Origin of the sequence: Halalkalibacter flavus (assembly GCF_036663575.1) — a bacterium.
Classification (GTDB): domain Bacteria; phylum Bacillota; class Bacilli; order Bacillales; family Bacillaceae_D; genus Halalkalibacter; species Halalkalibacter flavus.
Window position 1 is genome coordinate 1 of the sequence record NZ_JAWRVK010000025.1, and the last position, 57,671, is coordinate 57,671.

A 57,671-nucleotide genomic window follows, 5' to 3' on the forward strand; every position below is an offset into this window, starting at 1 on the left:
TCCGCACGTTGCGCGCCTAAAGGAGAAGAACGCTCCTTTAGGCTTAAAACATAGCAACGGCTCCGCGCATTGCATCGACGTTCATCCAAAAGGAAAACCGCCTTTTGTATGAACGTCTTGTAGACATATTTCTTTTCTTACTGTAAAATTAGGATCAGGTACTAATAATAACCCAAAAGGTCGTGTGCTTCGCGAAAGGGGATTGAGTAAGATGACAAAAGCAGGAATTTTAGGTATGGGAAGCTACATTGGAGAAGAGCTTGTCACAAATGCTGATTTTGAAAAGAAAATAGATACAAATGATGAATGGATTCGAACGAGAACAGGAATTGAAGAAAGACGCTTTGCGCCTAAAGATGTTGATAGTTCGGATATGGCTTACTTTGCAGCTAAGGATGCATTAGAACATGCTGGAGTTTCAGCTGAAGATATAGATTTAATTTTGGTGGCAACTGTTACGCCAGACATGCCCTTTCCGACGGTATCTACATTAATTCAACACCGTCTAGGAGCAAAAAAGGCAGCTGCTATGGATATTAGTGCAGCATGTGCGGGATTTATATATGGACTAGCAACAGGACAACAATTTATAGAAACAGGTGCATATAAGAATATTCTTGTTGTTGGTGTGGAAAAATTATCAAAAATTACAGATTTTACTGACCGTAATACTGCAGTCTTATTTGGAGATGGTGCGGGTGCGGCAGTTTTAGGGCCTGTTTCTGAAGATAAAGGAATTTTAGCCTTTGAATTAGGTGCTGATGGAACTGGAGCCATGCATATTAATCAACAAGGTAAGTATTTACAAATGAACGGCCGTGAGGTATTTAAATTTGCTGTGCGTCAAATGGGGGATTCATCACTACGAGTGCTTGAGAAAGCAGGTTTAACCAAAGAGGACTGTGATTTTCTCGTACCACATCAAGCAAATATTCGTATAATGGAAGCGGCTAGAGAGCGATTAGATCTTCCAGTAGAAAAGATGTCTAAAACAGTTCATAAATATGGAAATACATCTTCTGCCTCTATCCCTATGGCTATGGTAGATGAGTTAAGAAGTGGTAAGATTAAAGATGGAGATTTACTTGTTTTAGTAGGGTTTGGAGCTGGTCTGGTATGGGGCTCTGTTGCAATTAGATGGGGAAGATAACCATTACGCAAAGGAGAGAATGACTTTGGAAAAAAGACGTGTTGTAATCACTGGGATGGGTGCGGTAACGCCCCTCGGTTTAAATGTTGAAAATACTTGGGAAAATGCAATAGCTGGGAAATCGGGAGTCGGTCCATTAACAAGAGTTCCAGCTGAAGAATTTCCAATGAAAGTAGCAGCCGAAATTCGCGATTTTGATCCGGCTGAATTTATTGACAAAAAAGAAGCTCGTAAAATGGACAGGTTTACACAATTTGCTGTTGCCTCTTCATTAATGGCACTAAAAGATGCAAATTTAGAAATAACAGAAGATATTGCTCCTCGGGTTGGAGTTTGGATTGGTTCGGGAATTGGTGGCATGGAGACATACGAACAGAATTTCCGTCAATTTTTAGAGAAAGGACATCGGCGAGTTAGTCCATTTTTCGTTCCAATGATGATCCCAGATATGGCTTCGGGACAGGTATCAATTACAACTGGAGCAAAAGGAATTAATTCTTGTTCTGTTACAGCTTGTGCTTCCGGTACGAATTCAATTGGCGATGCATTCAAAGTCATTCAGCGTGGAGATGCTGATGTAATGATTACAGGAGGATCAGAAGCGCCAATTACGAATATGGCAGTTGCTGGCTTCTGTTCAGCAAAAGCTGTGTCCACTAGCGAGGATCCTCAAACTGCTTCAAGACCGTTTGATGCAAAGCGTGATGGGTTTGTAATGGGAGAAGGAGCAGGGATTTTAATCCTTGAGAGTTTAGAATCAGCGAAAAAGCGTGGAGCTACGATTTATGCTGAAATTGTTGGTTACGGGGCAACAGGAGATGCGCATCACGTAACAGCACCGGCACCAGAGGGAGAAGGCGGTGCTAGAGCTATGAAGCAAGCGATTGAAGATGCTGGCTTAAAACCTGAAGATATTGATTATTTAAATGCTCATGGTACGAGTACTCCATATAATGATAAATTTGAAACAATGGCAGCGAAAGCAGTTTTTGGTGATCATGCTTATAAATTAGCAATAAGCTCAACAAAGTCAATGACAGGGCATTTATTAGGGGCTGCAGGGGCCGTCGAAGCGATCTTGTCAGTTAAGGCAATAAAAGAAGGGATCATCCCTCCAACGATTAACTATGAGAATCCAGATCCTGACTGTGATTTAGATTACGTACCAAATGAGGCGCGTAAGCAGCACGTACGAGCTGTCTTAAGTAACTCTTTAGGTTTTGGGGGACACAACGCAACGCTTGTGTTTAAAGAATATACTGAATAAAAAAAGGCTGGACTACTTTAATTCCAATAGTTAAGGAATTAAGTAAGAGGGCACGGAAAAAGCGAAAATCACCTTTTTCAGTGCCCCTTAGGTAGTCAGCCTTTTTTATGTTTTACTTGTTAGATATTCTATTCTATCTTATCAAAAAACTCCGTGAGTGCTTGTCGGTTTGTATCAACATCTATGTCTAATACGGCTCCAGCATGTTGGTAATACGCATCTGTAAAACTATTCTCGATAGGGATACGTAACGTTTCAATATCCTCAATAGGATTAAGGACGACATCTCTTCCTAAGCTTAGCATTTTGGTCGTGCGCATATTTGTTTTTACATGAGGCTCCAACATACCAATGAGTTTTGGAATTTTTGTCATACCTGATATAGTAAATAACTCATTTTTAAGGTGTTGTAATATTTCTTGTTGCCTTTTGACACGACCGAAGTCATTTTCATTGTCTTTACGAAAACGAACATATTTTAAAGTCTCTTCCCCGTTTAGTCTTTGGGCTCCTGGCTCAAAGTTAATTGCATTATTTGGATCTGACATTTTACGTTCTATCGTGACTTCTAACCCATTCGGTGCAATTGTATCAACCAACTTAATAAAACCATCAAAGTTAGCGAGAGCATAATAATGTATTTTTAGATCGAAATTATGTTCGAGCGTTTGTTGCAGCAGTTCCACTCCCCCAAAAGCAAAAGAAGCATTAATTTTATTTTTGGATTTCCCCGGTATTTCTACATAGGCATCACGCATAATTGATGCAACCTTAGCTTCTCCATTTGTTGGATTATACTGAGCTACCATGATAGTATCTGTGCGTGCAATTTCATCCTTGGATGTGTCCATTCCAACTAAAAGCATATTAATTGGTTCATTATTTTCAGGTTCTTTCGCCTTAATTATTGTATGATCATTGTTCGTGCTTTTGGGTTTATCGTTTATTATCATCATAATTCCTTGTTCAGTCTCTGTTCTTCCAGCTTCATACTGCGAAAATATGTACGTTCCAATCGCACCAAGAAGTAAAAGGAATGTAAGACAGGAAAAGATCAAAATGTTTCGATAGCGTCGTCTTTTTCTTATCTCCTTTAAACTTTTTCGGGTGGACAATGGAAGCCCTCCTCACGTTCCGATAATTGTTAGGTAAGACATAGGATTAAACTTGACTGCTAACACTATATGATAATACTCCTCTTGGTTACTGAACGAAAACATAGTAATATTATTCGTTTGAAATGACTTTTTCATGAATGAAAAATAAAAATAATTAATATTACAGGAGTTGGAGGAATAGGATGCATTGTTTAGAATTGTTAGAAAGGAAACGAATCGATACTGCACAAGAAGCAGTATTACTTATAAAACCGAATGAAGACATTATTGTTCCATTGGCAGTTGGAGAACCACCAGCATTAATGAGCGATTTACCTTCACATAAAACATTGAAGGGAAATCGCTTGTTTCAAATGCTGTCATTACGACCGGTTATTGACGTCGAACCATCTAAACTGAAAATTATCTCCATGTTTTTAAACAAAGACGAGAGAAGAGGGTTTTACGAGAAAGAGCTTGATCTCTTACCAAATCATTTTTCAGATGTACCTTCTATTCTTGAAGAGATGGCAAAGGAAATCGTAATAATGGCAACGGTTTCTCCTATGGATAATGATGGATATTTTTCACTTGGAACCAATTGTGATTATATTTATCCACTTATTAAAAAAGCGAAAAAAATAATATTTGAAGTGAATAATGAAATGCCATACACATTTGGTGAGAATCGAGTTCATATAACTGAAATAGATGGTTTTATAGAAAATCATGTCTCATTACCAGTAACCCCAGATATTCCCATACGGGAAGAAGATAAAATTATTGGTGAAACAGTTGCCCAAATGATTAACAACGGCGATACTCTTCAAATTGGGTTTGGGGCGATACCTAATGCGATTATGAACTATTTGAAGGATCATAGAGACCTAACAATATTTACAGAAATGATTCCAGATAAAGTAGTTGAATTATTTGAGGCTGGAGCAATATCAAATTCAAACAATCCATTACAAAAAGGAAGTATGACAGCAACATTTGCTTTTGGAACCAAGAAGTTATATGACTTTATGCATAATAATAAACAAGTTCAAATGTTTCCCGTTAACAAAACAAATGATAGTAGAGTAATTTCACAAATTGAGCAATTAGTAACGATTAATGCAACGATTGAAGTGGACTTTTTAGGACAGTGCAATTCTGAATCAATTGGAGGGAGAAGTTATTCTTCCACAGGTGGACAAGGTGATTTTGGTATAGGAGCAAGAATGGCAAGGAGTGGGAAAGGGATCATTTGCTTGCATTCAACAGCCAAAAATGGCACAATCTCCAAAATTGTTCCTACTTTGGCAAAGGGGTCTGTTGTAACAACTTCAAAAAATGATGTTGATTACATTGTCACAGAATATGGTGTGGCCAAATTGAGGGGGAAAACAATACGAGAAAGAGTGGAGGCACTAATTCAAATCGCTCATCCAAATTTTCGCGCCGAACTAAAACTTGAAGCTGAAAAAATGGGATATCAATAAAAGGTGGTGTCTCAAAAAGCCTATTTTTGACCTTTTGAGACACCACCGAAGCAATGCAGAATAAAGGGCAGTTTTTCTTTCCCTTAAAAAGGTTGTCTCATAATTTTATTTGAAATTTGTATCGAGCCACGAGATTGCTTCTTCTTTCGTTTTGATTTGATCATTTAGTTGCAAGCATGTTAACTGGTGTAGAATATTAGAAAAAACAGGACCAGGCTTAATTCCCCTATCAATTAAATCTCTTCCAGAAAGCAATGCTTTTACATGCTTTCTTCTCTCTAAATAGGTATGCAACATCTCGTTCTTTGTTAGTACTGTATAAATAAAAATCGTCTCTTCTGTATAATTGTAAAATTGTTGATGGATAGAACCGATCGTAGTAAGTTGCTCTATTTGGTGTTCATCCAAGATTTCAAGCTGCTGTATGATTTGATTTTGTCGAGCCGTTAATGCAAAGAGCTTCACTTTTCTTTTCCATTCTTTTTGACGATAAGCAAAAGTAAGGAAAATAAAAAATGGATCTTGTATTTTTTTAAGTATAGCATCTACTTTGATTATCTCGTCTTCTGTAGGACTATGACCAAGTAAGGTAGTCCACACACCAATCTCATCTAGCATTTTTATAGCTTCAATAATGGAACCTTCTTTAACGAGTAACTCGAATTCACGTAATAGACGCTTAGCACTTACTTGCTTTAACATCGCAACAGCATCGATGGCTAACGTGAAAGTTTGTTCGGTTAGCTGATAATGAAAGCGTAAGGCGAAACGAACTGCCCGGATAATCCTCGTAGGATCTTCAATAAAACTTAGTGTATGCAAGATACGGATGTTCTTTTGCTCAATGTCATCCTGACCTTGAAAGAAGTCAAGTAATGTCCCAAAATGACTTTTGTTAATTTGAAGTGCCATTGCATTAATTGTAAAGTCACGTCTTCTTAAGTCTTCTCGAATATTAGAAGCACGTACATTAGGAAGTGCTGCAGGGGCATCGTAATATTCAGTCCGACATGTGACAATGTCAATTTTAACGTTATCTGTAGTTTTCCATGTTGCTGTACCGAATTTTTCATGTGATTTGACTTGACCACCTAAGCGTTCGGACAGTAAGTTGGCAAAGGCAATTCCGTCTCCTTCTATAACTAAATCGATATCTTCATTTGCTCGATTTAGAATAAAATCACGAACAATTCCACCAATTAAATAAATTCTCACTCCTTGACTATCAGCAATCGTCCCAATTTCGATAAGAAGTTTGTAAATGTCTTTCGATAACTGGCTCCTTATCATCTCAATAATCAACTGCCTGCTTAACTTACTCGTCTCCTTATGTAATTGTTCGATAATATCGGTTCTTGATAAAATACCGACCATTTGATCATTTGACAATATTGGTATACGACCAATGTTGTGTTTCATCATCGTCGATTGAATTTCCTCCAAAGAAGCATTTGGAGAGAGAGTCACAGGCTGCGTAGACATATATCCTTTTACTGGGGCATGTCCAAGTCCATGATGAGTTGCTTTATCCACATCACGCCGAGAAATGATACCAACCAGTTGTCCTTGATCATTCACTACAGGGAAACCAGTATGGCCGTATTGATACATCTGTTCAAGAACCTCATTAATGGTGTCATATGGTGAAACCGACTTTACTGGAGATGCCATAAAGTCTGCAGCAGTAATGGCTGGTTTAATAATTACTGCTAATGATTTCTGAACAGTTTTTATGACTTCATTAAGACCTTTTCTCTTTAAAGTAGCTGACGCCGCTTGTGCATGTCCTCCACCGCCGAGCTCTGTCATTAATTTTCTTAGGTCAATGCGCTCTGAACTTGCTCTTGCAACTACATAAACATGATCTTTCATTTTAACAATTGAAATAGCTGCATCAGAATCGGTTGATTCAAGTAATCTTCTTGTTAAGGTAGCAAGTCCACTTTGATAGCTTGGTTGCTCGTGTGTCGTTAGAAAAAGTGTTATACCTGTGTCATATTGTTCCTTGCCTTTAGTCAGGAGTGTTTGAAAAAGCTGTCTATCCTCAAGCGACAATGGTTGCTCGGAGAAACGATCAACCAATGCAATGTCCATGTTATGCTTCTTTAACACTGATGCCATCAAAAGGTCTTTTTCCGTTGTTTGTGGATAGGTGAAATTTCCTGTATCCGTATAAATACCTAAACCGAATAATGTTGCTTCAAAAGGAGTAATTGTCATCTTTCTGTTATGTAATTGTTCAGTTAGAAGCGTAACCGTTGCCCCAACTTGTTCTATGTGACGTTCTCCTGTTGTTATATCTCCTGCTTTAGGTGCATGGTGATCATAAACAATGAATTGTACATGTAGAGACAAGTCTGAAATGGGGATACCAGTTCGCTTTAATGAGGCAACATCGACAAGAATTAACGTACGAACATGCTGCCAATTTATTTCTGTATATGATGAAAAGGCAAGTTCATCTCTATAAATTGCTAAATAGGACTTTACGGTTGGGTGCTGTTTATCAGTTAGAGCAACTTGAGCCCCAGGATGAAGTTTTTTAGCAGCTAGCATTGATGCTAATCCATCAAAGTCTAAATTTACGTGTGAAACAATAACATCCATCGTTTTCCTCCTTTCTAGAGTCTGTTCAAAAAGGGTGATTTTTTCCCTTTATGAACAGACTCTTCTAAATGAATTTCTTATATTTTAACAAATTTGCTCATTATTTGATAAGTGATGAGAAGGTGTAGAGTTTATCCCTCTTCTTCAATCATTAAGCCTTTTAATTCAATTGGAGAACTTTCATAATAGTTGAGATATAATGATTATTTTTGTCTGTGCTAACGATTGGTATTTATTCATGATTAACGTCTTAAAGCTTTTTACTTGTTGAAGGGTTGTTGTCTTTGATTTAGCTAAGTGAATGAGAAATTGTGCTGGATCAAATGATAGGAATGGAGAAGAATGTTGCACGGTTATCCCAAGCGTTTTTAAGCCGCATTTATGCTGTAAAACTAAATCTTCTATTGAAAGGAGATGGTTTGTTCCAGACAGTTTATCAAAAGATTTAAGGGATTTCATTGTTTGGTTATATTTTTGGACGAGTTTCTCTATATGTGTTAGGATTTCTTTACTTGCTTCGTCTAAGCCATTCGCGATACTACATAGTTCCTTTTCATGCCTATAAAAGTGTCTAAAGGCATCTCTTATATGTTGTTTTGTCTGAAAATATCGTTCATATGAAAGCAAATGGTTTTCAGATGGATGGCTCGTGTGGTTTTTTATTTGTTCTGTTCGCTCAATTGGTTGAATAGGATCCACACTATGCACTTCAGTCAAACGATTTACATATGCAGCTTGAACTCGTTCGGCTTTTGTACGAGAAGTTCGAGAGATTCGCGTCATCAGGATCACCATTCTTTCTTGAAAATATACTACTAGTTTTATTCCTTGTTTAGGTGGAAAGTACCTGTTTTTTATTGAAAATAAAGATTATTAATTAATAGAAAGGATGCTTCATTGTGCAAATAAGAAAGTTAGAAACTAAAGATGCGCCCCTCTTTGAACAGCTTAGGTTGCAAGCATTAAAACAAGTGCCAGAAGCCTTTGCTGCAAGCTATGAAGAAGAAGTAAAGGAAACCATTGATTTTTTTGAATCAAAACTATCGAATGGAGAAGCATTTTATGGATTGTTCAAAAAAGAGGACCAGCTTGTAGGGATCATAAGTCTTTCGCGTTCTAAGCTATTGAAAATGCAACATAAGGCAGCAATTGGAAGTGTATTTATAGCTGAAGAGGCAAGAGGACAGGGATTAGGGAAAAAGCTTTTTATTTATGTAATGAAGGAAGCGCAAGCTCAAGGAATCGAGCAGTTACAACTTGTCGTTGCAGCACAAAACAAAAAAGCAAAACAACTTTATGAATCTTTAGGGTTTCAAGTATATGGGTTTGAGAAAAGAGCTCTTAAGATAAACGAAAAGTATGTAGACGAAGAATATATGATGAAGATTTTATAATAAGAAAGAGGCTGTCTCAAAGGTTCGTTCTTTAACCTTTGAGACAGCCTTATTTCAATGCTATTTTATTTTGAGAACACATGATTACCAATACGAATCGTTTCTGTTCGTGTAGCATTCCAATGATTTGTTGCAATCGTTGGGTTATAGAAAAATAGTGATCCTGCACCTTGTCCACGGAACGCTAAAGCTTCGTTAACCGCACGAATAGATTCACTGTCAGCAGCACGGTTAATACGACCGTTCTGTACAGGAGAAAATGCGTAGTAGCCATTTGAGACCTCATTAATGACTTCTGTTACAGTATTTGGAAAATCTTTGTGAGCAACACGGTTCAATACAACGGTTGCTACTGCTACTTTCCCTGCATAAGGTTCACCTTCTGCTTCTGCAAGGACTAATCGTGCTAATAGGTCTTTTTCTGCTGCTGAAATAGATGCAGGGATTGTTAATTTTTCTCCGACCATAATTATAGAAGAAGATTTGTTATTTGCTCTTTGAATTTCAGTAGCTGAAACGCCATATTGTTGACCTAATTTATAAAGGGTATCTCCTGGAACAACAGAGTGTGTAACTGTTTGAGCCTGTGTATCATTCCCTCCAATAAAGAAAATAGATGCCGCCGCACAAATAGTAAAAATCATTTTTTTCATAAGTTAATGCCCTCCTCGGTAAATCGTACTCTACTAAACTAGCATAAAATTTGGGTAGATGAAGTAGCTAATTTTTTCCAGTCACAAATACCGAGTACAACAAGCTATGGAGCAGTAGGGAGCAACCTCTTTCTTTACAGTTATGTAACGAAATGTGGGGAAATCTATACCTTTCTGGATAGGAATGAAAGGTGATATGTACAAGAATGGGTGAAAATTCAGTACTGATAAGGGGTTTCGTTGTTATTTTAGATATATAGTAAATTAGATAATTTGAAAATTAAACCAGATTAGATAACCTTTTCCATTATCTTTTTTAAAAAGGATCACTGGTATATGTAATATTGGTGTTAACGAGTTGTAATATGTTTAAGTTATACTAGTCTTTGTGATTATTACGGATTGGAGGGATGATGTGAAACTAACATCTATTAAGACAAGCATCCTTTGTATTGTTGTCATCCTAATTCAACTCATTCAAGGACCCCAAACAATAGAAGCTGCGAACGAGACCTTGTCATTATATAGCGAAACAGCGATTTTAATGGACGCTGAAACAGGAGAAATATTATTTAATCAAGATATGAACCAAAAGATGTATCCAGCAAGTATTACAAAAATAGTAACGGCAATGGTAGCGATAGAAGAAGGGAACCTTGATGATATCGTTACGGTAAGTGAAGAAGCTGTAAATGTGATAGGGACACGTGTTTATTTACTAGAAGATGAACAAGTTTCTTTACTAAAGCTTGTACAAGGGTTGCTAATTAATTCTGGCAATGATGCAGGAACAGCCATCGCAGAGCATATGTCAGGAAGTGAAGAGCTTTTTTCTAGGAAGATGAATCGTTTTATTGAAGAGAAGATTGGAGTTCAAGACACAAATTTCACAAATCCTCATGGCCTATATGATGAGGAGCATACAACCTCAGCTTATGACATGGCTAAGATCACACAATATGCTATGCAAAATGAAACCTTTCGAGAAATTGTTGGTACAAAAGAGATGGAATGGATTGGAGAAGGGTGGGAAACAGTCATTTATAATCATAATCGTCTGTTATGGCATTATGATGGAGTGACGGGTGTGAAAAATGGTTTTGTGCGAAAGTCGGGCTATACTCTTGTTACAACTGCAAAGAGAAATGGAATGGAGTTAATTGCAGTTACATTAAATGCCCCCTCTAGTGATCATGCTTATAATGATATGATTACATTATTTGATTATGGATTTGAGCATTTTCAGACGAATGTTTTGTTTAGTCATAAGATCTTTACTTCCGAGTCAGGAGATCGTTTTGAACTTGAAGAAGATGTATATTTCCTTTCTAACCGAAATGAGGAGATCTCTGTAGACGTTAATGCCCTTGGTCGCTTATGGGTGAGAGGTGAAGGTGATCGAATTATTAAAACAACATTGTTAAATCCAGAAGATAAGCCTGATGAGAAGGTTAATAGAAAAAGGCTAGAAGAAACAGAAACACAACCTTCATTTATCTATCAGGTGTTATCTCAATTACGATCGATACTCTCGATTTAAAAGTATGTAGAGAGGGAGACTGCCTCCTTCTCTACATTTTTTTTAAATGAACTTCTTCAACACGATGGCCTGCCCCTTTTTTCAAGATGAGGTCGGCTCTATGGCGAGTTGGTCGAATGTTCTTTTCAAGATTGATGCCGTTGATCGTAGTCCAAATGCCTTTGGCGACATCGTAAGCTTCTGAATCACTTAAATGACGAAAGCGGTGGAAGAAGGATTCAGATTGCTGGAAAGCCGTATTTCTAAGTAATTTAAATCGTTCAATATACCAAGATCGAATGTCCTCTTCATCGGCATCTACATAAATGGAAAAATCAAAAAAGTCAGAGACAAATACTTGTGGAATACGTCGGTCTTTTTTATTTACTTGCAAGACGTTAATTCCTTCAACTATGACAACATCTGGTTCAATTATTTTCTGAACGGTATCTTCTAATATATCGTATGTTAAATGCGAATACATAGGCGCTTCAATGTAAGCGTGACCAGATTTTAGTTCATATAGAAAACGAATTAATCGCCCAATGTCGTAGCTTTCAGGAAACCCTTTTCGTTTCATTAACCCTCGCTCTTCAAGTACCGCATTGGGGTATAGAAAGCCATCTGTAGTTATTAGGTCAACTTTAGGGTTATTGGGCCAGCGTGAAGCTAATGCTTGTATTAACCGTGCAGTGGTACTCTTTCCTACCGAAACGCTACCAGCTACCCCGATAACAAATGGAACTTTCTTCGTTTTTTTCTGCAAAAAACTACTAACATTTTCATGTAAAGTAACAGAGTGAGTCATATGCATATATAGTAATTGTGATAGTGGAAGATAGATATCAGTAACCTCATCTGCAGAAATTGTCTCATTAATACTTCCTAGCTTTTCACGTTCATGAGCAGACAAAATCTCAGTAGTTGATTGTGACAATTTTGCCCATTCAGCACGGCTAAATTGGGTATAGGCAGATAAAGGAACAGGTTTATTTAAAGTAGCCATAATTTTCTCCTTTTATTTATGATAATTAAAAGGTGATGCAAGCTTCTTTATTTGCAAAGAAAGCTTAAGCATATAAATTTTTAACAATTGTAAATAATTGATGAAAAGTATCTTTTTGTATAGTAACACTATTTCGGGTGGAAAGGGGAATTTTTCACTTATTATTTCTATAATGAGTTATAATTGATCAAAAGTAGTGTGGCGAAAGGATAGAAAGTGGGATGAAAGTAATTATCGCAGAGAAGCCTGATCAAGGAGCGAAATTAGCTGCGCCGTATCAATCAGTTAAAAAGACAGGGTATATTGAAATTAAAAAAACAGCTCAATTCCCAAAAGGCGCCTACATTACGTGGGCTGTTGGGCATTTATGTGAGCTAGTTCCACCTGAAGTTTACGATCCAAAATGGAAGACATGGAAGTTAGATACATTGCCAATTTTGCCTTCAAAGTTTCAGCATCAAATCTCAAAAGGAAAAGGGAAACAGTTTCAAGTGATCAAAAAATTGGTACAACAATCGAATGTGACTGAAATCATCATGGCAGGGGATGCCGGACGTGAAGGGGAATTGATCGTGCGTTTAATTATTGATCAATGTAACGTTCAAAAACCACTAAAACGGCTGTGGTTATCTTCTCTTACAAGAAAGGCAGTAGAGGAAGGGTTTCGTTCACTAAAAACTGAAGAACAAACAAGACCTCTGTACTTTGAAGCATTAAGTAGATCATGTGCGGATTGGCTCGTTGGTATGAATGCATCAAGGGTATATACTCTTCTTTTACAAAAAAAAGGAGTCTCAGATGTCTTTTCAACTGGTAGAGTTCAAACCCCAACGCTAGCCCTTATTGTGAAGAGGGAACAAGAGATTGAAGATTTTAAACCTGAACCATTTTGGGAAGTAACGGCTACTTTTATTGTCGAAGGAAAAGAATTCAAAGGCGTATGGCACAAAGATGGTGATAAGCGTATAAAAACGGCAGAATTGGCAAATAAAATTGCGATGTTTTGTAAAGGGAAACAAGCAACAATTGTTGATGTGAAAAAAGAAGAAAAAAGATTTAAGCCGCCTTTTTTGTATACTCTTTCTAGTCTACAAACAGTATCAAATCAACGCTATCGTTATTCACCGAAAAAAACACTCGATATTGCACAAAAGCTCTATGTAAAAGGCTTTATCTCATATCCTAGAACGGACTCTCCTTATGTTACAAAGGGAGAAGCATTCACGTTTCCAACCATTCTTGAAACTTTGTCAACGAAACCGGAATATGCATCGTATTTTCCTCTCCCTGTTTCAACTTTAATTGGTAATCCACGTTTTGTGAATGATCAAAAAGTAACTGACCATTATGCCATTATTCCAACTGAACAAGTACCTGATCTTGAGAAGCTCACGAAAGAAGAAAAAAACATTTATGATCTAGTTGTTCGTTCTCTCCTTGCTGCACACGAAGAAGATGCCCTTGTTGACACGACCAAAGTTGAGACACTCGTTGATAATCGAGCCACATTCCAATCAAAAGGGAAAGTAGTGAAGCAATTAGGATGGAGAAAAATCATTCAGACAAATAAACGAGAAAAAGATCAAGAGCTCCCTGCCCTTGAAGTAGGAAATAATGGACAAGTTAAACATATAGAGACGAAAGAATCTGTTACACAGCCCCCTAAAAGGTATACAGAGGGGCAGCTTATCAATGTCATGAAAACAGCTGGGAAACAAGTAACCGACCAAGAACTTGAGAAAGTATTGATGGAATCACAAGGACTTGGAACAGAAGCAACGAGAGCAGGGATTATAACGATTTTAAAAGACAGGGGATATATGACAGTAACGAAAAACATCGTTTATCCAACTGAAAAAGGTCGGTTATTGATTGAGGCATTAGGGGCAAGTCTTCTGACTTCTGCGGAGATGACGGCTAAGTGGGAGCAGCGATTAAGGGAGATTGGAAAAGGAGAGGCATCACCTGCGATTTTTATGGATCAAACGAAGAAGCTTGTTACTCATATACTTGATGAAGCAAGTAGACAGTCTCTATCATGGGATTTTTCAAAGTTTGACACGTCGTCGATGCAAAAGAAACCGAAAAGAGGCAAAAGGCGCTCTGCTTCAGTTGGGAAGTGTCCGGGCTGTGGTGGATCAATTCTAGATAAAGGTACATTCTATGGATGCAGCCAATATCAATCACATCAATGTAAGTTTACGATTTCTAAAGTTATTCTTGGAAAAAAAATCAGGCAAAAAGATGTGAAAAAATTACTGAAAGATGGAAAGACAGAAATGATCGAAGGATTTATAAAAGATGAAAAAACATTTAATGCGGCTCTAGTTTGGAACAAAGAACAAAATAAAATTACATTTCTAGTCTAATGAAAAGGCTGTTTTTGTAAAGATTGTTGCTGTAAAGGAATGGTATTTCTCATAGTGAAATGGAGCGGAAGTCACTCAACACCCCCCGCGGAAAGAAGGCCGCTGAAAAATCCTTTTTAGCGGATTCGAGGAAGCAGCAATGGCTCCACACGTTGCGCGCCTGCTATGAGAAAACCATTCATAGCAGGCTTTAAGACAAAGCAACGGTTCCGCTCATTGCTTAAAGGCAACTGAAAAAGGTCAAAACCGTACCTTTTTCAGTTGCCTCGAAAGCAAGTGGCTGGAGCGCAATGGAACGAACATGTGGAGAACAGGTACCCCATAAAAACAACAAAGTATGCGAAAATAGCCAATGAAAAAGATAGCCAGGGTTATATTGTAAATAGCTCTAGCTATCTTTTTTTATAATTTTCTAATGATATTTTGTAGAAAAGGCAGAAGTTGGTTCATTTTAGACAAACTCTTCATATAGTGGAAATAAGGAGGGTGTCATCAAAATGGGGGTTGTAAGAACGGACAAGTGGTTATATCACTACAACAATAAGTGGAATAAAGCTAAGACAATTGAAGAAAAAGTGGAATGTCAGCGTGATTTAATCATTGAGCCACTATGTGAAATCTTTTCAACTAATGATGTTTTAGGTCTACACCAATATCTCATCCAGATGGGACTGTTTCTACCAGATCAATCAATTAATTTAGAATATGAAAAATGGAGCGAAACGCTACCGTGGTTTATTATTCAAAAACAGTTTTTAAAATTACAACACAAATGGAATGGTCCAGATATAAAGATATATATATTGCCAATGAATGATCATGATCAAATTTTAAAAAAGGAACTGGGTGGTAAAACTGGGCTTTCATTAGAAAGTGGCATCGTTCTTTTTATCAATTCATCTACAACAAAGGAAGATTTATTAGCATTAATTACTCATGAATACCACCATATATGTCGCTTGCAAACAATGAATCAAGCCGAGGAAGCAGTGACATTTCTTGAATCGATGGTGATGGAAGGTTTAGCTGAATTTGCTGTGAGAGAAGAATTGGGGGTTGGGGCATGTGCTAGTTGGACAACGCGTTATGACCATGTTTGGACGAATCAGTGGTTTGAAAGATGGATTCGCCCCAATTTACAGAAAAAAGGGAGAAAGAATTATCTTCCACTTCTTTATGGAAACAAAGAGTTAGGGATTCCATTATGGTTAGGATATTATACCGGCTATAAGATCATCGAATCAGCTACAAATGAATCAGACACGACGTTACGTTTATTACCTTTATCTGCTGACACGTTTCTTGATCGATCTTTGTTCAAAACATGAGAGGTGAGAAAAAATGGTATTCGTTTGTTGTGATAGCTCATGATTAGATTGTTCTTTGTTCTTGTAGGTTTCTCGTTTGCAGTAATAGGTGGAATAACTATCTTAGCATACTTGAATTTGTTGATCACAGGTTATACATCGTTAATGTATTTACAGTTTTTACTGCATAGGGTAGAGTTTTACTTCTTTATTATTGGGATCGTGATCATCATTGTATCAATGACATATCCAATGAAAAGAAATAAAAAACAAAAAAAACCATAGGATAATTGGAATGAATTGAGAGAGAGTGGAATAAACTGGTTCTCCCCTGCCTATACTGTTGATACAAAACGAAATACAGTAAGGGGGGTTTTTTATGGTCCATATCCGGGACGTATGGGTCAATTGGTTTGAAGGGGAGGAAAATGGATACAACGTATGCGATTTTCATGAATGGCGCAGTGATGACAGAATTGAAGTATTAGATCAAGCCATTTTGGTATATGTTACTCCGAACCTATTCCATTATATTGAAAATGACCTATCTGATTTACCAGAAGAATTGTTATCGGAAGTTCACCAACAGAGTTACCTCAGGAAAAATATGTCACGTATTCAATTAGATTATTGTTTTATTGCAACTGATGGTGAAAGAATAATTGCAATTGATACAATGGGGTACAAAACTCCTATAAGAAAAAGCCGACTAACCCCAAGACAAGAACAAATGGTATATGAGCAATTAAAACAAAATGAATGGAAACAATTTGATTTAACTTTAGATGTACAAAAGGATTATCACATCCTTTCACCAAGCCCAGAAGATCTTTGGGGGCTGACAAGAAAAGAGCGTCAATTAAAACAGCTTTTATATATGGCACTAGACCAACTTTATTCAACTGGTACTGATGCTGAAGTTCGGTATTGGTATACAGAATGGAGCCCTAATGATTATGTTCGAATTCAAATGCTTAATAGGGATGAAGCATGGGAACAACTTTATTCAGAAATACGTCAAGGGTGGACTGAAAGACACCATCAATTATGTGAAGCTTTAGTCAGAGGACAAGCTTTCTTTGAGAAACTTTGGGAGCTTGAACATGGGACAAGCGTTAAATAATTGAACGGTTTGTGACAAGTATAGATCGAAGTGGAAAAAGCATACTAATGCCTAAGAAATAGCCTAATTGGCTTTTTCTTAGGCATTTACAATGTATCTGAACTCTCCTATAATTAATAACGAAACGTTAAAAGGCATGAGGAGGGGAAACAATGGATAACTTCGCATATACAGTCATGCAAATCCTTACGGTTGTATTACTTGTTGGAACTCTTGGACTTTCATTTTTTGTTGGTAAAATTATGAAGAAAAATAGTGGCTATTAAATAGCCAACAAGACAGAATTTTCCTGTCTATTAGAAAAACGAAGGACAAGAGACACCTGTCCTTCGTTTTTTCTTATTTCTTTTTCTTGCGCCCTAACCCCATTGCTCGCTCGGCTTTTTCGATCATGCGTAAAGCAACATCATTTGCTTTATTTGCTCCGTGATCGAGAATGTCATCAAGTTCTTCTGAGTCAATTAATTCATAGTAGCGTTGTTGAATCGGGCGTAATGTTTCGACAACGACTTCAGCTAAATCAGACTTGAAATCACCATAACCTTTTCCTGCATAACGTTCTTCAATGTTTTCAATGGATTCACCTGAACATAGGGAATAAATAGAAAGTAAATTTGAAACTGCCGGTTTCTCATCACGATCAAAACGGATGCTACCTTCCGTATCGGTAACGGCGCTTTTGATTTTTTTTGTAATTGTTTTCTCATCATCAAGCATAGAGATGTAACTTTTCGGATTCGGATTGGATTTACTCATTTTCTTAGATGGATCATTTAAAGACATAATCCGTGCCCCAACCTTAGGAATCCGAACTTCAGGAATCGTAAAAATATCATTGTATTTTTTATTGAAACGTTCTGCTAAGTCACGGGTAAGTTCAAGATGCTGCTTCTGGTCTTCTCCAACAGGAACGATATCCGTTTTATACAGAAGAATATCTGCAGCCATTAATGGTGGATAAGTAAGCAAGGCCGATGAGACGGCTTCTTTGCCATCCGACTTATCTTTAAATTGCGTCATACGCTCAAGCTCACCTATGTAAGAAACACATTGCATTAACCATCCAAGTTGAGCATGAGCAGGAACTTCTGATTGAATAAAAAGTGTTGCCTTCTCGTGATCAATTCCAACAGCTAAGTATAGGGCAGCAAGGCTGCGTATATTTTCACGTAGTTTTAGTCGATCTTGTGGAACTGTGATCGCATGTTGATCAACAATACAAAAATAACAATTATAATCATTTTGCATGTCAACAAAATGCTTCATTGCTCCTAAATAATTTCCGAGTGTAAGCGTACCACTTGGTTGAATTCCAGAAAATACGGTTTTCATATTTGTCATTCCTTCCATTAACAATTGTTATACATCAAATCATATCAGATTGCTTTCAAAAAACATAGGTACATACTTTATATGAACAGACAACTTTTTTCATATGCTGGATGTGAATGTTCTACAAGAAAAAGTAAACACTAACTATATCGTATTTGTACCTGGTTCAAGGAAGTGAGGTTCGCTTATGAGTCAAATTACAATCTTTTCGGCATCTATCGGAAATGGTCATAACGAAGCTTCTAAAGCCTTGAAAGCACAATTTGAGCAACAAGGCGAAACAGTGACGATTATTGATACATTTCACTCCATTCATCCGTTATTACACAAAACATTTTTAGAGTTATATTTACGGATGATCGAGAAGACCCCGAGGCTTTGGGGGAGGCTTTATCGATATAGTGAAGAATACTCATGGTTTTTAGTATTAGATCAATTAGGTACATTCTTCTGTGAGAAATTAAATTCAATCATTACAAAACAAAGAACCAGTGTCATGATATCAACACACCCGTTTGTTACCGCTTTTTTAGCGAGGTTAAAGAAAAAGAAAAATTTAACCATGCCGTTATATACAGTAATTACTGATTTGTATTTACATCCTGCTTATGTCAGGCCTGAAATAGACGGATATTTTACAGCTTCACCACATATTGATCATTTTGCCCAAGAGCATAATTTATCGTTAGAACAATTGTTTTGTACAGGAATTCCGATAAAGGAAATACCAGATATCAACATCCCTAGATGGAAGTTACGAAATGATTTAAAGCTGCAACCAGATGAAAAAACGATTCTTATATCTGGTGGGGGCTTAGGTTTGGGCAAGTATGAAGAGATCATTCGAACCTTGGAAGAATTACAACAGAACATTCAAATATTATGTATGACGGGAACAAATAAAGAGTTAGAAGAGAAGATCCGCCAGTGTAGAAGTAAACATCGGCTACACATAATTTCATATACTAATCAATTCACAAATTATTTACGGGCGAGTGATCTCGTAATTTCAAAAGCAGGTGGATTAACTGTATCAGAAGCTTTAGCTTGTGAGACCCCAATTTTGATTTATCAGCCAGTTCCAGGACATGAAGAAGATAACGCCCAATTTTTAATCGATTTTGGCACCGCTGTGAAAGCAGAACGAATTGAAGACATATCTAGTCATTTGGAAGAAATGGTGTTTAATGAAGAGACGTATCATCAGTTAGTTTCAAACGCACGAAAGTTAAAGAAACCAGATGCAGCTAGGCATATTGCTTATGTTATCAAACAGTTAGTTCGAACAAAGCAAGTATTATAAAAGGATGACAAAACTGACCCATATGGTCTTAGGGTCAGTTGTTAGTCATCCTTTTATATTGTGTTAAGACATTGGAACTTGTCGTTGAATCTTCCCTTCAATTCGATTAAAGATATTTTCAAGTGAAGGCCCCGTGATTGTCAGCCCGTGATTTTTTAACCCGATAATGGCCTCTGATGGGTTATCAGACTCACGAATAAGAGAGGCAACTGTTTCTGCGAGTTCAAGCGTTCCACAAGGATAATTAATTTCAGTCGCTTGAATGCCTTCCATCCAAGCATGGATATGAACAATAGCACCGACATCAGGGTGTTCTCTATAAATCATCCAATGTTCGATTGCATCTACAGAAGCACGCTTCGGACTAACGTTCGGTGGAATACTAACTTCAATGTGATTTTCCTCATCATTGTAACCTTTTATATATAATATATCCCGCCCAATTTCTTTCATGTTCGCTTTGTTAATTCCACTAGCACTCATCCAAAAATGGTCTTCATCACTTCTGGCACTTAAATTTCCATAACTTAACCCACCAAGACCATAAAGTTTATTTAAATGACGCATGTCTCTTTCGCTTAAATACTTGTCCAAAGGAAAGGGAGCTGGGAGTAAGTCCATCTCATCAAGTTTTTTGCCAGATTGACTTAATTCAGTTGTTACGTGATCTCCGTGCCAAAGTTGTTTTGGAAGATCTTCGGAGAATTGATTATCAATAACCAGTCTTGAACAAGTTAGAGGTTGCAAACGCTCGTATATTTTATCAAGAAACTGCTGTTCATCATCCCCTTCATGATATGAAATGGAATAACAACCCTGTTCAGGTGTTAAGAAATGAACATCTGTTTTACCTGAGCGATGATTAATATACATAAAGTGATTTGCTAATGAGCGGATGAGAAATGGATAGACTTCTGTAAATAAATCGTAAGGCTGGCCTGAACTTTCTAGTACTGCAACGACAAATGTTGCTTGCGCCTTTCTTCTAAAAGGCTTGATATCTTCTTCTGTGACAAAATGAAAGACGAGTTGAAGTGGGTCATTTGCGTTATTAGTATACGTAAAACCATTTCTTGAAAATGTTGAAACGAGCCCATCGGATAGGCTCTGTAAAAATGGACTTGTAGGGTTTGAACTAAGCATAAAATTCTTCATGTCTAACCTCCAACAGTAGTTTGATCATGATTGAAGACAACTTTCAATGCATTTTCTCGTTTTCTTTTCGTGATGGTGTTGAAAGCTACCTTATAGTCGTGCAGAGGGTATTGATGTGTAATAAGAGGTGATAGATCTACTTTTCCTCTTTTCATCAGTTCAATTGCAATTTGAAGAGTATTCATCTTTTGTCCCTCAAACTCGTTTGTACTATAAGCAAAACACCCTTTAATCGTTAATTCATTGAGCCATACTGTCGTCCAATCAACTTGTTTCATAATACTTGCCAAACCAAGGAGGACGACCTTCCCGCCACTTTCAGTAAAGCGTAGTGCATCTGTGACACTTTTCTTCTTGCCTACACATTCATAGACAATGCTTGCTCCGCCTTGGACAATTTCAGGTCCTATTACCGGTTTTAGTGTTTCGGCACCAAGAGCACTAGCTGTTTTTTCTACATATGATCCATTTAAATAAATAACCTCATCTGCTCCAAAAGCTTTGGCCATTTCACCTTGAAAGGTATGTTTGACTAAAATTGTGACCTTGCACGAATAATCAAGTGCTTTAATTGCTGCAACAACAGAGAGTCCAATTACTCCTGCACCAATGACTAATACGTGATCCCCTTCCTTTGGAGGGTTCCTTAAGACGGCGTGAAGAGCACAACTAAATGGTTCTACTAACACCCCGTTTAGATCATCAACTTCATCTGGCAATGGGAGAATTTGACTTTTATGTGCCACAAAATATGGGCTCCAGCTTCCACCTGTGTCTTTACAAGCACCTATAAGTAATCCAGATTCGATAGAACCTTTCGTTTTCTGTTCACACAAACTTTCATCTCCACGTTCACAAGCAGGACATGGATCTAAATCTCGACTTTCGCAAGAGAGTACTGGGTTAACAACAACTCTTTGCCCTTTTGAAAAATGCGAAATGTTTTTCCCTAACTCAGCTATTTGTCCTACCGCTTCATGTCCAATCGTGAATGGAAATGAAACATAAGGAGAAGTTGAAGGACTATCATGTAGAAAGAGCAAGTTCATATCACTTCCACAAATTCCTCCATACTTTACTTTGATCTTTGCCCAATCATCATTGGGCAAAGTCGGTTCTTCTGTTTCTCCCCAATTCAGACATGAAAAACGGGAGTTCCAATGAATAGAAGGAAAAAAGCGGCCAACGGTTTTTGTGAATACATATTTTGGAATGGTAAAATTAAATTGCAATGCGTTCATTATCTATCACCTCCCTCAATATATATGGAAGAACATACCTATTTACTAGTAATATGTGCAAAATTAAGTATTTTATTCACTTTTTTCCTTTATAATTGGAATTATTAACTTTGTATATATAGAGTCATTTTGGGAAAACTACGTCCAAAAAGGGGGAGCATGAAGCTTATGTATTACTTTCTAGTGAATCGAACATCAGGAAAAGGGCGTTCAGTAAAAGTATGGAATGAAATAGAAGCGATATTAAGAGAGAAAAATGTAGAGTACCAAGTCATCATTACAGAAACTAAAGATGAGGGGCTTGCGTTTATAAATAATCTACTAACTTTGAATCAGGATATTTCTGGAATCATAGCACTAGGAGGAGATGGAACGATTCATGAGATTATGAATCGTTTGATTGGGACAAATGTACCGTTCAGTGTGATACCTACTGGTTCTGGAAACGACTATGCCAGAGCTAGGGGAATTTCTAATGATTATGTAAAAGAAATAGAAAAGTTGCTGCAGAACGACAAAAAGAAAATCGATCTATTAGAAATTGGTGATAGGCATTGCATGACCGTAGTAGGGATTGGGTTTGATGCAAAAGTGGCAGATGAAGCTAATAAAATGAAGTGGAAAAAGTGGTTCGGTGGGCTTGCCTATTTAATGACGATATTAAAGGTGTTAATAACGTATAAGCCATCGTCTATAAGGTTGACATTAAATAACGAGGAGAGGGTGTTTGAGAAGGTTTGGTTAATTGCAATAGCTAACCACGCGTATTATGGAGGAGGAATAAAGATCTGTCCGAATGCCCTTAGTGATGATGGGAAATTAGATATTTGTATTATTCACAGCCTCCCAAAATGGCGGCTACTTTTCATATTAGCCAATGTGTTTAAAGGAAAACATGTAACGATGAAAGGTGTCGATTACCTTCAAGTTGAGTCTATACAAGTGGACAGCGATGACCCGCTTTTTGTTACAGCTGATGGAGAGATGATGGGGCAGACCCCAACATCCGTTTCTGTAAAAAAAGAAGCGTTCCATGTTATGTTATAAAGATTACCCCAAAGAGGGCACTGAAAGGTTGAACTTTTCAGTGCCCTCTAAGCAACGTGAGGAGCAAATGCTTCTTTAAATCATTGAATCGAATTAGAATCAGATACGGGTTCACGATCTATCGAATGTTTCTTCCCGCGATGTTCCTTGTCTATATGTTCGTATTCCAAAGTAAAGAGGAGATCTAAAAAATGGTAGCCAAATTCTTTCATATTTGCTAACAATTGCTTCATACATATGCCTCCTTTAATAGAAGATACTGTACAAATAATATGCACAAATATGTATAAAAAAATGTAAGAGATCGTATAAAAAGGTCGTTTTTTACCTTTTTATACGATCTCTCCTACTCCGCTTGATCTTTTCTTCTGCGCTCCAATAATCGCAAAATCCATAAGATAACATTAACAATAACAATTAGATAAAAGATCCAAGTAATCGTTGAGTCGTTTTGATAGGACATGTACACAAACACAACTAAGACGACAACGGCGAATATTTGCATAAGTTGAATTTTGGACAAAGCATTACCCTCATTTCGCATGATTTCGTTGAATTGGACATACGCTACATTATAGCAATCTTGAAATAGAACGAAAAGAGGCGTGATTCATGAAAACAAAGCAAGCGTTTTACAGAAGTGTATTAATTGTCCTATTATGCGGTGTTGGTTTCATGTATAGTCAATCTGAAAGTGTCTACCAACAAGTTGAAGAGTCAGTTGCTGCAACGGTTCAAAAAGGGGTTCAAGTCGGACAAGAAGCTCTTCCATTTGAGCTAACTACACTAAATGGGGAGCAAGTTGCTTTGGGTGATTATCTAGGTCAGCCAGTAGTTGTGAATTTCTTTGCAACATGGTGTCATCCTTGCCAAGAAGAAATGCCAATCATTTTGGAAATGGAAAAAAGGTTAAAAGAGAAAGGTGCCGCTTTTTTACCGATTAACATGACAAGTCAAGAAAGAGGCAAAGAAGAGATAAGACCATTTCTTCAACACTACCGAGCTACTTTTGATCCATTGCTAGATGTAGAAGGAGAGGTAATGAAAAAATATCAAATTATTGGAATCCCAACAACGATTGTAATTGACGAACAAGGGGTGATTGTTCAAAGGATCAATGGTGGGTTAACTTATGACTTAATGGAAGACCTTGTAATTCTGCGGTGATAAGATATAAAGCAACAAAAGAAAGGTTACACAAATTCTGTGTAACCTTTCTTTTATTGAATGAATATTAAATAAGATGAGATAAAGTAAAGAATCACTAGGATAACCGAAGGCATTGCATAACGTATAGACGACTCTCGTGGTTTACGAACAAGCGCATATAAAATAACAACAGATAGTATTCCGACAGCTGCCGCAGTTATTTGATGAACATCTGATACAGCAGCAATAATGGAACCTTGGCGGTAAAAGACATCAGAAGCTCCTAGGATTAAAATATTAAATAAATTACTTCCTAAAATGGAACCAATGGCTAGGTTATAATTTCGCAGTTGAAGGGCAACTAAAACGGCAATCGCTTCTGGTAAAGAGGTTGTTGCTGCGATCAGAAAGCTCCCGACAAAACTAGCACCTAACCCCGTAATAACAGCAATCTGATCCCCTGTAACGGTTAAAAGAGTTCCTGCTCCCATAATGAAGAGGGCAGCAATGACAAAACCGATAATTGCTCTTTTAAGTGGAATTGCTGATAAATTATATTCTTCAGGTTCTGCTACTGGTTCTTCAGGGTACTTTTTAGTTAAGTAAGAAATCAACCAAATACCTAAACCATAAATGGACATAAGGACCCAAACGTCAACACCAATTCCAAGAATCGAATAATCAATTTTTAATGAAAGAGCAAGTAAGGCAACAGTGGCTAAGAGAAGGCCGATACTTGCAGTGTAAATATGTGATTTCCCAGCATTTTTGAATATTTGCTGTCTGCGATAGTACAAATCAAAACTAGCAATGATTAATAGGTTAAACATGTTACTACCAAACACATTTCCTACAGCAATGTCGGGACTATCTAATACAATGGCAGATACACTTGTTGTGACTTCAGGAAGTGAGGTTGCTCCTGCAAGAAAAATCGTCCCAACAACCATCCCTCCAAGAGATGTCTTTTCTCCAATCGTATCAGCATAAGTAGATAATTTAATAGCAGCAAAAACGGTAATAACGGCTGCAAGAATAAATCCCAAATAAACCATAATAATAATTCCCCCTAAAAATTTTGACACAAAAAAGACCCTTTTATGAGAGTCTGCCCGAAAATTCAGTCTCTCATAAAAAGGTCTTGCGTACTTTGAAAGCATAACAATAGGATGCTTTCGAAGCTCAATGAACCGAGTGAATGTATCACTGTCATGACGACTCATTGACCATAATTGGTCGCTACTCCCCTTTTTAGGGTATATAATTGTGATGGATTTAATGTAGCATGAAGCTACTGCTTCGTCAATTCATTTTTTTTATTAATGTAATGGAACTGTATTTGGTAAAAAGATGATAATGGAGGTTGAAATTCAACAGCCTACAATTGGGAGAAAAAAAGTTGACTCAGTTCCTCTAAACGACCAAAGCTTGAACTATATACAGTCGTTAGAGAGAGTCAACATTCCTCACATTGAGCGTTCAATATAGTCTTTGTTTGAATGGGCTTCGACTTTCTTATCAAGAAGGCTTAGCATACGCCTTGCGCGCCGATCAGATATTGTGCGGTAGTGATGCTCTCCGCCAGGTTCTTCATCTGCTTCATCTGCTAGTGCAACCACATGCTGAAGGGGGTTGAGTTCAAGATAACCATTTGGTAAATAAGAATCAGTATGGAGTAAAATGGCTAATGCAATTTCTTTTGCGGTACGTGGGTGCTCGCCAAGTCGAATTAGAAGCTTGTGTGCGCGTTCAGAACCTTTTATTGCATGTATGTCATATTCTTTGTATAAATTATAATCCCATTGACCATCTCGATACCAAGTATAATGTCCGATATCATGAAGGAATGCAGCCTTTGTTGCACGGTCAGGATCAACTTCGTGCTTTATTGCTAAATGATAGGCATGATAAGCACAGGCAACTGCATGAGCCATCCCTGACCTTTTAACATATTTTTGTGTGATTGGATGTTCGAACAATTGAACTAATGTAACATGTCTCACGTAACATTCCTCCTATTCTTAGTTGTGTTAACAATTCTGTCAATAAAAAAGTGTATTTCAACTATTATATAGAGTTCCGATAGAAAGTGCAACATAATTTCTTGAATAAGGGTAGTATTGTCATTGGTAAAAGGTGTATAATACAGGGCAAGGAAGTTTGAAAGGAGTTTGAAATGGCAACAACACACACATTTTCAAAAGGTGAAGAAATAGCAAACGCAATTACACATGGAATTGGAGCGTTACTTAGCATAGCTGCGTTAGTATTACTCATTGTATTTTCAAGCTTATACGGTTCTGTTTTGCATATTGTAAGTTTTACTATTTATGGCGTAACAATGCTTTTACTATATTTTTCTTCAACTATGGTTCATGCCTTACCGCAAGGAAGAGTGAAAGATCTCTTTGAAGTCTTTGACCATGCGTCTATTTACTTATTCATTGCTGGGAGTTACACTCCAATATTGTTTATCGTTGTTCAAGGCACTCTTGGTTGGACATTGTTTGGAATTGTATGGGGGATAGCTACGATTGGGGTTGTGTTTAAATTTTTCTTTGTGAAGAAGTTTTTATATTTGTCAACAATTTTTTATGTTGGAATGGGATGGCTTGCTATTTTTGCCATTAAGCCAATCGTTGAAGTACTCCCTCCTGCTGGTATAGCGTTCCTATTTATTGGCGGAATTTGTTATACAATAGGGACGATTTTTTATGTATGGAGAGGGTTTAAATATCATCATGCAATTTGGCATATGTTTGTTCTAGCGGGAACAATCTTTCACTTTTTCTTAATTATTCTTTATGTATTGCCTATTTAGCTTTTATCAGTCAGTGGCATTGTCGCTGGCTTTTTTCTTTTGACTTGGAATGACAAGTCGTGAAGTAAGGGGGTATAATTTAGGAGGAGGGATTAAATATGTATGTAACGATTTCGGAGTTAGCAGCTTATTTGGAGTTACCAGAAGAATATGTTACTAAGCAGGTCAAGCTTGGTCATGTAAAGACCGTATTCGATGGTGAGAAGCATTTAGTTAATCGTGATCAGTTTCTGTGGCACAAAGAACAACTTGATATAAAAAGAAAGCAGTTTGCACAAGAAGCAGAAGAACCACTTCCCGAAGATTGGGATGCTAAAGACGAGGATTAATACATACACTATAATTGTGAACACAAAAACCAAAAGAGAAGGTTGTGAGACACAATGGGGAAACATTTGGTGTTTGTGCTCATGCTTTGTATTTTTGGCTTGGTTATGGGAACATTTTCTGTACAAGCAGAACAAACGGAGTCAAGCAAAGCAAGAGACCATCAGCAAAAGTTATTGACAAAGACAAATTTAGGTTTGCCTGAAGAAATGGTCCGATTTGATTATGACTCAGGTTATTCGTTTGCTTATCCAAAAGACGGTGTACGAGGCATATATGTTACAGGTAATTCTGCCGGTGGACAACGCTTTTTGTCACTACTCGATTTAATGAATACGACTGAGTTAAATTCAATGGTCATTGACATTAAAGACGACCATGGTTACTTAACGTATCGCCCTGAGGAAGACTCACCGTTTTATAACATTTCCCAAAATTTCATTGGAGATACTGATCAGTTAATGGAAACACTTGAAGAGAATGAAATATATCCAATTGCTCGGATCGTCGTGTTTAAAGATACGGTTTTAGCTGAGAAAGAGCCCGATTTATCGTTTTTAGAAAATGGCGAAGTTTGGAAAAATGGCCGGGGAGAGGCATTTGTGAATCCATTCTTACAAGAGGTATGGGATTACAATATTGCCATTGCTGAAAAAGCAGCAAAAATGGGCTTTAAAGAAATTCAATTTGATTACGTTCGTTTTCCGGAAGGCTTTGAACGCCGTGATGAAATGTTGGAGTACGGATTAGGAGAGTATGAAGATGGGGACGATAACGTTCAAAAAAGGGTGCAAGCTGTAACAGACTTTGTTGCTTATGCACGAGAGCGATTAGCTCCTTATCATGTCGACGTTTCTGTTGATATTTTTGGCTATGCAGCGACGATTTCAGAAGCACCAGGAATTGGGCAAAATTTCTCGAAAATATCGGAAAACGTTGATGTTATTTCATCGATGATCTATCCAAGTCATTGGACGCCGTATTTTGGAATTGATAAGCCTGATTTGTATCCGTACGAATTAACAAAAGAATATGCAAAAGTGGAGAACGAAGTATTAGACGCTTTAGAGGATCCGCCTGTATCAAGACCATGGATTCAAGATTTCACTGCTTCTTGGCTAGGTGCAGGTAATTACAAAAAGTATGGAAAAGAAGAAGTAGAAGCACAAATCCGTGCATTAAATGAACAAGGAATCAATGAGTTTCTCTTATGGAATGCGGCAAACCGATATACACAAGGAGTGAATTACAAACCTTTAGACTAATGTTGGAGCTGTTACGTAAAGTAACAGCTCTTGTTTCGTTAAAGCAGTAAAGAGGGGTCAGGCCCCTCTTTAGTGTAGTGCAGTAATGCAGTGAGCTGAGACTTGATGGAACATGGTGCAATTGTATGAATAAGTTATGTAGTGTCAAAATAATGGGGTTGGAGGTAAATCTTCCTAATATATGCTGAAATGAGGCAGTTTAAGCATGTGCGAAAGAGGAATATACTAAAGTTATCAAAGATAATGGAGGTACGAGAATGAACTGGTATGAGAAGCTCAATCAATACTTTCCAATTGAAGAAATGAAATCAAAAGAGCATATTGAGTTGCTTTTAAAAGAAAAAGCGGATATTTACCATAAGGATGAAGGGCCAAATCATGTTATGATGTATGTAGAAACGGAAGACTTTGTCTTTGTCGACTACCTCTTTGTCTCAACGAATGCAAGAGGGCAAGGATTAGGAAAAAAATTATTAAACAAGTTGAAGCAAAAGAACAAGCCGATTATTCTTGAAGTAGAGCCAGTGGATTATGATGACACGGATACAAAGAAGCGCCAGCGCTTCTACAGTCGAGAAGGATTTAAGCATGCACAGTCAGTTGGCTACAGAAGACGTTCGCTTGCGACGAATGAAGTGAATGAATTAGAAATTCTGTACTGGTCTCCAACAGATGAATCCGAAAAAAGCATTTTCGAAAAAATGAAGCAAACGTATGAAAATATTCATACTTATAAAGATAAGGAACTTTATGGTGCATCATACGAAGATGTTGATCAGGTTCTAACTTACGAGGAAGAAAAGGATCAGGCGACTGTGTAGCAAAATTTCTTCATCAATGATAAGGGTGATGAAAATGAAAAGGAAAGATGTAAGACGCCGTAACAACAAAAAGAAGAGAGAAATGTTAAAAGACTTTCTTAAGAAAAACATGAGAGGATGGAAGGCTGGTTCAAGACGTAGCCCAATGCCGACTCCATCAAGGCGCACAACCGCATAGAGTAAGAAGGTGTTTCAAAGGGAGCAGCCCGTTGAAACACCTTCTTTTATTATGTTGCTGAGGCAGCATAAAGTAGGCCCTATTAAACCTCAAGGTGAGCTGCTTTATTTTTCTTCCTTAAATTATCGGTAATCCGATAGATGACGGGAATTAAAATCAACGTAATAAATGTTGAAACAGCCAATCCGAAAACAATAACTATGGCCATAGGCTGCTGTACCTCAGTCCCTTCGCCATACCCTAGTGTAAGAGGAATTAATCCTAAAATTGTGGTTAAGGCAGTCATGAGAATCGGCCGCAGTCTTGTAGGGCCAGCTTTCACGATAGCATCGTACGTGTTATGCCCTTCTTTTTTTAATGTATTAATATAATCTATGAGAACAATCGCATTATTAACGACAATCCCAGTTAATATTAACATTCCAATTAATGAGCCAACGCCAACAGGCTGATTCGTAAGCAATAGCCCAAAAATCACTCCAATAGCCGTAACAGGGACAGAAAACATGATAATGAATGGATAGAAAAACGATTCAAATCTCCCCGCCATTACCATATAGACTAATACAATTGCTAAAGCGATTGCTCCGCTCAGTTTGAAAAAGGCATCGTTCATCTGTTCATTTTGTCCACCAAAAGTGATTCGATATCCACTTGGAAGATTGGGGCGCACTTCTTCTTTCAAAGCGGATTCAATGTCCGCTACGATACTTCCTAAATCTCTTCCTAATATATCGGCTCGTACGGTGATTTCTCGGAGTCGGTCCGCCCTGCGAATGGAACTAGGTCCTTGTCCACGTTCTACTGTTGCCACTGCTGCTAGGGGAATTCGTTCTCCAGTTGGAGTATCAATAAGAAGCTGCTCTAAATGATCAACAGATGCTGTATAGCGATCCTCTACTTGAAGGCGAACATCTAGTTCTTCCCCATTACGAGTTAGTTTTGTTGCAACAAGCCCTTTTGTTGCATTTCCAATTGTACTAGCAATTTGTGCACTGCCAATCCCATATGAGGCCGCTTCTGAACGATTGATTGAGACAGTAACTTCTGGATTTCCTTCCGAATAATTAGAAGAAGGTTCACGCACTCCTTCAACGTTGGAAATAGTGTGAATCATCTCATCAGATATTCGTTTAAGCATTTGTAAATCTGGTCCTCTTACTGTAATAGAGATAGGATTTTCTGAGAAGCCAGTATCGCTAGCTGAAACAGCAATGTCAGCATTAGGAATCTCAGCAAGGAGCTGGCGAATATCTTCAGCAATGACCAGATCTGATCGGGTGCGTTTCGTTACATCTGTTAGCAAAATTGTATAAGAGGCGCGGCTAGTTTGAGATCCGGCACCGACTGTGAAATTATCAGTTCCACCAATAGTCACGTAAGAAAGGTCAATCTCAGGTATTGAAAGTAGCTGTTGGTCAATTTCCTCAGTAAGCTCAATTGTTGCTTGTAAGTTGTTTCCTACTGGTAAACGTACATCAATGCTAATAAAGCTTTGATCTTGTGCTGGTAAAAATTCCGTACCAAGGAAGGGAATACAAGCAAGGGATGAGCCGAGTATTACAAGAGTCGAAAAAATAACCGTTTTTGGCTTAGCTAATGCCCATTCTAACAATCGCTGATAAAGTGCCTTTGTACGGTCGAAGCCGCGCTGAAATGCCGAAGTATCTTCATTTATTTTCATAAATATCGATGATAGCAATGGAACAATAATTAAAGCCGTAATTAACGAAGCAAGTAAAGAAAATGCAACGGTAATCGCCAATGGCTTAAACAATTGAGCAGCTAAACCTTCCACAAATACAATAGGAAGAAAAACAACAACTGTTGTTAATGTTGACGCGATAATGGCGCCCCCGATTTCGTTTGTTCCGTTAATCGCAGACTCTTTCTTCCCTTCTCCAAATTGACGCTTACGGTATATATTCTCCAAAATGACAATTGCATTATCGACCATCATTCCAACCCCTAGTGCTAATCCACCAAGGGTTAAAATATTTAACGTCTCCCCGTAAAAATACAGGAAAAGAAACGTTGTCATAATTGAAATAGGGATTGAGAATCCAATAATGAGCGTACTCCGGATATTACGTAAAAATAAGTAAAGGACAAATGCGGCTAACAAACCACCAATGATAATATTCCACCCAACTGCACGAATTGATTGTTCGATAAAACGGCTTTGATCAAAAATCGAGCGAATTTCAATTCCCGGCGGTAGCAATTCTTTTAATTGTTCAATTTCATTATTGACATTCCTAGCGATTGCAACTGTGTTCGTGCCAGAAGCTTTAAGAATGGAAATACCAACTGCAGGTTCGCCATTTAAATAGCTTTGCTGAAGAACAGGGGCTGTAGTCTCTAAAATAGTGACTAGTTTCCCAAGAGGGATGACTCCTTCCGTAGTTGGGATAGGCAAAATTTCTAAGTCAAAAACCGATCTGAATGCCCCTGTAATACGAGTAGGTAAGCTTTTATTGGCGTCGGTCACCTGACCGCCAGGAATATTCAAATTTTCACTACTTATAAGCCGCTGTAAATCTGTTAAGCTCAGTCCAAAATTGGCTAAGTGGTCTGGGTCAACCTCAAGAAGAATTTCTTGATCTGCACCACCTTCAATTTGAACCGCTGCAACTCCTTCAACTGAATCTAATCTAGGTTGTATTTCATTTTCAATTAACTTCTTCACTTCAGCTATATTGGCGTTTGGCTCCGTTATTGCTAATTGAATGATTGGTAACATACTTGGATCAAATCTCATGACCTGAGGTGCCGTTACACCTAGAGGTAAACTATCACGAATTTGCTCAATTCGCTCGCGCATCGTAAGTGTGGCAAAGTCCAGATCTGTTCCCCAGTCAAATGATACAAGAATAAGCGAACCACCTGTTCGGGATGTCGATGACACAGATTCTACATTAGGGACACTTGACATCATTTCCTCAATAGGGCGAGTAATCAAGTTCTCAACTTCTTCGGGACCTGCACCTTCATATGATGCAGTTACGGCAACTACCGGATAATTTAATTCAGGAAAAAGGTCAACGGGAAGATTTAGAAGTGATATCGTACCTAACAAGATTAACAGAACAATACACATGGCCATGGCAACGGGTCGTAATACAGATAATTTTGCTATGTTCATTCCATTCACTCGCTTCGAATTGTAATTTCCGCCCCATCTGTTAATCGTTCTTTACCTGTTGTCACTACTTGTTCTTCCTCTTCTACACCTGAGATCACTTCAAATAGATCTCCATCTCTTGAGCCTAGTTCTAGCACTTGTCGTCTTACGATTAGATTGTCAACAACAAATGTATAGGGCTCGCCATCTTGATACAAGATGGCATTAGCAGGTATGACAATAGCGTCATCTATTGTATCTAAATCGACGATAGCACTAGTTCTCATTCCACCTTTTAATGTCAAAGACTCATTGCTGACAGGTATTTGAACAGTAAACGTATTTGTTTGTGGATTGACTACAGGAGAAACAGATGCAATCTTACTAAGCAGAGTATCGTTCACGCCAGAAACAGACAGTTCCACGTCTAAGCCGGGTTGAAGTTTCGCAACTTGAAAGTTATTAACTGAGAATGTTGCATTCATTTCTTTCAGGTCAACAACTGTTACAAGTGCCATATTAGGTAATGCGGTTTGGCCCTTGGCAACATCTAATTGGGACACGAGTCCTGTAATAGGAGCCGTCAGTTTGGTTGCTTGTAGTGCTGACTCTGCTTGACGTACAGCTTCTTCTGCTTGGGAGATCTGTAGTTCTAATTCCAATGTATTAACAGGTGTGTACGAACTAGCAGTACCGGCTACTTGGAGGAGCTTTGCTTGTCTAATGGAAACGTCTAAAGAAGATTGTAATAACTCAACGATTGAACCCTCAAAATTTGTCGGGTCTAACTCGTTAATAAGAGTTCGTGACCTATTGATCGATTGTTGTAACTCAGTTTCTAGTTCTTTCATGTTAGCCGCATTTGTTTCAATAGTTCGATTAAGTTCTTTAACCTGAGCCAAGCTTCGTTGTAACTCGTCTTGTGCACTACGGGCTTGACTGACTTGACGTTTAGCTTCTTCATCGTCAAGTGTAAGAAGCAGATCTCCTCGTTCGACGGATTGTCCAACATTTACATGAACTTCAGTTACTTCAAGCGGCATAGACGTGAAAAGGGGGACTTGTTTTTTCGGTAGCAGCTGTCCGGATAGCTCAAGGGTTTGTTGAATGGCACTCCGATCGATCCTTTCCACTTCAACGATAAGCCGCTGTCGTTCTGTTTGGTCACTTGTTATATCATCTGTTCCACAGGCAGTTAAAAAGAAAAGAAGTAAAAAAACTCTCATACAAACCTTCAAAGAATGTTCAACTCCTACAACTTTATGTAAATATTTCAAATGAAGGAAAAAGGTGAAAATATAGCAAAGTTTTGTTGTTCTTAAGGTGTGACAAACATGTGACAAGTATGAGTCCAAAAAATAAAAGTTACAAAACACTAAATAAACATATTTGTTTAGAAAAGATTTTTTTGTATAATAGGTTTATAATGTCATGATTGAGGGTAATTAACCTTTGTGTGTTTATTTAGTTGAATGCAGTGTTCAAAAATGTATAGAAAAAAGCTTTAATTTGTATATACAAAAATTGAACAGGTTTGTATAATAGTTATGTAATCAACGAAATTGACATTAAAACATCTAAGTTCGTCATAGATCTCAAACTTGAAAGGAGAGGTCCGCTATATGGTTACATTATTAACATCACCTAGTTGTACATCATGCCGAAAAGCGAAAGCTTGGCTAGAGGAACATAATATCCCATTTGAGGAACGAAATATTTTTGCATCTCCACTAACTGTTGAAGAGGTTAAAGAAGTGGTTCGGATGACTGAGGATGGAACGGATGAAATTATATCAACGCGTTCGAAGGTTTTCCAAGAACTAAATGTCGAGTTAGAATCACTCCCTTTGCAAACATTGTTTCAAATCATTAGTGAAAACCCTGGCTTACTTCGTCGTCCTATCATTTTCGATGAGAAACGTTTGCAAGTAGGATATAATGACGCTGAAATTCGTCGTTTCTTACCTCGTAAAGTTAGAACTTTCCAGCTTCAAGAGGCACAACGACTAGTCAATTAATAAAAAACCCTTCTACATATTCAAAGAATGTAGAAGGGTTTTGTTTTGTGGTGATTCTCATTATGAAAAGCTCTTACTTGCTTTAATACGATACGAACCAGCTAAGATGACTCCAATAATCATAAAAATTTGGAAACATAAAGTGAAAATGGGATGGTGATAGAAAAGTGGAGCTAACATTTCTTCATGGGTTATCATTCTACTTGCTGTAAAAGCTAAGATTCCCGCACCGATATAAACAATAATAGGAAAACGGTCAAAAGCTTTTAAGATTAATTTGCTTCCCCAAATGATAATTGGAACTGAAACAAGTAAGCCAATCAATACGAGTGTATGATCACCGTGTGCTGCACCGGCTACAGCGATGACATTATCAAATCCCATAACTAAGTCTGCAATAATAATTGCCTTAATAGCACTCCAAAGACTTGTTCCACCGTCTATTTCGCGATTATCTGCTTGTTCTGTTAACAAACTATAAGCAATGTAAACTAAAAGGGCACCACTAATCGCCAGCAAAAATGGAATTTCTAAAAGTTGTACAGCTACAACGGTAAGTGACATCCTTGTTACAAGTGCTAAACAAATGCCAAGAACAATGGCTCGGTTTCGAATTTCTTGTGGTAAATTTCGACAAGCAAGGGCAACTACAATGGCATTGTCTCCACCTAAAATAATATCGATGCCAATAATAGTTAATAGAGATATTAGAAAATCAGTATCCATAGTTTGCATCATCCTTTGGCAAAAGCACTTTTATTTGTTTCATAATGGTTAGAAATTTGTCATACATTTAGTCAGTGACGTAAGTGATATGTATGTAGCTTGTCTAACCGTCTACTAAGAACATATATGGCTCATCCAAAGAAAATATGATGAAAACTTCAGGAGGCATATCTGACTGAATAAATGTTATAATGGTTATAAGTACTGATTTTTTTGAAAATAGGATGAAATATAGTTTTTAAATTTCCATTTTCATTAGTTTTATCATAAAATAGTAGTAAGCTTATATTGAGATGAGCGATATAGGCAACCCACAAGATATCCTAGGTAGTAGGAAGGAATCAGAGCACATATCACGAATTACTTTTTAGTACGAATGTGAAAGGCTTTGCTACATGACTAAGAAATTGAAGGGGGTTTAAAGAGGATTTCCTCATCAAGAACGAAGTCTAGTACTATTACTCGATTAGGAGGGAGAGCGAATATGGATATTGAACGCGTCAATGATACGACCATTAAGTTTTTTATTACGTATACAGATATTGAGGATAGAGGCTTTGACCGAGATGAAATTTGGTACAATCGTGAGCGTGGAGAAGAGCTCTTCTTCGAAATGATGAATGAAGCCAATGATAGTGATGATGCATTAGAATTGGATGGACCTTTATGGATACAGGTTCATGCATTAGATAAAGGATTAGAAATAGTTGTGACAAGAGGTCAGGTTTCAGACGGTAGTGTAAAACTTGAAATTCCAGTTACTGACAAGGAATCAGATGAAACAAATCTTGTTGACTTGATGTCAGGGAGTGAAGATGATGAGTTAGATTTAGCTAATGATCATCTTGAAATTGTCATCGTATTTAAAGATTTTGAAGATGTGATTTCTTTAAGTCATAACTTCTTTATCGATGATTTGTATAATGAGCTCTATCATTTTGAAGGTACGTATTATCTTCATGTTGTCTTTAATGACGACAGTTACAATGAAGATGAGCAAGATGATATGTTGAGCCAAATGCTTGAATACGGCTACGAGTCAGATATCTCGATCTATCGAATGAAAGAATACGGGAAAGAAATTGTAAGAGAAAATGCTCTGCCAATCATTCGATCCTCATTTTCTAAATAAAAGCAGCAATGCAATTCTTGTATAGATAAACCAATACAAAAACCTGTATTTGCTATAAGAAAGGCAAATATCTTCTTAGATATTTGTGGAAATAAGGGGGATCCTGAGGGTCCTCCTATTTTAGTTGAATGCAACTATTCTTTTGGAGTGTCAAATGAGAAATCAATTTAATATATTCATTTTTTTAACCTCGTTATTAGCTGTTCTTTATATGACAAGGATGTATTGGCAAGGTTGGGTAGTTGGGGCATTAAGCGTTGCCTTCTCATTATCTGTCGTCTTTATAGCTGTTGTTATTTTTTTTGAGAATCGACACCCAACAAAAACGTTAACTTGGCTATTAGTACTAGCAGCGTTTCCGTTAGTTGGTTTCTTTTTTTATCTGTTATTTGGACAAAATCAGCGAAAGAGTCGATCTTTCTCTATAAAAGCCCTTCAAGATGAACAAGCTTTTGAGAAAATTGAGGGGCATAGACAATTGAATGAGGATCAAATTCAAAAAATGGGTGGACATCAACAACTGCTCTTTAGGTTGGCTCATCGTCTTGGAAAAAACCCTGTTTCGTTTTCGAGCGAAACGAAGGTTTTGACAGATGGGAAAGAGACGTTTGCTCATATTTTACAAGCGCTTAAATTAGCAGAGCATCACATACACCTTGAGTATTATATCGTCCGAAGCGATGAACTTGGGCAAGAGATAAAAGATATCTTAATTAAAAAAGCTAAATCGGGTATAGAAGTTCGGTTTCTTTATGATGCTGTAGGCAGCTGGCGGCTTTCCAAAAGGTATATTCGGGAGTTAAAGGAGGCTGGTGTTGAAATAGTTGCATTTTCACCAGTGAAACTTCCATTCCTAAATCACAAAATTAATTACAGAAATCACCGAAAGATCATTGTCATTGATGGCATCGTAGGTTTTGTTGGTGGTTTAAATATTGGGGATGAATATTTAGGGAAACATTCATACTTTGGAAAGTGGAGAGACACACATTTATTTGTTAGAGGCGAAGCGGTCCGAACGTTGCAGCTAATTTTTTTACAAGATTGGCATTATCAGACAGGGGAAACAATCTTGAACCCAACATATTTATCACCTGCTTTGACGTCAGTTCACGCTGATGGAGGCGTCCAAATGATTGCAAGCGGACCAGACCAGCGTTGGGAAGTGAATAAAAAGCTATTCTTCTCCATGATAACGTCTGCTAAAAAGTCAATATGGATTGCTAGCCCCTATTTTATTCCTGATGATGACATCTTAAGTGCGCTTAAGATCGCTGCGTTAAGTGGGGTTGACGTGAGATTGCTCGTGCCTAGTCGCCCTGATAAACGAATAGTTTTTCATGCTTCACGTTCTTATTTTCCAGAGCTGTTAGAGGCGGGAGTGAAGATCTATGAATACAACCGTGGATTTATGCATAGTAAATTAATTATTGTTGACCATGAGATGGCTTCAATTGGTACATCAAATATGGATATGCGTAGTTTTCATTTGAATTTTGAAGTGAATGCTTATTTATATCAAACGAAGAGTGTGACGACCCTTGTCAGTGATTTTGTTTATGATTTAGAGCATTCAAATCAATTAAGCTATCAATTATTTAGAAATCGTTCTATTTTATATCGAATTATTGAATCTACTTCTAGATTATTATCACCTTTATTGTAAAGGGTGTCTCAAAAGGTTTTTGACCTCTTGAAACACCCCTTTTATTTAAAGCTACAAAAAGAAAAATAACCTTTTTATAGTTAGTGTGATAATTATTTTCTTTTAAGCAGGATTTATAAAAATAAAGGACGAATTGAATTAAATATATAGATGGAGGTGGATTAATGTTTAACGCTAAGTTAGCAGATGGAACAATTATATCGATGGCAGACCAATGGCACATTGACGAGTTAAAGGAGTTGCGAAAAAAACGAGATTTTTTTTGTCAGGCTTGTGAGTCTCAAGTGCAGTTAAAACTAGGTTCTTCAAAGCTCTGGCATTTTGCTCATCAGGCAAATAGTATATGTCTATATTCATTAGAAAGAGAAACGATGTATCATCTTAAAGGCAAAAGAAAGTTATATGATTGGTTAAAAAATCAACAACTGAAAGTCGCAATGGAAGTATACTTGCCACTTATTAAACAAAGACCTGATATTTTATTTCGCCAACAAAACACCCTTTATGCACTGGAATTTCAGTGTTCCCCAATTGATTCAACACTTCTAAAAAGTCGTTCTAAAGGTTATCAACAACTTGGAATCATTCCGATCTGGATTCTAGGTGGAAATCGTTTAAAACGACACGGACCTCATACGTTTTCAATGAAATCATTTGAATGGCATTCAACTCGTATACTCACAGACCAGCAACGTTTTCTTACTTATTTCTGTCCTGAACAATCTAGTTTTGTTTTCTTGCAGCAATTAACCCCGTACAGTGCAACTCGTCTATTAGCTTCATATCAAGAAATATCCACTACAGCCTCTTCTCTTGAAACAATCCTTTATCCCAGGAAAAACAACAAAAATTTATTAGATCATTGGCTTACTGTTAAGAAACATTGGCGTTATCATCAACCTAACCCATACCCAAATAAAGCTGAAAAATTATTGCAAAGTCTCCTGTATCGACGCCGCATAGCCCCTAGTCTCTTTCCAATTGAAGCAGGATGGCCAACAAATCATTATGAACTTATTTCATCTCCCCCTTGTTATTGGCAAACTTACCTCTTATTAGAGTGTCTTGAGCACCAGCCTCTATATCAACCATTTTCTATTCACCTCGCTATTCATTGTATCCAACCTTACTTAAGCAAAAATTTATTTATGTTACGTTCTATGAATGATGATAGGCATTGGTCTTTAGCGATTATTGGCTATTTTCAATTTCTCGTTGAAATTGGATACTTAGAGCAAACGCCAAAACGCTATTTTAAAAGAATTAAGGATATCGTACATCCTAAAACGATAGAGGAAGCAATTTCGTCTGACCAAACATTATACTACAATACTTTAATTACTCTCATGAGGAAGAGAAATGAAGGGAAGAATAAAGGAATAAGTGACCTAAAGTCGAATATATAATATGGTAAGAAAGTGGGAGGTGCTATTCAATTGTCAAAAAAATTGCAAAAGCGAGATGAAGTTCCTGTAGAGAAAACATGGAATCTAGAAGCTATCTTTAATACCGATGAAGAATGGGAAAAAGAATTTAAAGAGATTCAAATTATGCTTCCATATCTTGAGGCTTGTAAAGGGACGCTAGCCGATTCGGCAGTGACGTTATTCGTAGCACTTGAGAAGCAAAATGAGATTTCAGAAAAGCTTGGGCGTTTATATGCGTATGCACATATGCGCAATGATCAAGATACGTCGAATTCTTATTATCAAGGATTAAATGATCGTGCATCAAGTCTTGCTGCACAGGTGGGTCAAGCTGCCTCATTTATTGTTCCGGAACTACTTTCAATTGAAGAATCAAAAATTGAAAAGTTTATGAGCGAACATGACGGGCTAAAGCTATATAAACAAATGTTTTCCGAATTAAATCAGCAACGAGCTCACGTGCTATCTGAAGTGGAGGAAGCGATTTTAGCTCAAGCAGCAGAAGTGACGAATAGTCCTAGTAATACATTTGGGATGCTTAATAATGCTGACCTTAAATTTCCAACTATTGAAGACGAAAATGGAGAGGAAGTAGAAATAACGCATGGACGCTATATTCGTTTCTTAGAAAGCAGCGACCGTCGTGTACGAGAAGATGCATTTAAAGCTGTGTATAGCACTTATGATAAATACAAAAATACATTTGCTTCTACGCTTAGTGGACAAGTGAAAAGGGATTTATTTTATGCAAAAGTAAGAAAGTACAATTCAGCACGAGAAGCTGCTTTAAGTGAAAATCATATACCAGAAGTAGTTTATGATCAACTCGTAGAAACAGTAAATAATCGGCTAGACTTGCTTCATCGCTATGTTCGATTACGGAAAAAAGTACTTGGTGTCGATGACTTGCATATGTATGATCTCTATACTCCACTTGTAAAAGATGTGAAGATGGAAATTCCTTATGAAAAAGCTAAAGAGCTTGTAATCAAAGGGGTATTACCATTGGGAGATGAGTATGTCTCAACATTAAAAGAAGGATTTACAAAGCGTTGGGTTGATGTGGAGGAGAATGTTGGTAAACGTAGTGGGGCATATTCTTCTGGTGCATATGGAACAATGCCGTATATTTTAATGAACTGGCAAGATAACGTCAACAATCTTTTTACACTGGCTCATGAATTCGGGCATAGCCTGCACAGTTATTATACTCGTCGGAATCAACCTTTCTTATATGGTGATTATACGATATTTGTAGCAGAAGTTGCTTCTACGTTAAATGAAGCTTTACTTAATGACTATATGGTAAAGAATACGGATGACCCTAAGGAAAAGCTATATTTGTTAAATCATTTCCTAGAAGGATTCAGAGGCACGGTATTCCGTCAAACGATGTTTGCTGAATTTGAGCAGCTTATCCATGAAAAGGCGGCAAATGGTGAAGCATTAACACCTGAATTATTAACAAAGACCTATTATGATCTGAATGTAAAATACTTTGGAGAAGACCTTGTTATTGATGAAGAGATTGGACTAGAATGGGCCCGTATTCCTCATTTTTATTACAATTTCTATGTTTACCAATATGCAACCGGATATAGCGCGGCAGCAGCCCTGTCAAAACAAATTCTTGAAGAAGGGGAAACAGCAGTATCTCGCTATTTAGACTTCTTAAAAGCCGGGAGTTCAGATTATCCGATTGAAGTATTAAAACATGCTGGAGTCGACATGACGTCTTCAGAGCCAATTGAGCAGGCGCTTGCCGTCTTTGAAAAGACATTATCAGAAATGGAAGAGTTACTTGAACAATAAAAGAGGCTATCTCAAAAGGTCCGTTCTTTGACCCCTTTTGAGATAGCCTCGACCATTTGAGCAAGCCCTATTTATGAAATCCTTTAAACCGTTTATGAGTGGCAAGTGGAGAGAGTGTAAAGACTAGTCCAGCAAATAAGGCCGGCCCTGCAATCCAAAGCGGAAAAACTCTCATTAATGACAAAAGGAAAAAGAAATAGCTAATGATGATAATAATAATTCCAACAAAGATTCTTACCTGATTCAACACAAGCCCTCCTATCAACAGGTCCTAACATAGTTTATGATTAGTTGTTCAAGCTTAGAAGGTGTGTTTTTCCTAAATCAAATAAGTTATATTTTCCTACAAAATCCCTGGAACTTAGATCTTTAATCTAATCCTCTATCCTAAGTACCGCCAAAACATGCCATATTTAACAGGGACCGCTTCAACTTTTTGTTGAAGTACGAGTGCTTTTAACTGCTTTTCAGCTTCTTCCACAGTGAGGCTAAAAACGACGGAAACCTCAATCGTAGCTACAAACTCATAGCGTTTTAAGAAACCCTCCAATGTTACAGCTACAGCTGGTTCAGGTTTGAACCCGAGCATTTCTTCTAAGATTTGTACGTAGACTTTATATGGATAATTTCCCGTCACTTTAATGCCATCATCCTCAACATTGGCATTAAAGAAGACAAAGGTTGGGACAATGTCAACGCCCATTTCATTCGTTGTTTTTATATCATGCTGAAGTGCTTTTGTAGCCGTTTTGGATGATAGGTCATTTTTAAATTCGTCTAAGTCTAAAAAAGCCTTTTTTGCGCAGTCAATCAGTACTTGCTCTTTCGTGATATTTTGTTTATTAAGAAAGAGAGCTTCTCTCATTTTACGCAAAAAACGTGTACCTGCTTTTGGTCCTTGTAATTCGGCTGCCTTTATCGCTAACGAAGCAAGATATGGGGAGTGCCACTCATTTTCTAACCAAACATCTCCATCGCAGGACATTCCTGTTTTTGTTGCGATATCTTCCCAAATCGTTGCAATTTCTCTCTTTTTAGAGACGAGTCCTTTTGTTGTATTTTTACACGCATTCCATGCTTGAAGCCTTCCCGCTACAAGAGTTCTTATCCGAAAATAATTTCCATATTCGACTTGTAGCCTTTTTAACATAGGTTCAAAAGCCCAACAGTCAGCACATAAGGGGTCAATAAATGTATACAATTCAATCGGTTTAGGGCGTTTCTCAGATAACGATTGTTCAGGATCTAGACCACAAACGCCAAGTTGAATATCGCAAGTTGAATGAGTATCTTTTTGGTTCAATGGTCATTCTCCTTTCTACAATGGTTGATTCACCATATGATGAGCGGTCATTGTTAAACGTTCTAGCATATATTCACGAATGACTCCTTCTATTCCAACATCATCCATTGCACTTTCCATACAGGTAAGCCATGCTTCTGCCTGAACCGGGGTGATAACAAAAGGCATATGGCGAGCCCGTAACATTGGATGACCGTGCTCTTCTGTATAAAGAGTGGGGCCTCCAAGAAACTGTGTTAGAAATTGTTTTTGCTTACGAGCTGTTTCCGTTAGATCTTCAGGAAAAAGGGAAGCTATGTCAGGATGCTTTGCCACTTTACTGTAAAAGGTATCAACTAATTTTGATAAAATTTTCTCCCCACCTAAAGCATCAAAAGGGGTTTGACTTGAATTGGTCATATTTATAACTCCTCTGTTGTATAGCAGTAACAAACATATTGTTCTCTATCTCATATTGTAGCAATATGAGATTAGTACGGCAAATTTGATGAATTACCATTATTACATATTGAATAAGATAAAGTTTGAAGTGGTCTGTAGCTAGTAAAAGAAAAAAACTGATATTGAGAAATTGAGCTAACTCAGTTTCACAAATCAGTTTAGTATGTGTGGGTATTTGGTGAAAAATCAAAGTGTTAACTTAAGCATTTAAATACGTATTTAAAACACGTGGCACATAAGCTTGTGTCTCTTTGAATGGATGAATTCCTCCATATCGATCAACATTCCCAGGACCGGCATTATATGCAGCCAACGCAAGACTCGTATCTCCATTGTATCGGTCTAACAACTGGAGTAAATACTTCGCCCCACCATTGATGTTTTGTTCTGGATCAAAACTGTTTTCAACTTGAAGCCTGCGAGCAGTTGCAGGCATTAGTTGCATTAAACCTCTAGCACCTGCATGACTAATTGCATGAGGGTTAAAATTAGATTCATGTTTAATCACTGAATGAATTAATTTAGGGTCTAAGTTGTATTTTTGGGCAGCAGACTCGATAAGTGGCTGAAATTTTACTTCCTTATTGGAAAGAGAGTTTGTCCAATTTTGATCCACTACAGCAGTCACTTCACTTATTACTGGTTTAACAATAGTTAGTGGATGAAGAAACAGGTCTCTTTGCCTAGTTTGAGGAGAGGAAATTTGCAGCATATTCATTTGTTCATCTAAGAAATGTGAGAACACAGATTGTATAGCAGATTGTTGATGACTTGTTTTTTTTACTTTTTGCAAAGCTTGAAGCTGATTCACATGTTGAAGGAAGGACAGGTCCATTGCTACACCTCATACTTTTATGACACTAGGAAAAAATATAAATAAATACGTATAGAACAATAAGCTATGCAAATAAGCGGGGTAACAACAATTGGTTGTTTCTGAACTATCTTTTGTCTAAGTCTAACTTTCGAGTGAAAAATCGACATACTTTGTTTTCAGTCACTGTATATTGAATGTTATAGTCGTCTAAAACCTTCATAAGGGTAGTGGTAGCATGTTCCTCAGAGATTCCTTCAAACTCTATTTCAAAGTCTGTTTTACCTAAATAACTACTCTTATCTAAACACAAATTGCCTTCTTTATGTGATATTTCAATTCTACTCGTAGTAAGTGTCCCTAGATAGGCGAGATTCTCAATCGGAATATTTAGTGAATTAAGCTGGCCTTTGACCTTGCCATCAGGTAAAGTCCCTTGCTCTTTTGCTGTAATCCACTCATTTTTATTTAACGTTTGATGAGTCTCGAGCTTTCCAACTGTATGAGGTTGCTTCAAGGTTAATGTGAATGTATTATTTTTTTCACGAATTCGAAGACCAGCATGAGCGGCTTTTAAAGAAAAGTCAGGTGTTTCAAAGTAATGATTGTGCTGGGTGACTGCTTCTGATTCATCTAATTTCAATCCTTTAACTAACGTACAATACGCCTCTTCCGTAAGCATTGACTTTACTTCAATTTCTATTTCTTGTGACACGCGAATCCATCCTTTATTAGTAAAAATTCTTATTTTATATATTTTTTTTATTATAACAGGTAATTTTCTCAAGTGGTATATGACCGTTTTTCTATTACTAATTCTATTTTCAGTAGTCAAGTTATTCATACAGTTTTAGTCACAACTTATAAAGGGCATTGGTACGTATTAACATAAGAACTATGTTAGAATAAATGGTGTATGTGTAAGATCTGTTGAATAGTTGGAGGGACATGATGAAAAAACTAGAAGTAAGTAAAATAGTTGTTGAAAAAGACCAATATACTGCAATAATGCAGGAAGAAATAGATGTTGAGCTTGCTGAAACGTTGCAAGCAGGTGGGCGTATGCTTGTTGATTCAGATGGGTTAGCATTTATATACATATTAGAAGATGAATCTGCTTTTTATTATGTGATTTTTTCACAGGAGACTTGGCCACAATTACGTGAAATATTATCCCAGTCAGCTACACTTGCTTTACGTTTAAACAAGGAGATAGAGATTGAGCTTTCTTCTGTTGTTGAAGAGCTTTCTTTTCTAACTGATAATATTGAAGGTAATAGTAATTATGGTGAAGAGATGGAAAAGGCAGTACAGGAGATTTTCAATTAATTATTCAATTTGAAAATCTTCTGTGCATGGGACGGACGGTGATTTAATGAGCAATTGGAAGATTTTTTTAACTCCATATAAACAAGCAGTTGATGAGTTGAAGATTAAGCTAAAAGGAATACGGGAACAGTATCAACAGTCTTCCAAGCACACTCCGATTGAATTTGTTACAGGAAGGGTGAAGCCTGTTACGAGTATCTTAGATAAAGCAAAACGAAAAAACGTTCCTCTTGATCAGCTAGAAGAAGGGATGCAAGATCTTGCAGGCGTTCGAATTGTAACTCAGTTTGTAGAAGATATCGAAACTGTTGTTGAATTAATTAGAACGAGAAAGGACTTTGAAATTGTCGAGGAACGCGATTATATTTTTGAGAAAAAGCCAAGTGGATATCGGTCTTATCACTTGGTTCTACGCTATCCTGTACAGACCATTGAAGGAGAGAAGAAAATCTTAGTTGAACTACAGGTCCGTACATTAGCGATGAACTTTTGGGCAACGATTGAGCATTCTTTAAACTATAAGTATAGTGGTGAAATTCCACAGGACATAAAGATGCGATTGCAACGAGCTGCTGAAGCCGCATTTAAATTAGATGAAGAAATGTCGATTATTCGTGACGAAGTAAGAGACGCACAAGAAATTATCTCAACCAAGCAAGAGCAAGGAAGAAAGCTGTAGAGATTAAGGAGGAAGTTTGATGAAGTTTATGGTCACATCGCGCGGGGATGACGTGTCTAATACTTTGCAGCAAAGAATAAAACGATATTTGCTTGATTTTGGTTTGTTATATGACGAACATGAGCCGGAAATGGTTATCACTGTAGGTGGAGATGGGACCTTGCTACAAGCGTTTCATGATTATTCCGAACGTCTTGAAGATACGGCTTTTGTCGGAATACATACTGGTCATCTAGGATTTTACGCAGATTGGGTACCTGACGAAGTAGAGAAGTTAGTGATACATATTGCCAAAACCCCTTACCAAATTGTTGAGTACCCACTACTTGAAGTGGTGATTCGGCAGGAAGGTACTTCCAATTCAGAACGTCATCTTGCGTTAAACGAATGTACGATCAAGAGCATAGGGGGGTCTCTTGTTAGTACGATTGATATAAAAGGAGAGCCATTTGAAGTATTCCGAGGCGATGGGTTATGTGTCTCCACTCCCTCGGGTAGTACGGCTTATAATAAAGCATTAGGTGGAGCGATCTTACACCCTTCTTTAGCTTCTATTCAGATTGCAGAAATGGCGTCTATTAATAATCGAGTGTACCGTACAGTTGGATCTCCCCTTGTTTTACCACAACATCATACGTGTTTGTTGAAACCGTTAAATGATGTTGATATTCAAGTGACCGTGGATCACTATACTCTTGAGCATCGTCGAATTAAATCATTACAATGTCGTGTTGCTGAAGAGAAAATCCGATTTGCGAGATTTCGACCGTTTCCATTTTGGAAGAGAGTAAGGGAGTCATTCATCCGTGAATAGATACGCCGCAACTCTCTCGTGGAGAGTAGATGAAAAGTGGGACCAAGAGCTTTTACGGCTATTTCTACGTGAGCATTGTCATATCTCAAAGCGGGGGCTTGCAGATATTAAATTTAACGGTGGGGCAATTGCTTTAAATGGGGAAGAGGTAACAGTCCGTAAACTAATAAAAACAGGTGATGAGGTGACTGTTTGTCTCCCGGCTGAGGAAGTGAGTTCCTCCTTATTAGCTGAAGATAAAGATCTCGACATTGTATTTGAAGATGACCATTTATTACTAATCAATAAAGAGGCAGGTATATCAACAATCCCATCAAGAGAACATCCAGTCCATTCGTTAGCTAATTTCGTCTTAGGGTACTATCGCAAAAAAGGACTACAAACTACGTTTCATGCAGTTAATCGTTTAGATAGGGATACGTCAGGTTTATTGATCATTGCAAAACATCGTCTTGCTCATGATCGGCTTTCTAAATTGCAGCAGGAAGGGTGTGTCAATCGTTATTACAAGGCGTTAGTCACAGGTAAGCCATTACAGGAAAAAGGGACGATCGATGCCCCGATTGATCGAGATCCAAATAGTATTATTTCTCGCCAAGTTAGAGAAAGTGGCAAAAGAGCTGTTACCCATTTTTCTATAATAAAAGTGACAAATCAAGGAAGTTTGGTTGATATTAAATTAGAAACCGGCAGAACACACCAAATTCGAGTTCATTTTTCTTACATAGGACACCCTTTATTAGGAGATGATCTATATGGTGGAAGGCGTGATGTGATCGACCGTCATGCACTTCATTGTTATAAGGTGAAATTTCAACATCCATTCACGAACGAATGGATATGTATTACAACGGACTTGCCTATGGATATGAGAAGCCTAATAAACTAATAGAGAGGCTATTTTACTAATAAGGAAGGCAACTAAAAAAAGCTGGTAACAGAGATGGAATGGCTCCATTCGCTACTCGCCTTAAAAATGAGAAATTGGCTCTTCTCAAGGCTTTAAAAGAAGTAGCGACGGTGCACATTGCTGCGGGTTTTCCAAAAAAGGTCAAAAGCAAACCTTTTTGGGGAAGCCCTTTTAATCTTGTGTCACATGTTCAATGGTATGCTCAGTTAGTATTTCTCCCTGTGCATTATAAATTTCTACTATAATCCCTTCTCGTAAATCTTCATCTGTAACATCAGTCTCAAGGGAAAATACCTCAGCAAAAAAGAAGCTTGAACCGCCGCTTAATTGAAACTGCTCTGGATTCCCATCGGTATCTGAAAACACGATTTCATCTTGGCCACTTAAAGCCGATTGTACGTTTGAGTCGACAATGAGAAAACGGGCAGATAAATCATTTGCAGGTAATTGTCCTTTATTTTCTATTCTGACGTAAATAGATGCCATCTCAATTTCATTATCGTGTATGATTCGAGTTTGGTCTTGATCGATCTCGAGAGTAACCTCTGGGCCACAGGCGGTTGCAACAAATAATAGGAATAAAAAGATTATGTATTTTTTCATAAAACTCCTCCATAACTAAATAATTAATTATCAAATGCCCTAAATTTCTCTTCGACTAAAGGTTGTTTGGACGGAACTTGGACGATTTGCATCTCAGGATATTGTAAAGCAGTTAAGGCCCCTCCAAATACACAGCCAGTATCAATATTTACCGTCCGATGAATAAACCTAGGATTCCGTACAGGAGTATGACCGTAAACTATCCATTCTTCTCCTTGATGCTTCTGGGCCCAATCACGTCGTACAGGTGTTCCATCTTTGTTCGTTTCACCAGTAATATCTCCATAAAGGACAAATGTTTTAACACGCTTACTTGTTTGGCCAATTAAATCGCTGCGAATTCCTGCATGTGCAATAACAAGCTTTTTGTTATCGAGAACTTGGTATAGGGGGGACTCTTCAACTAAGGACATAAATTGATGTCTGACTTTTTGAAAATCCTTCTTAGACAAATTGTTTAATTCTTCAACTGTTGTTTCAAGTCCATGAGTAATTTGCACGTTTCTGCCTAGAAAATAACGATAAAGCTTATCGCAATGGTTTCCGGGACAATAATAAGCTTGTTTATTTTTTACAAGTTCTGCGACTTCTTTTATTACAGCAATAGAGTCAGGTCCGCGATCTGTTAAATCTCCAACAAACGCTAATTTTCTCCCTTTAGGATGAACGTATGCATGATCTTTTTTTTCATAACCTAATTTAGTAATAAGCAAGATGAGTTCCTCATAACATCCATGTATATCCCCGATGATATCAATTTCCATTTTTTAACCCTCCTGTATCCTTTTCCGAACAAGAAGACTCGTTCAAATAATAGCTTATCCAGTAAAGAGAAAGCAATGAACAGGTTAAAAATTCACACTACTATCAAAATTTATTGAATTTTGTTTGGGAGGGGTTACATAAGTATTTATCGTTGACATCTTGACTATCTGTTCTTTAATATTGATAGGACTTATTAGTACAGAAGTTTTAGGTATGGGAGTGAATAATCAATGTTGCCACAACCTGTAACGAATCCTGTTCTTATTTTTGCTATTGCTATGGTCGTTTTTCTAGTGGCCCCATTGATTATGGCAAGGTTAAGAATTCCGGGTATTATTGGGTTCATCTTTGCGGGAGTTATTATTGGTCCAAATGGGCTTGGCCTCTTAGATCGGGATCCTACCATTGTGTTACTTGGAACAGTCGGTCTGTTATATATTATTTTTATTGCTGGGTTGGAGATTGATTTAGAGGGATTTAAAAAGTATCGGAACAGAAGCTTAACATTCGGAACCATGTCTTTTACGATTCCTTTTGTATTAGGTACAATAGGAGCGTATTTACTAGGATATAGTGTTGCAGGGGCAATTCTGCTGGGATCTTTACTAGGATCACATACTTTGCTTGCATATCCGATCGCCAGTCGATTGGGGATTGCAAAAAACAAGGCCGTAACTACATCTGTTGGTGGAACAATTATGACGGACACGCTTGCTTTACTTGTGTTAGCGGTCGTAGCGGGTTCTACTCAAGGTGAGCTGACACCGGATTTTTGGTTTGTCCTTGTTGTTTCTTTAGTCGTCTATGTTGCTGGGGTTTTTATCATTGTACCAATAGCTGCAAAGTTCTTTTTCCGAACATTGAGTAGTGAAGGAACACTAGAATTTGTCTTTGTATTGACCGTGTTATTTGTTACAGCATATTTTGCGACGGTAGCGGGCTTAGAGCCAATCATTGGTGCGTTTTTAGCAGGTTTAGCCTTAAATAGGTTCATTTTTGAACAGAGTCCTCTAATGAATCGAATAAAGTTTACTGGGAATGCATTATTTATTCCGTTCTTTTTGTTATCTGTTGGAATGCTGATGGATTTAAGGATACTCCTTTCTGATCCGTCTGCATGGACGAAGGCGGTTCTAGTTGTCTCTCTTGTTATCATTGGAAAATTCTTAGCGGCATGGATTGCAGGTAAAATTTACCGATATTCAGGAGAAGAAATAAAGCTTATTTTTGGTCTGACGATTCCGCAGGCAGCGGCCACATTAGCTGCCACTCTTGTTGGTTTTGATTTAGGTCTGTTTGATCAAGCGACTGTAAATGCCATTATTGTAATGATCTTAGCAACATGCATGATTGGACCATATACAGTTGAGAAATTCTCGAGAATCATCGCGATGAAAGAAGACCAAAAGCCATACGAACCTTCTTTAGCTCCTGAGAGGGTAATGGTCCCACTTGCGAACCCACATACAATGGAATCATTGATGGACTTGTCGTTTATTATTAGAGGGCAATCTCCTGAACCGCTTTATACGCTTTCAGTTGCGCAAGGTGGAAGGGAAGACTCTTCCTCGAGAATCGTAGAAGCAGAAAAGTTACTCGGGCATGCTGTAACGTATGCAGCAGGGGCAGAAGTGCCAATTCAAATGCTTACAAGGGTAGATACAAATATTACATCTGGTATGATTCGAGCAATGGAAGAGTCACGTATTACTACGACTGTTATTGGCTGGAATGGAAAGCTATCCACCCCCCAGAAAATATTTGGCGGGGTATTAGACCAATTACTTGAACGTACAACACAAATGGTTCTCGTATCGATGCTTGGTCATCCGTTAAATACGACTAAGCGAATTGTTATTCTTATTCCATCTGGTTTTGATCATAAATCTGGTTACTATCAATCCGTTCAAGTAGCCAAAAAAATGGCGAGTCAATTGGGAGCAACCATTGCTTGTTTTGTTGTAAAAGATAATATTAAAAGTTATGAAAAGAGTTTTAACGAAGTGAAGCCTGATGTCAAGGTATCGATTACAAGCCTTGAATCTTGGAATGAATGGCATAATACGTATAAGCCACTTCTACGTGCAGATGATGTTGTTATTGTCTTTAGTGCGAGAAGAGGAACAGTTGCATGGCATCCACAGCTTGAGCGCTTACCACGAGTTCTAGCTCATTCAGGGCCGGAGAGCTTCATTATCGTTTATCCTCGTGAATTGGAGGATGTTGATACAAGAGGGACGAGAGGAACGGCATTGCCGAAGACATTCTTATCAAATAGTTCATACGAGGAGTAATGTGCAAGGGGATGTCCCAAAGGTTAAAACAGACCTTTGGGACATCCCCACTTTTTATGTAATGGAAGTTTGCCTTCCTCATTATTGGGTGACACTGAGGATAAAAACAGGAGTGATTCATAGTGTTAGCTGATGTTATGGTTGTGTGTCCAAAATGCAAAGATCAAAGGCCCATCACGAATTTGTTAACAGCTCAATCCAATCAAAATGTCATTTATAAGTGTTTAGAATGTGAGTATGAGCAGAAGAATATTAAAACAAAAAAGGGTTAGCATGATTGAATGTTGAAACTATCTATCATAAGAACCGTATGATATAATAATTAGTACTTGGTATTAATAACTACTCATAATGGAGGAGAAAAAATGATTCAATTAAATTTAGAGGAACGTACATATGTTGTCATGGGTGTGGCTAATAAGAGAAGTATAGCTTGGGGAATTGCACAGTCCTTAGCAAATGCAGGAGCAAGATTGATATTTACATACGCTGGAGAAAGGCTTGAAAAAAATGTCCGTTCTCTGATGGATACATTAGATCGAAAAGATCATCTTATTCTTCCTTGTGATATTACAAGTGATGAAGAAATCGAAAAGACGTTCACACAAATTAAGGACGAAGTAGGAACAATTCATGGAATTGCTCACTGTATTGCTTTTGCCAATAAAGATGAATTAGAGGGAGAATATTTAAATACAACTCGTGATGGGTTTCTTCTTGCTCAAAACATTAGCGCATACTCATTAACAGCTGTTGTAAAAGAAGCTCGCCCACTAATGACTGAAGGTGGAAGTATTGTCACGCTTACATACCTAGGCGGGGAAAGAGTTGTTCGAAATTACAATGTAATGGGTGTAGCAAAAGCATCCCTTGATGCAAGTGTAAAATACTTAGCGAATGATTTAGGGAAAGATAACATTCGAGTGAATGCTATTTCAGCAGGCCCAATCCGTACATTAGCAGCTAAAGGAATTGGTGGCTTTAACGATGTATTAAAAGAGATTGAAGAGCGTGCACCGCTTCGTCGTACAACGACTCAAGAAGAAGTAGGAGACACGGCATTATTCTTAATGAGCGACTTGTCACGTGGAATGACTGGTGAAATGTTGCATGTAGACAGTGGTTACAATATATTGTCATTATCATAAAGGAAAAAGGCTGACGAAGAATGTCAGCCTTTTTTGTACTTTTTAGTATCTTTGTTGTCCGAAAATGCCTGTTTGACCGATAACCCAAGGTATGAAGCCGCCAGGCTGGCCTGGGTACCAAGGTGTGTAAGGTGGTCTTGGTGGTCTTGGTCTAGGAGGTCTACCTGGGCGAGGTGGAATCGGTCCATAGTATGGTGCAATTCCAACTAAGTCACTATGATGTACTTGAATAAATTGCGGTTGATATCTAGGTGCTCTGTACATGAACATCGACACCATTCCCGTTCTACGATTATAGTCTGTTATATATGCAGTTACTTCACCGTAATTTGGGATGGATGTTGTTACCCATTGATTGACGTACTGAGATACAACGACCGGTGGTAAAAATTGGACGGTTGGTTGTTGTGGTCCGTACATGAAATCAACTCCTTTATCTTGTTTTGATTCTCTTTATTGTATGGATATAGGTTGAGTAGGTGAATGTCCTATTGGATTTTCGTATGATATGGGCTAAGGCACGAAAACGATATACAAAAGGGTTGACCCGTTAGAGTCAACCCTTTTGTACTTGCTTAACGCAATTTTAGCTTTAGAGCGTGTTCAAAATGAAAAAGTATCTTCTATTAAAAAAAGTTTTGTGGATTTTTATTTCGTTTTATAAAAGGTATATGATAGCCAAGGCTTAGTTGTTACAGGTTTAGATTGGTAAGTAATGGTAGACTGGAAGGGGCTCCTATTGTAAAAAAGGGTTACATCATGACCTGGCGGAATGCTCGAACGAATCTCCTCAGAATTTGAAATAATATCCTCAAATTGAGTTTCAGGGTCAAGCAGGTGTTTTTTCTCACTAACGCGTATTTTTAGAGATCCAATCTTTTTCATAGTATGCTCTTCTTGTGATTGCTCTTGGGTAACAAGTAACATTTCTTCAAATAGATTAATGGCTTCTTCTAATTTTTGAAAAGCCTCTCTTAATTTTTGATCTGTTTGTTCCACGTTTTCACCTCATTTATCTAAGTATATTAATGGTAGCTTTATTTGTTTGTCCTCCTATACATATGTGGCTTTTCCGATTTTAATTATGTTTTTGCAAAAAAGATGTATCATACTTTTGTTTAATCAATTGTATAGTTAAATAAATGATAAAAAGAGGTGAGCAGCAAGATGGGAAAACATAAGGTACCTTTACTCTATATTTATCAAAGAAGAGAGGATGAGATTGAAATTAGTGAACAAGATTTTGTTTATAAGAAAGCAATTAGAAAAGGAGTTAAACAGATTGAGCCGCCGTTAGTTGGACCACTGGCAAAGTATAGGCTAGATCCAAATTTTGAACAGGTCATTACGGAAAAAAAGAAGATAACGGAGCGGACGTAAACATTTTGAAAAAAATCAATAAAAAAAATAAAGGTAGGGAAAGTACTTTTTCAACATGAAATGATAGTAGACCCTATTGGATTTGTTTTAAAAGGTTCTTACGTTTGTTAGAACTAAAAAGGAGGGTGCTGCTGCCAAAGCAACGCCCTCCTAAATTGTTTTTATTTGTGCCCCCACTCGTCAAGAAATTGCTCCAAAAATCCTTCTAAGAATTGATGACGTTCAAGAGCTCGTACCTTTCCTTCCTTCGTGTTCATTAAGTCTTTTAATTTAAGTAACTTCTCATAAAAATGTCCGATCGCACTAGAACGACCATTACGGTATTCATCGACTGTTAATGTTTCTCGAACGAAAAGTGTAGGGTCGTACATAGGATCACCTTTACTTCCCGCATACACAAAGGTCCTAGCAACACCGATCGCGCCAATTGCATCTAGCCGATCAGCATCTTGTACGACTTGAGCCTCTAATGTCGTTACAGGCTTATTCGTACCGCCTTTAAAAGACATCGTCGTAATAATGGTCAGAATATGCTGGCGTTGTTCTTCTGTTGTACCAATTTTAATAAGCCAATCATCGACATTTTTTACCCCTTGTTCTTCACTTTCTACGACTTTATCGTCAATTAGATCATGAGTCAGGGCTGCGAGTATGACTATTAATTCATCTGCTCCTTCAATCTCGGCGATCTCCTGAGCTTGTTTTGTGACACGTTTAATGTGGTACCAATCATGACCAGTTTTTTCATTTGCAAGTTGATCTTTAACCCACTTTCGCGTTTCGTCGACCATTTGTTTGTGGTTCATTGTTGACCTCCTTTTTATGATTTAAGTTGCTGTTTCGGAGCAAGGCGTTGAACCTCTCTAACAAATCGTGAGCGAAATGCTTTTTTACCTCTTCTTGTAATTGGTACCGACAATTTTAAGCTTTCTTCTGCTCTTGTCATGGCAACATACATGAGGCGGCGTTCTTCCTCGAGTGGTTTGTCGTCACCTTCCCGCCAAGCTTCTAGGGCGTAATCATGAGGCAAGCTTCCTTCAACACAGCTAAGTATATAAACATGCTTGTACTCTAACCCTTTTGCTCTGTGAATAGTCATTAATTGGGTAGCATTTGTCATGTTTTTTTGAGAACGTACTTCGTCGTATTTAATCGTCATATGATCAATGTAATCTAGTAAATCCTCAATGGTTGAATGGTGCCTTGCCATTACTTTGAGATCGCGGATATCATCCGATCCTCGTTCCATCTTATTGCCTTCGTTTCCTTGTTTTTTAACGTAATCATTGAACCCCATCTCCTGTTCGATAAATTCAATTGCTTGAACAGGTGATTTCTTTTGGAGGTGAAGAAACTTTTTTGGTAGTTCTGAAAGTTTCTTCATTTGAAATGGTTGTAGTCCTTGAAGGTGCGGTAGTGCCTCAATATATGTGCAATCATTTGCTATACTAGCTGCTTTAATATCACGAACTGCCTGCTGCTTTAAAAACAAAGCACTAACTAACTCTTGCAAGGCTTGAGAGTCATCAGGATTTCGTGCTAGCTTGAGGTATGCTAATACCTTTCTCACCGCTTTGCGTCTGTAAAATGATTCACCATCAGCTTCTAACTGAAAAGGAATGCTAGATGAAATAAAGCGTTCAATAAGTGCTCTGGCGGAGCTATTTGTTCGAAATAAAATAGCAAAGTCAGCTGGGGTGGCTCCGTTATCTATTTGCTTTTTAATATCATTCATTATCATTGTCGCTTCTTCTTCTTCGTCAAACGGATAAAAAAGAAGAGGAGGCTTTTCTGAAGAAGTTTGAGCAAGTAACTGCTTTGCATATCTTGTACGGTTGCTTGCTATAACATTATTAGCAGAGGAAACAATCTCATGATTTGATCGATAATTCTCATTTAATATAACCATTTTCGTTTCCGGATAACGCTCTTTAAAGTTGAGAATGTATGACGGATCACTTCCGCGGAATGCATAGATTGACTGATCATCATCTCCTACCACACAAAGATTTTTTGTCCGGTCACAGAGCATCGTAATTAATTCAACTTGTACCTTATTAATATCTTGAAATTCATCAACTGAAACATAAGCAAAGCGTTGTTGATACCGCTTAAGAAGATGAGTGTTTCTAGTTAAAAGCTCATGTAAACCGATGAGCATGTCATCGAAATCAAACATGTTTTTTGTAAGTCGCATTTGCTCATAGCGTTTATATAAGTAGGAAACTCGTTCTTCCCAAACATCTTTTGGCTTTACCTGATCAGGTGTAGTGAGATGGTTTTTCCACCAGCTTATTTGTGTTAATGCTTGATCAAAAGCAAATTCTTTCTCGTCAATGTCTATTTCACGACCAGCTTCTTTTATCATAGCCTGACGTTGCCATTCTTGGTTTAATAGGTTATTGGGTGACCATTGTTCCGGTTCGTGGTGCATTAGCATCTTATAGAAGATACTGTGGAAGGTTCCAATCACCAGTTGATTAAGAGTAGAGCTGGAAATTCCGGGATATAAACGCATCCGCTCTTTCATTTCTTTTGCCGCTTTAGCGGTAAAGGTAACTAAGATCATTTCTTTTGGCGAGTGATTGAGCTCTGTTAGCATAAAGGCAGTTCTCGTTGTTAACACACGGGTTTTTCCACTACCTGCGCCAGCAAGAATAAGGAGGGGGCCTTCTGTCGTTTGCACAGCTTTCCATTGATTATCATCGAGGTAGATCCCATTTTCTGATAGTGTGTGCCGATAGCCAGTTTGCACTTGAAACGAGTTTGGTTGTTTAGGTTTGAAAGTGGGAATAGCTTTGACTAACTCAGGTTCTTTCCAAAGGTCGCTCTTTGCTTCTTGGCTATTTGTTGTGATTGCTCGCCGCTTTGGCAATTGTATTCCAGAAGTCGTATGAGAACTTTCAGGATGTAGTTCTTTTTGTTTGGAGTTTGTAAGTTTTTTTTCCATGAGTGTCACTGTATCTATACATTCGTCAGTGACATGTAAGTGTATGAACGATGGAGGAGTGAGGATACTCATATCCATCTTTAATGGCGAATGACAATGTATACAAGTGACCTCTTGTCGAATACTAGCCATATACAATTGTTGCCATTTTTCACGCTCACAGCTAGGAAGATGGATCAGCTTGTCTTGGTGATAAGCCACTTGCATAATAAGTCTCCTCTCTCATTTAGATCTTGTCTTATCGTAGCAAATTTTGTCGTGTATGTGGTCATTTTTATTTAAAAAGAGGAAATAACTTTAAAGTTAGAAAAAGGAGGAGAGGGTAATTTGATTTCTTTTTTTATACTGGGTTGTATTGTTACGATTACGGCAGTTGCTTTTTTTCTTAGTGGCTGGTTTTTGCAGGAGCAATTTTTGTTTGGTCCATTTATTGCTGCGTTAATTGGATTGAACTTTCTTTTCATTAGTTTTGTGCAATTAAAGCGTGAACGAGAAGAAAGAGAGGGAGGAAGAACTTCTTAAATTAAATTAAAAGAGACGGATCAGTTTGGGGAGGAGTTGTGATGAAAAAACGGGTTGGTCGTTGTCAATTGTGTGAACGTGATGAAGTGGAAATAACCGTTCATCATTTAACACCTAAGGAGGAAGGTGGGACACACCTTCCAACTGTTGACCTCTGTATACCTTGTCATAAGCAAACCCATGCGATTTACAATAA

At 37.7% G+C, this 57,671-nt stretch carries 57 protein-coding genes (1 of these 57 running past the window's edge); 31 read left to right on the forward strand and 26 right to left on the reverse strand.

The genetic code is table 11. The annotated features are described in order from the left end of the window. The first annotated feature begins 211 nt into the window (after positions 1-211). Together SAY88_RS15935 and fabF are read left to right on the forward strand one after the other, a co-directional pair. On the forward strand, positions 212-1,150 hold the full coding sequence (locus tag SAY88_RS15935; protein ID WP_250098048.1) for a beta-ketoacyl-ACP synthase III: 939 nt from the start codon (positions 212-214) through the stop codon (positions 1,148-1,150). Positions 1,151-1,175: 25 nt separating this feature from the next. Beyond that, positions 1,176-2,417 (forward strand): beta-ketoacyl-ACP synthase II, encoded by a 1,242-nt coding sequence (fabF, locus tag SAY88_RS15940; RefSeq protein ID WP_332632944.1) that lies wholly within the window; start codon positions 1,176-1,178, stop codon positions 2,415-2,417. Positions 2,418-2,545: 128 nt separating this feature from the next. Here the strand turns inward: fabF and SAY88_RS15945 are convergent, their stop codons facing one another. After that, complete coding sequence (locus SAY88_RS15945) at positions 2,546-3,532, reverse strand: LCP family protein (RefSeq protein ID WP_332632946.1); 987 nt, start codon at positions 3,530-3,532, stop codon at positions 2,546-2,548. A gap of 185 nt (positions 3,533-3,717) precedes the next feature. On the opposite strand from SAY88_RS15945, the gene SAY88_RS15950 reads away from it, so the two are divergent. Beyond that, on the forward strand, positions 3,718-5,001 hold the full coding sequence (locus SAY88_RS15950; protein ID WP_332632948.1) for an acetyl-CoA hydrolase/transferase family protein: 1,284 nt from the start codon (positions 3,718-3,720) through the stop codon (positions 4,999-5,001). Between the two features lie 105 nt (positions 5,002-5,106). Here SAY88_RS15950 and SAY88_RS15955 read toward each other — a convergent pair whose 3' ends face one another. After that, positions 5,107-7,608 (reverse strand): CBS domain-containing protein, encoded by a 2,502-nt coding sequence (locus tag SAY88_RS15955; protein WP_332632950.1) that lies wholly within the window; start codon positions 7,606-7,608, stop codon positions 5,107-5,109. Between the two features lie 180 nt (positions 7,609-7,788). Then, the gene (locus tag SAY88_RS15960) at positions 7,789-8,391 is read right to left on the reverse strand and encodes a hypothetical protein (protein ID WP_332632952.1); all 603 of its coding nucleotides are present in this window, start codon (positions 8,389-8,391) and stop codon (positions 7,789-7,791) included. Between the two features lie 116 nt (positions 8,392-8,507). On the opposite strand from SAY88_RS15960, the gene SAY88_RS15965 reads away from it, so the two are divergent. Next, positions 8,508-9,002: a GNAT family N-acetyltransferase gene (locus tag SAY88_RS15965; RefSeq protein ID WP_332632954.1), complete on the forward strand. Its 495-nt coding sequence runs from the start codon at positions 8,508-8,510 to the stop codon at positions 9,000-9,002. A gap of 65 nt (positions 9,003-9,067) precedes the next feature. On the opposite strand, the gene SAY88_RS15970 is transcribed toward SAY88_RS15965, so the two are convergent. Next, the gene (locus SAY88_RS15970; RefSeq protein WP_332632956.1) at positions 9,068-9,655 is read right to left on the reverse strand and encodes a cell wall hydrolase; all 588 of its coding nucleotides are present in this window, start codon (positions 9,653-9,655) and stop codon (positions 9,068-9,070) included. Positions 9,656-10,070: 415 nt separating this feature from the next. On the opposite strand from SAY88_RS15970, the gene SAY88_RS15975 reads away from it, so the two are divergent. Then, entirely contained in the window at positions 10,071-11,195 is a 1,125-nt protein-coding gene (locus tag SAY88_RS15975) for a D-alanyl-D-alanine carboxypeptidase family protein (RefSeq protein ID WP_332632958.1), read from the forward strand. Between the two features lie 31 nt (positions 11,196-11,226). On the opposite strand, the gene coaA is transcribed toward SAY88_RS15975, so the two are convergent. Next, positions 11,227-12,180 carry a type I pantothenate kinase gene (coaA, locus tag SAY88_RS15980; RefSeq protein ID WP_332632960.1) on the reverse strand — a complete coding sequence of 318 codons (954 nt, stop codon included), beginning with the start codon at positions 12,178-12,180 and terminating at the stop codon, positions 11,227-11,229. A gap of 221 nt (positions 12,181-12,401) precedes the next feature. Between coaA and SAY88_RS15985 the strand changes: the two genes are divergently transcribed. From SAY88_RS15985 to SAY88_RS15995, 4 genes are all read left to right on the forward strand, one after another. After that, positions 12,402-14,549 (forward strand): DNA topoisomerase III, encoded by a 2,148-nt coding sequence (locus tag SAY88_RS15985; protein WP_332632962.1) that lies wholly within the window; start codon positions 12,402-12,404, stop codon positions 14,547-14,549. Positions 14,550-15,046: 497 nt separating this feature from the next. Continuing rightward, positions 15,047-15,877, forward strand: a complete 831-nt coding sequence (locus SAY88_RS15990; protein ID WP_332632964.1) for a DUF2268 domain-containing putative Zn-dependent protease — start codon at positions 15,047-15,049, stop codon at positions 15,875-15,877. Between the two features lie 39 nt (positions 15,878-15,916). Further along, positions 15,917-16,141, forward strand: coding sequence for a YuzI family membrane protein (locus SAY88_RS26280; RefSeq protein WP_488803299.1), 225 nt, complete (start codon positions 15,917-15,919; stop codon positions 16,139-16,141). 94 nt (positions 16,142-16,235) lie between these two features. Then, positions 16,236-16,979 carry a YjbA family protein gene (locus SAY88_RS15995; protein ID WP_332632966.1) on the forward strand — a complete coding sequence of 248 codons (744 nt, stop codon included), beginning with the start codon at positions 16,236-16,238 and terminating at the stop codon, positions 16,977-16,979. A 339-nt stretch (positions 16,980-17,318) separates the two neighbouring features. Here SAY88_RS15995 and trpS read toward each other — a convergent pair whose 3' ends face one another. Next, positions 17,319-18,311, reverse strand: coding sequence for a tryptophan--tRNA ligase (gene trpS, locus SAY88_RS16000; protein WP_332632968.1), 993 nt, complete (start codon positions 18,309-18,311; stop codon positions 17,319-17,321). Positions 18,312-18,498: 187 nt separating this feature from the next. Here trpS and SAY88_RS16005 point away from each other — a divergent pair, with 187 nt between their 5' ends. Next, positions 18,499-19,614, forward strand: coding sequence for an MGDG synthase family glycosyltransferase (locus SAY88_RS16005; RefSeq protein ID WP_332632970.1), 1,116 nt, complete (start codon positions 18,499-18,501; stop codon positions 19,612-19,614). 63 nt (positions 19,615-19,677) lie between these two features. Here SAY88_RS16005 and SAY88_RS16010 read toward each other — a convergent pair whose 3' ends face one another. Further along, positions 19,678-20,769, reverse strand: a complete 1,092-nt coding sequence (locus tag SAY88_RS16010) for a class II aldolase/adducin family protein (protein ID WP_332632971.1) — start codon at positions 20,767-20,769, stop codon at positions 19,678-19,680. A gap of 2 nt (positions 20,770-20,771) precedes the next feature. Further along, on the reverse strand, positions 20,772-22,010 hold the full coding sequence (locus tag SAY88_RS16015; RefSeq protein WP_332632973.1) for a zinc-dependent alcohol dehydrogenase: 1,239 nt from the start codon (positions 22,008-22,010) through the stop codon (positions 20,772-20,774). A gap of 159 nt (positions 22,011-22,169) precedes the next feature. On the opposite strand from SAY88_RS16015, the gene SAY88_RS16020 reads away from it, so the two are divergent. Then, a complete protein-coding gene (locus tag SAY88_RS16020; protein ID WP_332632975.1) occupies positions 22,170-23,057 on the forward strand; it encodes a diacylglycerol/lipid kinase family protein in 888 nt (295 codons plus the stop codon). Positions 23,058-23,137: 80 nt separating this feature from the next. Here the strand turns inward: SAY88_RS16020 and SAY88_RS16025 are convergent, their stop codons facing one another. Further along, the gene (locus tag SAY88_RS16025; protein WP_332632977.1) at positions 23,138-23,290 is read right to left on the reverse strand and encodes a hypothetical protein; all 153 of its coding nucleotides are present in this window, start codon (positions 23,288-23,290) and stop codon (positions 23,138-23,140) included. 113 nt (positions 23,291-23,403) lie between these two features. Next, positions 23,404-23,580, reverse strand: a complete 177-nt coding sequence (locus SAY88_RS16030) for a hypothetical protein (protein ID WP_332632979.1) — start codon at positions 23,578-23,580, stop codon at positions 23,404-23,406. An 89-nt stretch (positions 23,581-23,669) separates the two neighbouring features. Between SAY88_RS16030 and SAY88_RS16035 the strand changes: the two genes are divergently transcribed. Next, positions 23,670-24,224, forward strand: coding sequence for a TlpA disulfide reductase family protein (locus tag SAY88_RS16035; protein ID WP_332632981.1), 555 nt, complete (start codon positions 23,670-23,672; stop codon positions 24,222-24,224). Positions 24,225-24,277: 53 nt separating this feature from the next. On the opposite strand, the gene SAY88_RS16040 is transcribed toward SAY88_RS16035, so the two are convergent. Continuing rightward, a complete protein-coding gene (locus tag SAY88_RS16040) occupies positions 24,278-25,261 on the reverse strand; it encodes a sodium:calcium antiporter (protein WP_332632982.1) in 984 nt (327 codons plus the stop codon). Between the two features lie 411 nt (positions 25,262-25,672). Then, on the reverse strand, positions 25,673-26,209 hold the full coding sequence (locus SAY88_RS16045) for an HD domain-containing protein (RefSeq protein ID WP_332632984.1): 537 nt from the start codon (positions 26,207-26,209) through the stop codon (positions 25,673-25,675). Positions 26,210-26,382: 173 nt separating this feature from the next. Between SAY88_RS16045 and trhA the strand changes: the two genes are divergently transcribed. The 5 genes from trhA (at position 26,383) to SAY88_RS16070 (ending at position 29,618) form a co-directional block, all read left to right on the forward strand. Further along, entirely contained in the window at positions 26,383-27,027 is a 645-nt protein-coding gene (gene trhA, locus SAY88_RS16050; RefSeq protein WP_332632986.1) for a PAQR family membrane homeostasis protein TrhA, read from the forward strand. 98 nt (positions 27,028-27,125) lie between these two features. Then, the gene (locus SAY88_RS16055) at positions 27,126-27,356 is read left to right on the forward strand and encodes a MerR family transcriptional regulator (RefSeq protein ID WP_332632988.1); all 231 of its coding nucleotides are present in this window, start codon (positions 27,126-27,128) and stop codon (positions 27,354-27,356) included. Positions 27,357-27,410: 54 nt separating this feature from the next. Then, positions 27,411-28,619: a putative glycoside hydrolase gene (locus SAY88_RS16060; RefSeq protein WP_332632990.1), complete on the forward strand. Its 1,209-nt coding sequence runs from the start codon at positions 27,411-27,413 to the stop codon at positions 28,617-28,619. Between the two features lie 257 nt (positions 28,620-28,876). Continuing rightward, positions 28,877-29,440, forward strand: coding sequence for a GNAT family N-acetyltransferase (locus SAY88_RS16065; RefSeq protein WP_250098017.1), 564 nt, complete (start codon positions 28,877-28,879; stop codon positions 29,438-29,440). A 34-nt stretch (positions 29,441-29,474) separates the two neighbouring features. Further along, positions 29,475-29,618 carry a hypothetical protein gene (locus tag SAY88_RS16070; RefSeq protein WP_250098016.1) on the forward strand — a complete coding sequence of 48 codons (144 nt, stop codon included), beginning with the start codon at positions 29,475-29,477 and terminating at the stop codon, positions 29,616-29,618. Positions 29,619-29,700: 82 nt separating this feature from the next. On the opposite strand, the gene SAY88_RS16075 is transcribed toward SAY88_RS16070, so the two are convergent. Beyond that, positions 29,701-32,763 (reverse strand): efflux RND transporter permease subunit, encoded by a 3,063-nt coding sequence (locus tag SAY88_RS16075; RefSeq protein WP_332632992.1) that lies wholly within the window; start codon positions 32,761-32,763, stop codon positions 29,701-29,703. 5 nt (positions 32,764-32,768) lie between these two features. Continuing rightward, positions 32,769-33,968 (reverse strand): efflux RND transporter periplasmic adaptor subunit, encoded by a 1,200-nt coding sequence (locus SAY88_RS16080; protein WP_332632994.1) that lies wholly within the window; start codon positions 33,966-33,968, stop codon positions 32,769-32,771. Between the two features lie 396 nt (positions 33,969-34,364). Here SAY88_RS16080 and spxA point away from each other — a divergent pair, with 396 nt between their 5' ends. Next, a complete protein-coding gene (spxA, locus tag SAY88_RS16085; protein ID WP_034631830.1) occupies positions 34,365-34,760 on the forward strand; it encodes a transcriptional regulator SpxA in 396 nt (131 codons plus the stop codon). A gap of 60 nt (positions 34,761-34,820) precedes the next feature. Here spxA and SAY88_RS16090 read toward each other — a convergent pair whose 3' ends face one another. Continuing rightward, positions 34,821-35,486, reverse strand: coding sequence for a TerC family protein (locus tag SAY88_RS16090; protein ID WP_332632997.1), 666 nt, complete (start codon positions 35,484-35,486; stop codon positions 34,821-34,823). 484 nt (positions 35,487-35,970) lie between these two features. Between SAY88_RS16090 and mecA the strand changes: the two genes are divergently transcribed. From mecA to pepF, 4 genes are all read left to right on the forward strand, one after another. Continuing rightward, on the forward strand, positions 35,971-36,618 hold the full coding sequence (gene mecA / locus SAY88_RS16095) for an adaptor protein MecA (protein WP_332632999.1): 648 nt from the start codon (positions 35,971-35,973) through the stop codon (positions 36,616-36,618). A gap of 154 nt (positions 36,619-36,772) precedes the next feature. Then, positions 36,773-38,284 (forward strand): cardiolipin synthase, encoded by a 1,512-nt coding sequence (gene cls / locus SAY88_RS16100; protein WP_332633001.1) that lies wholly within the window; start codon positions 36,773-36,775, stop codon positions 38,282-38,284. Between the two features lie 164 nt (positions 38,285-38,448). Beyond that, positions 38,449-39,690, forward strand: coding sequence for a competence protein CoiA (locus tag SAY88_RS16105; RefSeq protein WP_332633003.1), 1,242 nt, complete (start codon positions 38,449-38,451; stop codon positions 39,688-39,690). Between the two features lie 30 nt (positions 39,691-39,720). Next, positions 39,721-41,523 carry an oligoendopeptidase F gene (pepF, locus tag SAY88_RS16110; RefSeq protein ID WP_332633005.1) on the forward strand — a complete coding sequence of 601 codons (1,803 nt, stop codon included), beginning with the start codon at positions 39,721-39,723 and terminating at the stop codon, positions 41,521-41,523. Between the two features lie 67 nt (positions 41,524-41,590). Here the strand turns inward: pepF and SAY88_RS16115 are convergent, their stop codons facing one another. The 5 genes from SAY88_RS16115 to SAY88_RS16135 all read right to left on the reverse strand — a co-directional run bounded on the left by SAY88_RS16115 (position 41,591) and on the right by SAY88_RS16135 (position 44,796). Then, positions 41,591-41,770, reverse strand: coding sequence for a hypothetical protein (locus SAY88_RS16115; RefSeq protein WP_332633007.1), 180 nt, complete (start codon positions 41,768-41,770; stop codon positions 41,591-41,593). 135 nt (positions 41,771-41,905) lie between these two features. Continuing rightward, entirely contained in the window at positions 41,906-42,826 is a 921-nt protein-coding gene (locus SAY88_RS16120; protein WP_332633008.1) for a ClpXP adapter SpxH family protein, read from the reverse strand. A 15-nt stretch (positions 42,827-42,841) separates the two neighbouring features. After that, positions 42,842-43,225, reverse strand: a complete 384-nt coding sequence (locus SAY88_RS16125; RefSeq protein WP_332633010.1) for a globin domain-containing protein — start codon at positions 43,223-43,225, stop codon at positions 42,842-42,844. A 241-nt stretch (positions 43,226-43,466) separates the two neighbouring features. After that, complete coding sequence (locus SAY88_RS16130) at positions 43,467-44,102, reverse strand: lytic transglycosylase domain-containing protein (protein ID WP_332633012.1); 636 nt, start codon at positions 44,100-44,102, stop codon at positions 43,467-43,469. 106 nt (positions 44,103-44,208) lie between these two features. After that, positions 44,209-44,796, reverse strand: coding sequence for a CYTH domain-containing protein (locus SAY88_RS16135; protein WP_332633014.1), 588 nt, complete (start codon positions 44,794-44,796; stop codon positions 44,209-44,211). Between the two features lie 233 nt (positions 44,797-45,029). Between SAY88_RS16135 and SAY88_RS16140 the strand changes: the two genes are divergently transcribed. The 4 genes from SAY88_RS16140 to SAY88_RS16155 are packed head-to-tail and all read left to right on the forward strand — an operon-like array spanning position 45,030 to position 47,792. Further along, positions 45,030-45,410, forward strand: coding sequence for a UPF0738 family protein (locus tag SAY88_RS16140; protein WP_332633015.1), 381 nt, complete (start codon positions 45,030-45,032; stop codon positions 45,408-45,410). A gap of 46 nt (positions 45,411-45,456) precedes the next feature. Beyond that, on the forward strand, positions 45,457-46,089 hold the full coding sequence (yjbM, locus tag SAY88_RS16145; protein WP_332633017.1) for a GTP diphosphokinase: 633 nt from the start codon (positions 45,457-45,459) through the stop codon (positions 46,087-46,089). Between the two features lie 19 nt (positions 46,090-46,108). After that, on the forward strand, positions 46,109-46,903 hold the full coding sequence (locus SAY88_RS16150) for an NAD kinase (protein ID WP_332633019.1): 795 nt from the start codon (positions 46,109-46,111) through the stop codon (positions 46,901-46,903). After that, positions 46,896-47,792, forward strand: coding sequence for an RluA family pseudouridine synthase (locus tag SAY88_RS16155; RefSeq protein ID WP_332633021.1), 897 nt, complete (start codon positions 46,896-46,898; stop codon positions 47,790-47,792). Before SAY88_RS16150 ends, SAY88_RS16155 begins: the two co-directional genes overlap by 8 nt. 192 nt (positions 47,793-47,984) lie before the next feature. On the opposite strand, the gene SAY88_RS16160 is transcribed toward SAY88_RS16155, so the two are convergent. Further along, positions 47,985-48,416: a putative periplasmic lipoprotein gene (locus SAY88_RS16160; RefSeq protein ID WP_332633023.1), complete on the reverse strand. Its 432-nt coding sequence runs from the start codon at positions 48,414-48,416 to the stop codon at positions 47,985-47,987. A 23-nt stretch (positions 48,417-48,439) separates the two neighbouring features. Continuing rightward, positions 48,440-49,180 (reverse strand): bis(5'-nucleosyl)-tetraphosphatase PrpE, encoded by a 741-nt coding sequence (gene prpE / locus SAY88_RS16165; protein WP_332633025.1) that lies wholly within the window; start codon positions 49,178-49,180, stop codon positions 48,440-48,442. A 231-nt stretch (positions 49,181-49,411) separates the two neighbouring features. On the opposite strand from prpE, the gene SAY88_RS16170 reads away from it, so the two are divergent. Further along, positions 49,412-51,475, forward strand: a complete 2,064-nt coding sequence (locus SAY88_RS16170; protein ID WP_332633028.1) for a cation:proton antiporter — start codon at positions 49,412-49,414, stop codon at positions 51,473-51,475. A 365-nt stretch (positions 51,476-51,840) separates the two neighbouring features. After that, on the forward strand, positions 51,841-52,623 hold the full coding sequence (gene fabI, locus SAY88_RS16175) for an enoyl-ACP reductase FabI (RefSeq protein WP_332633030.1): 783 nt from the start codon (positions 51,841-51,843) through the stop codon (positions 52,621-52,623). Positions 52,624-52,665: 42 nt separating this feature from the next. Here fabI and SAY88_RS16180 read toward each other — a convergent pair whose 3' ends face one another. Next, on the reverse strand, positions 52,666-53,043 hold the full coding sequence (locus tag SAY88_RS16180; RefSeq protein ID WP_332633032.1) for a hypothetical protein: 378 nt from the start codon (positions 53,041-53,043) through the stop codon (positions 52,666-52,668). Positions 53,044-53,271: 228 nt separating this feature from the next. Further along, a complete protein-coding gene (locus SAY88_RS16185) occupies positions 53,272-53,622 on the reverse strand; it encodes a hypothetical protein (RefSeq protein WP_332633034.1) in 351 nt (116 codons plus the stop codon). Between the two features lie 168 nt (positions 53,623-53,790). On the opposite strand from SAY88_RS16185, the gene SAY88_RS16190 reads away from it, so the two are divergent. Next, positions 53,791-54,003 carry a hypothetical protein gene (locus SAY88_RS16190; protein ID WP_332633036.1) on the forward strand — a complete coding sequence of 71 codons (213 nt, stop codon included), beginning with the start codon at positions 53,791-53,793 and terminating at the stop codon, positions 54,001-54,003. Positions 54,004-54,164: 161 nt separating this feature from the next. Here the strand turns inward: SAY88_RS16190 and SAY88_RS16195 are convergent, their stop codons facing one another. Together SAY88_RS16195 and SAY88_RS16200 are read right to left on the reverse strand one after the other, a co-directional pair. Further along, positions 54,165-54,809, reverse strand: coding sequence for an HD domain-containing protein (locus SAY88_RS16195; RefSeq protein ID WP_332633038.1), 645 nt, complete (start codon positions 54,807-54,809; stop codon positions 54,165-54,167). 14 nt (positions 54,810-54,823) lie between these two features. Beyond that, positions 54,824-57,160 (reverse strand): ATP-dependent helicase, encoded by a 2,337-nt coding sequence (locus tag SAY88_RS16200; protein WP_332633040.1) that lies wholly within the window; start codon positions 57,158-57,160, stop codon positions 54,824-54,826. A 120-nt stretch (positions 57,161-57,280) separates the two neighbouring features. Between SAY88_RS16200 and SAY88_RS16205 the strand changes: the two genes are divergently transcribed. Together SAY88_RS16205 and SAY88_RS16210 are read left to right on the forward strand one after the other, a co-directional pair. Continuing rightward, positions 57,281-57,475, forward strand: a complete 195-nt coding sequence (locus SAY88_RS16205) for a hypothetical protein (protein WP_332633042.1) — start codon at positions 57,281-57,283, stop codon at positions 57,473-57,475. A gap of 41 nt (positions 57,476-57,516) precedes the next feature. Further along, positions 57,517-57,671: the 5' portion of an HNH endonuclease gene (locus SAY88_RS16210; RefSeq protein WP_332633044.1), read on the forward strand. The gene runs 64 nt beyond the window's last position; only the first 155 of its 219 coding nucleotides appear in the window; the start codon lies at positions 57,517-57,519; the stop codon falls past the right edge of the window.

Bases quoted from the DNA above. Each gene is read 5' to 3' on its own strand.
- SAY88_RS16070 (WP_250098016.1), top strand. From the start codon at position 29,475: ATGAAAAGGAAAGATGTAAGACGCCGTAACAACAAAAAGAAGAGAGAA.
- SAY88_RS16105 (WP_332633003.1), top strand. From the start codon at position 38,449: ATGTTTAACGCTAAGTTAGCAGATGGAACAATTATATCGATGGCAGAC.
- SAY88_RS16160 (WP_332633023.1), bottom strand. From the start codon at position 48,416: ATGAAAAAATACATAATCTTTTTATTCCTATTATTTGTTGCAACCGCC.
- SAY88_RS15955 (WP_332632950.1), bottom strand. From the start codon at position 7,608: ATGGATGTTATTGTTTCACACGTAAATTTAGACTTTGATGGATTAGCA.
- SAY88_RS16200 (WP_332633040.1), bottom strand. From the start codon at position 57,160: ATGCAAGTGGCTTATCACCAAGACAAGCTGATCCATCTTCCTAGCTGT.
- SAY88_RS16010 (WP_332632971.1), bottom strand. From the start codon at position 20,769: ATGAAGAATTTTATGCTTAGTTCAAACCCTACAAGTCCATTTTTACAG.
- SAY88_RS16170 (WP_332633028.1), top strand. From the start codon at position 49,412: ATGTTGCCACAACCTGTAACGAATCCTGTTCTTATTTTTGCTATTGCT.
- mecA (WP_332632999.1), top strand. From the start codon at position 35,971: ATGGATATTGAACGCGTCAATGATACGACCATTAAGTTTTTTATTACG.
- prpE (WP_332633025.1), bottom strand. From the start codon at position 49,180: ATGGAAATTGATATCATCGGGGATATACATGGATGTTATGAGGAACTC.
- trhA (WP_332632986.1), top strand. From the start codon at position 26,383: ATGGCAACAACACACACATTTTCAAAAGGTGAAGAAATAGCAAACGCA.
- SAY88_RS15995 (WP_332632966.1), top strand. From the start codon at position 16,236: ATGGTCCATATCCGGGACGTATGGGTCAATTGGTTTGAAGGGGAGGAA.
- SAY88_RS16025 (WP_332632977.1), bottom strand. From the start codon at position 23,290: ATGAAGCAATTGTTAGCAAATATGAAAGAATTTGGCTACCATTTTTTA.
- SAY88_RS16195 (WP_332633038.1), bottom strand. From the start codon at position 54,809: ATGAACCACAAACAAATGGTCGACGAAACGCGAAAGTGGGTTAAAGAT.
- SAY88_RS26280 (WP_488803299.1), top strand. From the start codon at position 15,917: ATGATTAGATTGTTCTTTGTTCTTGTAGGTTTCTCGTTTGCAGTAATA.
- SAY88_RS15935 (WP_250098048.1), top strand. From the start codon at position 212: ATGACAAAAGCAGGAATTTTAGGTATGGGAAGCTACATTGGAGAAGAG.
- SAY88_RS16020 (WP_332632975.1), top strand. From the start codon at position 22,170: ATGAAGCTTATGTATTACTTTCTAGTGAATCGAACATCAGGAAAAGGG.
- SAY88_RS15990 (WP_332632964.1), top strand. From the start codon at position 15,047: ATGGGGGTTGTAAGAACGGACAAGTGGTTATATCACTACAACAATAAG.
- SAY88_RS16190 (WP_332633036.1), top strand. From the start codon at position 53,791: ATGGGAAAACATAAGGTACCTTTACTCTATATTTATCAAAGAAGAGAG.
- yjbM (WP_332633017.1), top strand. From the start codon at position 45,457: ATGAGCAATTGGAAGATTTTTTTAACTCCATATAAACAAGCAGTTGAT.
- SAY88_RS16125 (WP_332633010.1), bottom strand. From the start codon at position 43,225: ATGACCAATTCAAGTCAAACCCCTTTTGATGCTTTAGGTGGGGAGAAA.
- SAY88_RS16140 (WP_332633015.1), top strand. From the start codon at position 45,030: ATGATGAAAAAACTAGAAGTAAGTAAAATAGTTGTTGAAAAAGACCAA.
- coaA (WP_332632960.1), bottom strand. From the start codon at position 12,180: ATGGCTACTTTAAATAAACCTGTTCCTTTATCTGCCTATACCCAATTT.
- SAY88_RS16055 (WP_332632988.1), top strand. From the start codon at position 27,126: ATGTATGTAACGATTTCGGAGTTAGCAGCTTATTTGGAGTTACCAGAA.
- SAY88_RS16060 (WP_332632990.1), top strand. From the start codon at position 27,411: ATGGGGAAACATTTGGTGTTTGTGCTCATGCTTTGTATTTTTGGCTTG.
- SAY88_RS16015 (WP_332632973.1), bottom strand. From the start codon at position 22,010: ATGAACGCATTGCAATTTAATTTTACCATTCCAAAATATGTATTCACA.
- SAY88_RS16130 (WP_332633012.1), bottom strand. From the start codon at position 44,102: ATGGACCTGTCCTTCCTTCAACATGTGAATCAGCTTCAAGCTTTGCAA.
- SAY88_RS15985 (WP_332632962.1), top strand. From the start codon at position 12,402: ATGAAAGTAATTATCGCAGAGAAGCCTGATCAAGGAGCGAAATTAGCT.
- SAY88_RS16040 (WP_332632982.1), bottom strand. From the start codon at position 25,261: ATGGTTTATTTGGGATTTATTCTTGCAGCCGTTATTACCGTTTTTGCT.
- fabI (WP_332633030.1), top strand. From the start codon at position 51,841: ATGATTCAATTAAATTTAGAGGAACGTACATATGTTGTCATGGGTGTG.
- cls (WP_332633001.1), top strand. From the start codon at position 36,773: ATGAGAAATCAATTTAATATATTCATTTTTTTAACCTCGTTATTAGCT.
- SAY88_RS16180 (WP_332633032.1), bottom strand. From the start codon at position 53,043: ATGTACGGACCACAACAACCAACCGTCCAATTTTTACCACCGGTCGTT.
- SAY88_RS16035 (WP_332632981.1), top strand. From the start codon at position 23,670: ATGAAAACAAAGCAAGCGTTTTACAGAAGTGTATTAATTGTCCTATTA.
- SAY88_RS16005 (WP_332632970.1), top strand. From the start codon at position 18,499: ATGAGTCAAATTACAATCTTTTCGGCATCTATCGGAAATGGTCATAAC.
- SAY88_RS16075 (WP_332632992.1), bottom strand. From the start codon at position 32,763: ATGAACATAGCAAAATTATCTGTATTACGACCCGTTGCCATGGCCATG.
- SAY88_RS16065 (WP_250098017.1), top strand. From the start codon at position 28,877: ATGAACTGGTATGAGAAGCTCAATCAATACTTTCCAATTGAAGAAATG.
- trpS (WP_332632968.1), bottom strand. From the start codon at position 18,311: ATGAAAACCGTATTTTCTGGAATTCAACCAAGTGGTACGCTTACACTC.
- SAY88_RS16090 (WP_332632997.1), bottom strand. From the start codon at position 35,486: ATGGATACTGATTTTCTAATATCTCTATTAACTATTATTGGCATCGAT.
- SAY88_RS16080 (WP_332632994.1), bottom strand. From the start codon at position 33,968: ATGAGAGTTTTTTTACTTCTTTTCTTTTTAACTGCCTGTGGAACAGAT.
- SAY88_RS16150 (WP_332633019.1), top strand. From the start codon at position 46,109: ATGAAGTTTATGGTCACATCGCGCGGGGATGACGTGTCTAATACTTTG.
- SAY88_RS15970 (WP_332632956.1), bottom strand. From the start codon at position 9,655: ATGAAAAAAATGATTTTTACTATTTGTGCGGCGGCATCTATTTTCTTT.
- SAY88_RS15950 (WP_332632948.1), top strand. From the start codon at position 3,718: ATGCATTGTTTAGAATTGTTAGAAAGGAAACGAATCGATACTGCACAA.
- spxA (WP_034631830.1), top strand. From the start codon at position 34,365: ATGGTTACATTATTAACATCACCTAGTTGTACATCATGCCGAAAAGCG.
- SAY88_RS15960 (WP_332632952.1), bottom strand. From the start codon at position 8,391: ATGACGCGAATCTCTCGAACTTCTCGTACAAAAGCCGAACGAGTTCAA.